Below are 44053 nucleotides of genomic sequence, written 5' to 3'. Positions count from 1 at the left end.
ATGCAATATCGGAATCAGACCCTTGAACCCCTCATCGCCTAGAATTAAACCAGTCCAACTTTCGGGGGCCAGTTCACGCGTGGGGGTAAGGCGGGGAAAATTAGTGGCGCTCAGACAGCAAGCGCTGCAATTCCTTCAGGTCGCTCTTGCGGCGGCGCGAGCGGAACACGGAATAGGCAATCAGCCCAGCAACGGCCGCGCCGACGCCACCGAGCACCAACTGAACGTTGCGGTCCTGCAACTTTTCGGTGGCGGCGTTCTTGGCGTCATCGACGAGGTTTTGCGGCTTGCTGCGATCCGCAATTTCATCCAGGGTGCTAGCCAGCTGGCGCCGGGTGCGTTCGATATCGCGTTGAATATCTTCAATATTGCGTGCCACGGAATTCTCCTCTTAGCTTAAGTTTCGCTCTTAACGAGCTTATCTTACCGTGCAGGGCCTCCACCGCGCAGGCCGGGGAGCACGTAAAGTAGGTTCCATGACTGAAACTCGTTTGAACGTAGGAGATACCGCCCCCGCTTTTTCGCTTGCCGATGCCACCGGCAACACCGTTTCCCTTTCCGATTACGCAGGCCAGCGCGTGCTGGTGTACTTCTACCCGCGTGCCAATACGCCGGGCTGCACCAAGGAAGCCTGCGATTTCCGCGATTCCTTAGCGGAGCTCAATGACCTCAATATCGCGGTGGTAGGCATCTCCCCCGATAAACCCGAGGCGCTGGCGAAGTTCCGCGATGATCACGATCTCAACTTCCCCCTGCTTTCTGATCCAGATAAGTCCGTCATGACCGCGTATGGCGCCTTCGGGGAGAAGAAGAACTACGGCAAGGTGGTCCAGGGCGTTATCCGTTCCACCTTCCTCGTGGAGCCGGATGGCACCATCGGCCAGACCCACTACAACGTGAAGGCCACTGGGCACGTCGCGCGCGTGATGAAGGGCCTCGAGTAAGCCGGTGGAGGAGATTCTCGTCCCGCGGCGTCGGCCAGCGCAGGCGCGCAGCCGGGAGCGCTTTGAGCGCATTGTGCAGGCGGCGCGCGCCGTGCTTGTCGATGTCGGCTTCGAATCCTTCACCTTCGATGAAGTCGCCCACCGCGCTGGGGTCCCCATCGGCACGCTGTATCAGTTCTTTGCCAATAAATACGTGCTCATCTGCGAGCTCGACCGGCAAGATACCGCCACCAGCCTGGCCGAAATCGAGCGCTTTTCGCGCCTCGTGCCGGCCCCGCAGTGGCCGGATGTCTTGGATGAATTCATCGACCACCTCGCGCGGATGTGGCGCGAGGATCCTTCCCGGCGCGCCGTTTGGCACGCCATCCAATCCACCCCGGCGACGCGGGCCACGGCCGCCGATACCGAGCTGCAGCTCTTGGAGCCGCTCGCCGAGATCCTCCGCCCGCTGGCCACCGAGCACAGCGATGCGCAACGCATTGAGCTGGCGCGCTTCCTTATCCACACCGTGGTTTCGCTGCTTAATTACGCCATTTCGGGCGATCCAGACAAGTTCGATTCCGTGGTCATGGAGCTAAAGCGCATGCTGATTTCGTACCTCTTTGCGGTGGCCGCGGGCTAAGTTTGTAGACGTTTATACAAGTTATCCACAGGCCGGCGCTGGGCGCGATTGGCGCCGCGGTAATGCGCGCCTAGATTTGCAGGCATGAACGCACTGCAGTCCTATGCCACCCAGATTTCCTCGGCGATGGATATCCTCGCCGAGGCCCACGGCATGCCTGAAAGCGCCCTCCTCGAGCTCGGCCTGCCGGATGTCGAGGCCCGCGAACTGCTCAGCCTAGCGGAGGTTTATTTCGGCACCACTTCCTTTAGCCGCAAGCAGCGCCTTGCCGCCGCAGGCGCGCGCCACCACGATTTGGTGACGCTGAAGCTCATCGAGAAGTACGCCACCCGCGCGGCCACCAAGCGCGCCGCGTGGAACCTGCGCGTGGAGCTGTGCCGGCTGCACGGACCGGCCAGTGAGATCGCCCGGCTCGCTAAGAAGCGGCTGCGCGAATGGCGCCCGCGCCGCCGGCCGCCGCGCGAGGGCGTACAGCTCCTGCGCCGCCCAGAAGGCCCGTGGACGATGCGCATTACCGCACCCTCTTCCTTCCTCGCGGATATTGATTCCGCCCTCGACCCCGATGACCCACTCGCGTCTTTCCGCGAGCTCCTCCGTGGCGAGGGCGCTGCCACGGTACAGACCACGACGAACGTAATTATCCCGCTCAACGCGCTGGATCAGATTTTGGATGGCGATGGCGACGAGGTCACGCTTCGGCTGACCAACGGTGCAACCATTACCGGTGCGCAGCTCGTAGAGCGCACCTTCAGCGAACACGGGCTAGCCACGCTCATCCATCCGGTGAAAGGCCCAGTCAACCTGTATCGGACCTCGCGCTTTGCCTCGGAAAAGCAGCGACTGATGGCCGCCGCCGAAAACCCCACCTGCCCGTGGCCGCCGTGCAATCACCCGGCGGATAAGTCTCAGATCCACCACCTACAGGCGTGGAAGCACGGCGGGATGACCAACGCGGACAACCTCACCGTGTGCTGCCCGTACCACAACGGGGTGAACCAAGACGATCCGAACGCCCCTCCCCTGCGCGGCCGCCTTGCCCGGGTAAACGGCAAGGTCCGCTGGATCCGCTAGCGCTGCCTCACCGAGGTAGCGCTACTCGGCGTGCGCAAGCAACTCCGCGCACATATCTGCGGGAAAGTGCGCCCCAGCCATCAGGGTGAAGTCCTCCCGGCCCAGCGCACCTGCGCCCTCTGGCACACTGCCCCACAACCGGCAACCCGTGACCGCCGGAAGCTCATCCACGTTCAGCCGCGTCGCCAGATCCAGCTCTGCGGGCACGCTGCCACCGATAAGCCCCATCGCGTTAATCCCGCGCCGCTGCGCCTCGCGGACGGTAAGCTGGGCGGCGTTGAGGCTACCGAGGCCGAGGGAGGTGACGATGAGGAGGTTGGTGGCGACATCGGCAAGCGTGTAGTCGTCTGCCAAACGCACCAGCAGCCCGCCGGCGCCTTCCACCAGCACCACACGGCCTGGTGCATCCAGCCCCGCCACCCAGTCCCGGAGCTCCTCTTTGCTCGGCGGAGTCATGCCCGCCCGGCGCGCCGAGAGGTTCGGTGCTAGCGGTTCGGGAAAGCGCGCCATCTCCGTGACCTCGACCCCCGCCAGGGCCCGCACCGTCGCCGCATCGCCGCTATTGTCCGGCTCGCCGGTCTGCAGGGGCTTGGCATAGACGACCTCGCGCCCGCTCTGGGCAAAGGCGCTGGCGAGCGCCGCCGTGGCCACCGTCTTTCCCACGTCGGTATTGGTGCCGGTGACAAAGATAATCATCGCTTTCCTCCTGCCACCGCAGCGCGCACCCCGCGGCAAATCTGCGCGACCTCGTCCTCGGTGCTAATAAACGGCGGCATGGTGTAGATGAGGCGGCCGAACGGGCGCAGCCACACGCCCTGGTCCACCGCCGCATCCGTGGCGCCAGCCATGTCGACGTCGCGCTCCATCTCCACCACGCCGATAGCCCCCAGCACCCGCACGTCTGCCACGCCCGGCTCGCCCTCCAACCCGGAAAGCCCGGCGCGCAGCTGCTTCTCGATGCTCGCAACCTGCCCCCGCCACGTTCCCTCCAGGATCATGGAGGTCGCCTCGGCAGATACCGCGCAGGCCAGCGGGTTAGCCATAAAGGTCGGTCCGTGCATAAGCGCGCGGGGGTGCATACCCTCGGCTACCCGGGCGGTGGCAAGCGTGGCGGCCATCGTCATGAAACCACCGGTCATCGCCTTGCCCACGCACATGATATCTGGCACCACTCCCGCCGCCTGGGTGGTAAAAAGCTCCCCGGTGCGCCCAAACCCCGTGGCGATTTCATCCGCGATCAGCACGATTCCATGGCGGTCGCAGATTTCGCGCGCCCCGCGCACCAACTCGTGATCGTGGAAGCGCATGCCGCCGGCGCCTTGGACGACGGGCTCGATAATCAGGGCCGCGACCTCGTCGGTAATGCAGCCCTCCAATTCGCGCAGGTAGTCCTCGCGCGCCTTCTCGCTCGCCCCGCGCGTCGGCGGTGCCGGGGCGAAAACCTGCTGCGCCAGGGTGCCGGTCCACATCGAGTGCATGCCGCCATCGGGATCACACACGCTCATCGCGGCGAAAGTATCGCCGTGATAACCCGAGCGCCAGGTCAGCATCTTCGTGCGCTCCGAGTGGCCGATCCCCTGCTGGTATTGCAGGGCCATCTTGATTGCTACCTCCACCGAAACCGATCCCGAGTCCGCATAAAAGACCTGCGCGAAGTCGTGGCGCGTGAGCTCCATGAGATTGGCCGTCAGCCGCGCAGCCGGTTCGTGCGTAAGCCCGCCGAACATCACGTGGCTCATGCGGTCGATCTGTTCCTTGGCGGCGGCGGTAAGCCGCGGATGGCTGTGGCCATGGGCGACGGCCCACCAGGAGGACATGGCGTCGATGAGCTGGGTGCCATCGGCAAGCGTGAGGTGGACGCCCGCGGCTGACTCGACCACGCGCGTGGGCGCGCCGGGTTCGGCGTAGGGGTGCCAGATGTGGTGGGCATCGATTGTCGCTATGTCTTTAGTAGAAATATCCACCAAATTAGATCTAGCACACACTCTCGGCCGCTATAGTCCTTTTTATGAAAGTTCTTGAACGGCGTTCAATTCGCCGCTTACCCGTGGTTTTGCCGGCAGTTGCGGGCATCGAAATGTGGGAGCGCTTCAGCTTTTATGGCATGCAAGCCATCCTCGCGTACTACCTCTACTCCACCTCCGGTGGGCTCGGCATGGAGCAAACGCAGGCCACCGCGCTCGTCGGCGCGTACGGCAGCCTGCTCTATCTTTTCACGTTTGTGGGCGGCTGGGTTAGCGACCGACTCTTGGGCGCCGAGCGCACCCTACTTACCGGCGCCGGGCTGTTGGTGTGCGGGCACTTTGCCCTCTCGCTCGTCCCCAGCACCGCGGGGCTCATCATCGGGCTTTTGCCGCTCGCTCTCGGCTCGGGGCTGCTCAAGACCGCCGCGATTACGATTCTGGGCGCCGCTTTTCCCGCCGAGGCCGGCGCGCGCGACGGGGCCTTCCAGATTTTCTACCTCGGCATCAATGTCGGCGCGCTCTTTGGCCCCATGCTCACTGGGTGGCTGGCCGAGGAATACGGCTACCACGCCGGATTCTTCGCCGCAGCGGTGCTCATGTGCTGCGGCTGCGCCACCTACGGCGCACTGCGGAAAAAGATAGACGTTCCGTCGCGCCCACCACACCCCACCCAGGCCCCGGGTAAGGCGGGGCTGATCGCGCTGGCGGCGCTTGTAGCCGGCGTGCTGCTCGTCATCACCGTCTCCCCAGGCACGCTGACCGTGCTGCTTCTTATCGCCACGGTAGCGGCCGCGGCCGGGCTTTTTGCCAGCATGCTGCGATCCCCGCAGGTCACCGCGGATGAGCGGCGCCGCATCCTGGATTTCATTCCGCTCTTCGCCTGCTCGACAGCCTACTGGACCCTGCAACCACAAATCTACGGCGTGCTTGCGGTCTATTCGGATCAGCGCCTCAACCGCGCCATCGGCGGATTCGAGATCCCACCGGCTTGGACGCAATCGCTCAACCCGCTATTTATCCTGCTGCTCTCGCTGCCCTTAGCCGCGGGCATGACGCGCTGGGCCAACTCTCGGCGCGCGCTCATGGGCTGCGGCATCATCTTCGCCGGTGCAGGCATGTTCCTCCTGCTGCCCTTTGTGGGAGGCGGGGAAAATTCCACGCCGTTTTTGGTGCTAGCGAGCACCATCTTTTTGATGTCACTCGGTGAGCTCTTCATCGGCCCAGTGGGCATGGCCGCATCCGCCGCCCACGCACCACGGGCCTATGCCACTCGCTCTTCCGCGCTGTACTTCCTCACCATGGCCATAGGCACCTCGCTGGCCGGATCGATGTCGCAGCTGTACGATCCCACCTCGGCATCCGCCGAAACGACCTACCTCCTCATCATGGGCGGCGTCCCCATCATCTTGGGGCTAATGCTCCTCCTGCGGCGCAGGTAGGCCCTTAATGCCCGGCGGACTCATCCAGCGCGCGGTCCGCCATCAGCACGTCACGCATGCCGCTGAACAGATCGCCCATTCCCTGCGGGTTGGACGGCATGTAGAGCACGGAGGCTTGGCCGTTATTCGAGACATCCACCATCGCGTCGAGGTACTGCGACACCAGCATGAGGACCTCGGGAGATTCCTGCACCCCGGCATCGCGCAGTAGCTCGTATTGCTGGGCGATGCCCTCCACGATCTCCTTGCGCTGCTCTGCAACGCCCCTACCCTGCAGCCTCTTCGCCTCCGCAGCGCCCTCGGCTTCTTTGACTACGCGGATCTTTTCCGCCTCCGCCTGGGCGATGGCCGCCTCGCGCTCGCGCTGCGCCGCGTTAATGGAGTTCATGGACTCGCGCACGCGGGAATCCGGGCGGATATCGGTCACCAGCGTATTGACGAAGTTCCAGCCGTATTCGGCCATATTATCCCGCAGTGAGGCCGCCACGTTCTGCGCGATGGTGTCCTTAGAGGAAAAGGACTCGTCCAAGCCCATATTCGCCACCGACGAGCGCACATTATCTTGCACATAGGCCACGATCTGCTGCTCGTGGTTGGAGAGCATATAAAAGGCCTCGCGTTCGCGGCCTTCTACCACCTCGTACTGCACCGCGACCGGAATTTGGACGAAGACATTGTCCTTCGTCTTGGTTTCCACCATTACGTCCAGTTGGCGCACCTGCAGCGAAATCTTATCGCGCACGCGGTCAATCCAAGGCATCTTGAAGTGCAACCCCGCGTGGGCGACCGTCTGGAATTTACCCAACCGTTCCAAGATGGCCGCCTCGCGGGTACGCACGATGTAGTAGCCATCAAATACGGTGGCGAGAACCAGCAAGATGATGATTCCGATGATGATTAAGCTAAACATTCCCTCTCCCTAACTACGAGTGTGAAATTAATTTTCGCACAGGCAGAAAGCATTCGCTAGTGGTCATCGATAAGCGCAAAGAGCTTGCCCATCACCTCCGCGCCGTTCTCGCCGATGCCATTGTGCTGGTACTCATTTGTCACCCACGGGCGAATATCGCCCAAATGTGCCGCGGTGGCCAAGGATTCCTCCAGCGGAACGAAGATATCGTCGAGGTAGATGGCGGCGGCGGAGGTGGGGGCATCGGCAAGCGCATAAGGCGCCGTAAATTCCCGCTCCGCCAGCCCCTGCGCTCCCTCCTTGAAGGCCTGCAGCGCCGGATCCTCATCAAACTGCCACGGGAAAATGTGCTCACCGGTCAGCCAGGTGCCGGACTCGGCAAATTCCGGGAACTCCTCCCGCACGCGGTGCGCCGACCACTGCGTCGCCGCCTGCCCGCCGCTGCCGGCATAAATGGACTCGTGGATAGCCGCATAAAGCGGCGCCTCCGCAAAGCTCACGCGCTCGCCGATGCCCCACAGGAAATCATCCCGCAGCATCTTCTCTCCCCGCACGGTGCGGAAGGGCTCTTCCAGGAGGTAGGCCAATCCGTCGAAGCCCGTGCCCCGCCCCAAATCGGTGCCGATGGTGCGAAAGCGCAGCGAGGACAGCCGCTCGCCGGTGTGCAGGCGCTCATCGGAATTATCAAGGTGGGCGATGATTTCCTCGACGCGCCGCTGCACCCAAGGGAACTCGCGGAAGAAACGCTCCTGGCGGGCTTTGAGCTTGCTAAAAGTCGCGCGGTAAAGGTGATCCGCGCCCTGCAGCGTGGGGATGCCGCCGGTGAAAAACGCGTGCTTGACGGACTCGGGCGCCTGAGATAGGTACGCAGTGATGCAAAAGCCGCCAAAAGACTGGCCAAATAGGGACCAAGTCTCCAGCCCCAGGTGTTCGCGCAGGCGCTCGGCATCGCGCACGATATTGTCCTGGCGCAGCAAGGCCAGGTGTTCTGCGCTGCGCTCTTCTGCGGGGCTCAGCCTATCGATGCGGTGCGAACGCCCCGTGCCGCGCTGGTCGAGGAGGATGACGCGATAGCGCTCGAGCGCCTTGCCGATAAGCCCCGTCGGTTTGACCGGCCGCGGGGCCGGAAAACCCGGGCCGCCCTGCAGGTACAAAAGCGCCGGCAGGTCCTCGCCTCCTGGCGGGATGATTTCGCGGGCATAGAGAGCAAAAGTCCCGCGCGGATTGTCATAATCCCACGGGACTTCCAGGGTGTGTTCAATAATATCGTGGCCGAAGCGGCGGTAGTGAGTCATGCCCACCCAGGTTAGTAAACCTCTAGGCCCTTCGCGCGGAAAACGTTGCGGACTTTTTCCACGTCCTCCGGTTTCGGTGGCTTGGTATCTGCCAAGTGGTAGGTCATATCGAGCCCCTCCCACTTGTCCTTGCCCATATTGTGGAAGGGCAGGACCTCGACGCGCTCCACATTGGACTTCCACCGCGCCACGATGGAGGCGACGTTTTCTACGTTCTCGGCCGAATCCGTCAGGCCCGGCACGACGACGAAGCGAATCCACACCGGCTTGGCCATCGCGTTGAGGCGGTCACCAAAATCGAGCGTGGGCTGCAGCTGGCGCCTCGTTACGCGCTGATAGGTTTCCTCGTCGCCCGATTTCACATCCAGCAACACGAGATCGATATTGTCTAGGTCTTCATCGCGCAAGCGCGAGCCCAAGAAACCGGAGGTATCGATGGTGGTGTGGATGCCGGCGTCGTGGACCTCCTTAAGCACGCGGCGGGTAAACGCAATCTGGAAGAGGGGCTCACCACCGGAGATGGTCAGGCCGCCACCGGAAGCCTGGAAGATGGGCTTGTAGCGCTTGATGCGCTTGACCACATCGTCTACCCGCTCCAAGGTGCCGGTCTTCATCTCCATGGTGTCCGGGTTATGGCAGTACTGGCAGCGCAGGGGGCAGCCGGACATGAACATGGTCATGCGGGTGCCCGGGCCGTCGACGGCGGTTACCAGCTCCCAAGAGTGCACGAGGGCGATATCGCCGGTGCGGCGCGCCTCCATGAGCTCGGGGCGGGTAATCTCATCGAGTTCGTGGTCGGTTCCCAGGCCCGCGGCAACACCGCGAACGCGCTCGCCGGATTCCGGCGACAGGGTGACCAAACCAGTAATGCCATCAGCCATGATTATGAACCCTGGTGGAAGGTGCGGGAAATGACGTCAAGCTGCTGCTCCTTGGTGAGCTTGACGAAGTTGACCGCGTAGCCAGAGACGCGAACGGTGAGGTTCGGGTACTTCTCTGGGTGCTCAACGGCATCTTCCAGCGTGGACTTGTCCAGCACGTTGATGTTGGCGTGGTACAGGCCAGAGTTCATCTTGTGCTCGTCGCGGCTGGCCTTCATGTCTGAAAGGCGTTCTGCATAGGTTGGGGTTGCCATGATGGTTCTCCTTGTCGTGATTCTTATTGTTCCATGATGAAGCCGGCATCCAGCACGCCCACCAGGTTGGTGATGCGCTCTTCTGGGGTGCGGCCCAATCCGGACGGGGTGATGGTATTGGTCAGAGAGATGCCGTCCAAGGCATCCTTGTAATCCAGCTTGCCCACCGACAGCATGGAGGCGACCATGCCGTGGTTATCCGCGCCGTTTTCCGGGTTAGCACCCGGGGAGAAGGGGGTGCCAGCCTTGTGGCCCGACGGGAAGGAGCCTGTTGCCTTGCCGTAGACAACGTTGGAGGTAATGGTCAGCACGGACTGGGTGGGGATGGCGTTGCGGTACATCGGGATGGCCTTAATCTTTTCCATCACGGTGTGCACGATGGTGGCGGCGATATCATCGGCGCGGTCATCGTCGTTGCCGTAGAACGGGAATTCGCCTTCGGTTATGTAATCCGTAATCAGGCCGGTCTCATCCCGGACCGGGGTGACCTTGGCGTACTTGATGGCAGAAAGCGAATCGGCGACGATGGAAAGCCCCGCGATGCCGCAGCCCATGGAGCGGATGATATTGGAATCATGCAGCGCCATTTCCACGGCCTCGTAGGCGTACTTATCGTGCGAGTAGTGGATGATGTTCAGTGCCTCGACGTAGGTGCCAACCACCCAGTCCAGCATCTCCTCGTACTTTTGCCAGACCTCGTCGAAATCCAACGGGCCATCGCCTTGAATCGGCTCGTAGCCTTCGACGATTTGCTTGCCGGAGACCTCATCCCGGCCGCCGTTCATGGCATAGAGCAGGGCCTTGGCGGCATTGACGCGGGCGCCGAAGAACTGCATCTGCTTGCCCACTTCCATCGGGGACACGCAGCAGGCAATCGCGGCGTCATCGCCCCACTCGTCGCGAATCTGGCGGTCAGACTCGTACTGAATGGAGGAGGTTTCAATGGAAATGTGCGCGCAGAATTCCTTGTAGCCTGCGGGCAGCTCCGGATCCCAGAAAATGGTGATATTCGGCTCCGGTGATGGCCCCAGGTTGATCAGGGTCTGCAGGAGGCGGAAGGAGGTCTTGGTGACCATGTGGCGGCCGTCGCTGCCGAAGCCGGCATCGGACCAGGTGGCCCAGTACGGGTCGCCGGAGAAAATCTGGTCATAGTCGATGGTGCGCAGGAAGCGAACGATGCGCAGCTTCAGCACGAGGGCATCGATGATTTCCTGTGCCTGCTCCTCGGTGATGATGCCAGCGGCTAGGTCGCGCTCGAAGTAACAGTCGAAGAACGCGGACAGGCGGCCGATGGACATGGCGGCACCATCCTGGGACTTGATGGAGGCGAGGTAGCCAAAGTAGGTCCACTGCACGGCCTCGTGTGCGGTGCGCGCCGGCTCGGAGATGTCAAAACCGTAGGACTCGGCCATCGCCTTGAGCTTCTTCAGGGCCTTGATCTGCTCGGAGTGCTCCTCGCGGTAGCGGGCCCAGTGCTCGGAAAAGCCGGCATCGGCAATGGCATCGCGGGCTTCAATCTTTTCCTGGATGAGAAAGTCCACGCCGTACAGCGCCACGCGGCGGTAGTCGCCGATGATGCGGCCGCGGCCATAGGCATCGGGCAGGCCGGTGATGATGTGTGATGAACGGGCGGCGCGAATGCGCGGGGTGTAGATATCGAAGACCGCATCGTTGTGGGTCTTGCGGTAGCGGGTGAAGATCTTCTCCACCTCGGGGTCTACCTCTTTGCCCGCCTCGCCGATGGCCTGCTTCACCATGCGCCAGCCACCGAACGGCATCATGGCGCGCTTAAGCGGCGTATCGGTTTGTAGGCCGACGATGACGTCATCGTCTTCTGAGATGTAGCCGGCCGGGAAGGCATCGATATCGGTCGGGGTGTGCGTATCGACATCGTAAATGCGCTTTTCGCGCTCGACTGACAGGTAGTCCTTTTCCAGGGTGTCCCACACGCGCAGCGTCTTATCGGTGGGGCCAGCGAGGAAGCTGGAATCGCCGTCATAAGGCGTGTAGTTGCGCTGGATGAAATCGCGGACGTTGATGCCCTCGGTCCAAGGGCCGGGCGCAAAACCTTCCCACCCTTGATACTGCTGGGGCTTAGTTGCGGTAGTCATAATTCCCTTCTTCTGGGTCAAATTTCCCGGGGCACATGCCGCCTTTTCTTCCCGCAGCATCAAGCCCCGTCACCTCTCCATTGTCGGCCCGATTCGCGAAATTAACAACCATAAACATCGCCGTGAGCAACAGTTATAAACCGGTCATCATACTTTGCTGGTAGCCCGATTTATATAAACCTCCCGTACGTTTTTGTTCGGGGGCAATCTAGCCCCGATCGTGGCTTTGCTCACGTACACTTTGGCGCCGACCTGCGTGTACCTCTACTGTTAAGGCGGTCAGCTTCGCTTCCGTAACAAGGAGGACTTCGTGGCGTCCCAGCCCAAGCACCCCGTAGACATCGTTCCCCCCGCGCCGAAACTCGCCGCCCTTGGGCTGCAGCACGTCCTCGCGTTTTATGCCGGGGCGGTCATCGTCCCGCTGCTCATCGCCAGCTCGTTGAACCTGGATGCGGAAACGACCATCCACCTCATCAATGCCGACCTTTTAACCTGCGGTATTGCGACGATTATTCAGTCGGTGGGCATCGGCAAGCATATTGGCGTGCGCCTGCCCATCGTGCAGGGCGTGACCACGACGGCGGTATCGCCCATCATCGCGATTGGCCTCGGCGCCACCGATGGCGAGGGCGGGGTGGCTTCGCTGCCCACGATTTACGGCGCCATCATCGTCGCAGGCCTTTTTACCTTCTTCGCCGCGCCGGTCTTTGGCAAGGTGCTGCGTTTCTTCCCACCGGTGGTTACCGGTTCAGTGCTGCTGGTGATGGGTACTTCGCTGCTGGCGGTATCGGCCAATGACTTTGTCAATTATGCCGAGGGCGTGCCGGCCACGCGCGATTTGCTCTATGGTTTTGGCACGCTCGCGGTCATCATTTTGGTGCAGCGTTTTTCCTCCGGCTTCGTGGGTACGTTGGCGGTGCTCATCGGCTTGGTGCTGGGCACGGGCGTGGCGCTCGCGCTTGGCGATGCCTCCTTTAGCGAAGTCTCCTCCTCCCCCGCCCTCGGCATTACCACACCGTTTTATTTCGGCATGCCGCAATTCGACCTCGTGGCGATTTTCTCGCTGATTATCGTCATGATCATCACCATGGTGGAAACGACTGGCGATGTGTTTGCCACCGGTGAAATCGTCAAAAAGCGCATCCGCCGCGATGACGTGGTGCGCGCCATCCGCGCCGATGGTGTTTCCACTCTGGTAGGCGGCGTGATGAATTCGTTCCCCTATACCTGCTTTGCGCAAAACGTTGGCCTGGTGCGCTTGACCAACGTGAAATCGCGCTGGGTGGCCGTGGCGGCTGCGGGGTTCATGATTGTGCTGGGCCTTTTGCCGAAGGCCGGCGCGGTCGTTGCCGCGATTCCGTCGCCGGTGCTCGGCGGCGCATCGCTAGCACTTTTTGCCAACGTGGCGTGGGTGGGCCTGCAGACTATCGCAAAATCGGATCTCAGCGATGGCCGCAACTCCGTCATCGTCACCTCCGCGCTGGGCCTGGCCATGCTGGTGACCTTCAAGCCGGAGGTAGCCAGTGCCTTCCCGGAGTGGGCGCAGACCTTCGTTTCTTCTGGCATGTCCATCGGCGCGATTACCGCAATCGTGCTCAACTTGTTGTTCTTCCACACCGGCAGCGCGAGCGCGCAGGTCTCGCGCGCCGATGGCAAGGGCGTGAGCCTTAACGAGCTTAATGAGGCCTCGCGTGAGGAGTTTACCGCCGCGCTGCGCCCGCTATTCAATAATGAAACCTGGCCGCTCGAGCTGGCCTGGCAGTCCCGGCCGTTTAGCGATGTCAATGAGCTGCGCGCCGCCGTCCAGGTCGCCGTGCTGACCGCGGATGCGGACCGGCGCGATGCGCTCATCCACGACTACCCAGCCATGGACGAGCTGCTACTGGCCTCGTCTGATGAGGCAGCGAATATTTCCGCTGACCGCGGATCGCTCGGGCTGAGCGAGCTCGACGACGTGCAAACCGAACGCATTACCGAGCTGTCCGCCGCCTACCGCGAGCGCTTTGGCATGCCGTTCGTCGCGTACCTCGATACCAATGACACGGTGGAGCGTGTGATCGACGCCGGCGTGCGGCGTCTCGCTAATTCCGATGCGCAGGAATACCGCATTGCGTTAAGTGAAATCGTCGAGATCGCCAATGACCGCTTCGATATCCTGCTTGCCGATGCCAACCCCGTCCGCTCCTCCTGGGACCGCAAGTTCACCGAGGTAGATTAGGATCCACAAAAGCACCGCAGTCCTTAGAACAAGTACTGCGGTGCTTTTGTTGTGCGCCCGGTGAGACTTGAACTCACACGTCATAAGACACTAGAACCTAAATCTAGCGCGTCTGCCAATTCCGCCACGGGCGCAAGCAACGTTGAATAGTGTACACGGCGCGTCGATAAACGAGAAACCAGGGTCATTCCGTATTGCGGCGGTGGATAGGTAGGGTGGGTGAAGTGAGTATGCAAGAGGAACAGAAGAAACGGCGCGTGAAGGTGCGGTGGTGGCACATCGCCCTCGTCATATTTTTCGTGGTGCTTTTCCTCTTCCTCGCCTATTGGCAGTGGACGCGCTTCCGCTCCGGCTCGGGCACCTTTCAAAACTTGGGCTACGCCTTTCAGTGGCCTCTATTTGCGGTATTCGTGGTCTATGCTTATCGCACCACCCTGCGCTATGAAAATGAGCGCCTTGCCGCAGAAAACGAAGCCCGGGAGATGGATTCACTGCAGGCCTCAGAAAAAGCCTCAGAAAACGCCCCTGAAAATATCGGCGAAACCGCCAGCGCAGGATCTGATTCGCCCGATGGTTCTGAGGTGAGGGGCTCGCCAGCTAGCTCGGCGGAGAAAACCGCCATCGATGAGGATTTCTTGCCGCAGCGCCCGCAGCTGAATGTGGAAGAGTTTAATGCGTTGAATCAGCCTCGGCGCCGCCGCGGTTCCCCCGCAGAGGGTCGCGACGAGGGCCCAACAGATAAAAGGAGAAACTAAATCATGACAAACCAGGTACACCCAGACCGCAAGGCGCGCATCCGCGGCCCGCTGAAGTTCTTTTCCATCGCGGCCACGGTGACCGGTATCTTCCTGATCATCCTGGTCATCCGCATGTTCTTCCAGTACGTCTTGGGCGCGGAGATTCCGGAGTGGGCGACCTACATCGCCATCGTGCACGGCATCGCGTACATGGCCTACCTGCTGTCCATCCTGATTTTGGGCCCGCGCGCGCTGTGGCCAGCCGGCAAGCTGATTACCACCGCGCTGGCCGGCGTGGTGCCTTTCCTCTCGTTCTGGATGGAGCACAAGCGCCGCAAGGAAATCGAGGAGCAATTCCAGCTCAACGCTTAATTAGCCGGCCAGCTCCGCGATGAACGGGGCCAGCTGGGAAAGGGCGCGGCCGCGGTGCGAGACCGCGTTCTTTTCTGCGGGCGACATTTCCGCCGCAGAACGCGACTCGCCCTCTGGCTGGAAGAGCGGGTCGTATCCAAAACCATTGGCACCGCGCGGCTCGCGCAGTAGCTGGCCTTCCCAGCGGCCCTCGGCCACGCGCTCGGTGCCCTCGGGGGTGACGAGGGCACACACGGAGACGAAGGCGGCGGCACGCCGTTCGTCCGGCACATCGATCATCTGCGCCAAGACCAGGTCATTATTGGCCTGGTCATTGCCATGTTCGCCTGACCAGCGGGCCGAGAGTACGCCTGGCATGCCGTTGAGCTCCTCGATGGCCAGCCCGGAATCATCCGCGATAGTCACCAGACCCGTGGCGGCGGCGCCGGCGCGGGCCTTGATGAGCGCGTTATCGGCAAAGGTGCGGCCATCTTCGACGGGCTCGGGGTAGGGTTCGACCTCGGAAAGCAGGCGCAGATCCACGCCCTCGATGCCCGCCTCGGACAAGATGCGATCGAGCTCGGCCAACTTCTTCGGATTACCGGAGGCGACGAGGATTACCATCCCAGCGCCGCTTTCTGCGCCGCGATGAGCTCGCTGCAGCCCTTCTGGGCCACATCTAGCATGCCGTTGAGCTGCTCGCGGCCGAAGAGGCCGTGCTCGCCGGTGCCCTGGATTTCTACGAAGTCGCCGGATTCCTGCATCACCACGTTGAGATCCACCTCGGCGCGGGAGTCTTCCTCATAGGGCAAATCCAGGCAGATTTCGCCGTCGATGATGCCCACGGAGACCGCAGCGATGGGATCGAGCAGCGGCTCGCCGGGGACAACACCTTCGGACTTGAGGTGGGCGATAGCATCGGCAAGCGCAACGTAGGCGCCCGTGATGGAGGCGGTGCGGGTGCCACCATCGGCCTGCAGCACATCACAGTCGAGCTGGATGGTGTTTTCTCCCAGCTGCTCCAAGTCCACAGCGGCGCGCAGGGAGCGGCCAACCAGGCGGGAAATCTCGTGGGTGCGGCCCTTCACCTTGCCACGCATGGATTCGCGCGGCATGCGGTCGTGGGTGGCGGATGGCAGCATGGCGTACTCGGCGGTCAGCCAACCCTCGCCGGAATCGCGCTTGAAACGCGGCACTCCGAGTTCGACGGAGGCGGTGCACATCACGCGGGTATTGCCAAACTCCACCAAGACGGATCCAGCCGGGTTGGTGGTGAAATTGCGGGTAATGCGGACGCTGCGCATTTGATCGAGCGCGCGCCCATCGGCACGAGTAAATTCAGTCATGCCCTCCAGCGTAACTTAGAACTGCATGCCCGCAGTACCCAGCACGATCTCGCCGTCGAATTCCTCCCGCGCCGCTGCCACGGTGGCCTCCGCATCGCCCCAGGGCTGGATGTGAATTAACACCAGCGTACGAACGCCGGCTTCCCGCGCCGCGCGCCCCGCTTCCGCGCCCGACATGTGCATGCCAGGTGCCATACCCTCGGAGGAAGCACCCCAGGTGGCCTCGCAGAGGAAGAGATCGGCGCCCCGGGCGGCATCGACAAGCGCGGGCGTATAGGACGTATCGCCGGAATAGGTAATGGTCTTGCCGGTCTTCGCGTGCTCGATGCGCAGCGCATAGGCCTCTACCGGGTGATTAACGGGGAAGGGGGTGATAAAGACGTCATCGACAAGCTGGCGCTCCCCCGCCACCCACGGGCTAAACGCCAAGGTATCGGACATATCGTCGATCCCATCCACTTCGTCCGAAGACAGGCGGCCCAAGTGCGTCGGCGTGGCAGACGGGCCGAAGCAGAAGTTGCGCGAGGCAGCCGGGGCGATGGGATGGAAGCGGCGCCACACCATGAGGGAGGGAAAATCCGCACAGTGATCCGCGTGCAGGTGGCTAAAGGCCACGTGGGCATCGCACGGATCCTGCAGTTTAGCTAGCTGGCCCAGCGTGCCCGATCCCATATCCAGGATGATGGACGGTGCATTATCGAAGGACACGACATAGCCGGAGGCAGGATTGTCTGCGGTGGGTACGCTACCGGAGCAGCCTAGGATGGTCAGCTTCATGGAACCAATAGTTCCATGAATCCGGCCCAAATGCTGGTACCGCGCGCAAAAGGGGGAGGATTAGCCGATCTGCGGGCCCAAAAAGCGCGTGGCCAGCTGGGCAAAAACCTCAGGATCGCCGGTGGATTCGAAGGAATGGACCGGCTGGTTGCCCTCGGGGGCGAGCATGTCAGTTTCCGTGAGCAGGCGCATGACGTCCTTGGTGGTTTCCTCTGAGGAGGTCACCAGGGACACGTTTTCGCCCATGGCGAGCTGGATGATGCCGGTAAGCAGCGGGTAGTGCGTGCATCCCAGCACCAAGGTATCCACGCCCTGGGCCTGCAGGGGCGCGAGGTACCCCTCGGCGACGCCGAGGATCTGGCGGCCCGCGGTAATCCCGCGCTCGACAAAGGGCACGAAGTCCGGGCAGGCGGTGGCTACCGCCTCTACATTGGGGTTGAGCGCGAAAAGATCCTGGTAAGCGCCGGATTTGATGGTGCCCTCGGTGCCGATGACGCCGATCTTGCCATTGCGCGTGGTGGACATGGCGCGGCGCACGGCCGGGTGGATGACCTCTACGATGGGGATATCGTAGCGCTCGCGGGCATCATGCAAGAACGCCGCGGTGGCGGTATTGCAGGCTATGACTAGCATCTTGCAACCGCGTTCTACCAGCTTATCGGCGATATCCTGGGAAAAAGCGCGCACCTGCGAGATGGGCCGCGGCCCGTAGGGGCCGTGGGCGGTATCGCCCATATATATAACGGATTCTTGCGGTAGCTGCTCCATCACCGCGCGGGCCACGGTCAGCCCGCCGACGCCCGAGTCAAAGATGCCGATGGGAGATGATGCGTTAGGCATTATTTCCTCCCTGCCTTTGCCGGATCATCGGAGGTGATGAACATGCCGGCCAATACGCCGCCCAGGGCGCCGAAGAGGTGGCCTTGCCAGCTAATGCCCTCCGCGACCGGCAGCACGCCCCAAATCAATCCGGAATAGGAAAAGCCCAGGATGATGCCCAAAATGATCTGCAGCAGGGAGCGATTGAATACGCCGCGCACCACGAGGTAGGCCAGCCAGCCATAAACCAGCCCAGACGCGCCGATATGCGAGGTTCCGGCCCCGCCCAGGAACCACGTGCCAAAGCCCGCTACCACGGTGGTGATCAAGGTGACCTCCCACCACACCCGGCGTCCAGACAAACCGATCAGGAAGCAAAACAGGGCGCCCGGCAGAGAGTTGGACATCAAGTGCTCCAGGTTGCCGTGCAGCAGCGGCGCCGTGATAATGCCCCACAAGCCATCCACGTCGAGCGGACGGATGCCGTAATTGGACAGCCCGCCACCGAAGACGACGGCATTAATCAGGTGAACCGACCACTCCACCGCAAGGAACCCCAATGCCAGGGATAGGCCGGTGCTGATGCGGCCGCGGCCGCGGTTGTTCGTGCTGGTCGGCGCCGGCTGATTACGCGAAGTTCCACCCATAGTCATAATGGGCAATATCTTAGCCGAGCAAGTCGCGATACGCGCGAAGCCCCAGGCCAGGGCGTGCGGCGGTGACCGCGGTGACGATGGCCTCCTCCACCACATCGGCCGCCGCAGCGCACAGCTGGACCATATCCACCTCACCCGGTTCCTGCGCTGTGGACAGGGCGAAAATGGTATCGCCATCCAGCGGTGAATGCGCGGGGCGAACGGCGCGCGCAATGCCATCGTGGGCCGTCATGGCGAGGCGTTGGGCCTGGGCGGTGGTTACGGGGGCATCGGTAAGCACGGCGCCAATCGTCGTATTCAGCTTCGCCGCAGGGTGCGGCAGGTCGCGGTAGGCGTCCGCGTTAACCGGCGTGCGGCCCGGCGCGCCGTAGAGGCGGCCTGTGTGCGGGTCGATGACCTCGCCCACGGGATTGGCCACCATTGCGGCGCTGACCTCGTAGTTTCCCACTTTGCGGGTAGCCAGGCCGAAGCCGCCGCGCAGCTTACCCGCCGTGGCGCCGACGCCCGCGCCGACAGTGCCAACCGTCTCGTCGTGGCCGGCCATGGCCGCCCGCAGCGCCGCCGCGCCGTCTTCCGTTCCGGGGCGAGAGGGGCCCGCCAGCAGATCGAAAATCACCGCCGCAGGCACGATGGGCACGCGCGGGCCGGGCTTATCCTCGCCAAAGACGGGGAAACCGACCCCGTGCGCTTCCAATTCGCGCATGACGCCATCCGCAGCGGCTAGGCCAAAGGCGGACCCTCCCGCGAGCACGATGGCGTGGACGCGTTCCACGGTATTGTGCGGCTGCAACAGATCGGTCTCGCGCGTGCCTGGCCCGCCGCCACGCACATCCACGCTGGCTAGCGCACCCTTCGGCCCGCAGTACAGCACAGTGGCGCCGGTATCTTCGCCGGAAAAATGGCCGATGCTAATTCCGTCAATCATTAATCCATCAACACTTCCAGCAAGGAATCCTGGCAATAGGCCAGCCATTCCACCAAGGTATCGCGGTCCGTCATGAGGTTTTCGTCGGTCGCGTCCCCGGCCGCGACGTATAAGCGCAGGTCATTGAGCCCCGCCACGAAGGCCTGGGCTTCCTGCTCCGTAATGGAGACCTCTACCCCGCCAGTGGGGCCGAGCGCATTGCCGATGACCTGCAGGTTCTGCAGCTTGGCCCGCGCGATGTCATTTTCGTGCAGCGAGCGCAAAAGGGAGGCATCACCGTCGTATTCCTCATCGCCGGGCTTTTGGAAGTCTGGGAATAACCGCGCCAACGAGGGATCCTCTGGGGCTTCGGTATGCCCGGTGGGCATGTCCAGCATTTCCGCCAGCTCGTCCTTGGGCGCAGACTGGGCGCGGCCGATGATCGCTTCAGAGACAGTGGCGGTGAGGTTGCCAATGACCTCGCGCTCCATGGGCTCGAATACCGCCGTGATTTTGGGCCCGCGCATGAGCGATTTCTTCTTTTTCCACGGTTTCATCTATCTACCCTGCCTGTTGCATCGTCGCCCACAGACCCGCGATCTGGAGCTTTTTTACGTCCGCCTCGACCTTGTCCTTCTCGCCGCTGGACACGGCGGCTTTGCCTTCTGTGTGGACCTGCATCATCAGTTCGTTGGCCCGCTTTTTGTCGTAGCCCAAAACGGTTTGGAATACGTAGGACACGTAGCTCATCAGGTTGACGGGATCGTCCCAAACGATGCACATCCACGGCAGGTTCTCGCTCGCGGCCACATCAACTTCGATTCCTTCATCCAAGTCGGGCGTGGCCATGGGAGAGCTCATACGGACTTCGGGGTGTTGCGGCTTCATGCCTTATAGCCTAATCATTTTTCGCTGGCATTTTGGGCATAGGGTCGCCCCGCAGCTCACCAAGGTGGTGGCTAGGCATGCTGAAAGCTTCTTAAGCTGTGAGTAGTATCAGGCTCATGAATGACATAGCACGCCCTATCGATCGCTCCACCGCCTTGCTCACGGATAAATACGAGCTCACCATGCTGCAAGCCGCGCTTCGCGATGGCACAGCCCACCGCAACGTGACCTGCGAGGTCTTTTCCCGCCGCCTGCCCAATGAGCGTCGCTACGGCGTCGTCGCCGGTACAGACCGCGTGCTGCGCGCCGTGGAAGATTTCCGCTTCTCCCCTGAGCAGCTAGAACAGATGGATTTCCTGGATGAAGATACCCGTCAGTACCTGCGCGACTGGCGCTTTTCCGGGCAGATCGATGGCTACCGCGAGGGCGAGCTGTACTTTCCCAACTCACCCATTTTGACGGTGCGCGGCACCTTTGGTGAGTGCGTGGTGCTAGAAACCATCGTGCTGTCCATCTTGAATGCCGATTCCGCCGTCGCCTCTGCCGCATCCCGCATGGTCACTGCCGCCGACGGCCGTCCCATTTTAGAGATGGGTAGCCGCCGCACCCACGAGTACGCCGCTGTGACCGCCGCTCGCGCCGCCTACCTCGCCGGTTTTACCGCCACCTCCAATTTGGAGGCAGGCTTCCGCTACGGCATCCCGGTATCTGGCACCGCCGCCCACGCCTGGACCTTGGCGCACACGAACCCGGATGGCACGAGCAATGAGGAGGCGGCCTTCCGCGCGCAAATCGATACCCTGGGCATCGATACCACCCTGCTGGTGGATACGTATGACATCACCAAGGGCGTCGAAACCGCGGTCAAGGTCGGCGGACCAGAGCTTGGCGGGGTGCGCATCGATTCCGGTGACCTAGGCGCGGTGACCCGCCGCGTGCGCAAGCAGCTCGATGAGCTGGGCAATCACAATACCAATATCGTGGTTTCCTCCGATTTGGATGAGTTCGCCATCGCGGGCCTGCGCGGTGATCCCGTTGATGTCTACGGCGTAGGTACCTCCGTGGTCACCGGCTCAGGTGCCCCAACCGCGGGCATGGTCTACAAGGTCGTTGAGGTTGACGGCGTGCCGGTGGCCAAGCGCTCGTCGTCCAAGCAATCGGTGGGCGGGGCAAAGCGCGCGCTGCGCACCTACCGGTCTTCCGGCGTGGCGGTCGAGGAAGTCGTCTACCCCTTTGCCGCAGACGCGCCGGATACAGGCCAGCTCACCACCCGCGAATTGACCATTCCCTTGATGCGCGATGGGCACATCGTGGAGGACCTGCCGGATTTGGAGGCCTCTCGCACCTACTTGGACGAGGCCCGCAAGACCCTGCCGTGGGAGGGACTGGCGCTTTCGCGCGATGACGCCGCCGTGCCCACGCGAATGGTGGGCTTTAAGGACTAGGTCGCTAGACTGTGTGGGGTGAGTGACCCCGCAGATGAGCCCCTAAACCACGACACGGAAACGCTGCTAGGCGCGGCGGTGGATGCGCTCGGCGGCTCCCGCCGCGAGGGCCAGGTTCGCATGGCCAACGCAGTATCTAAGGCCTTAGAAAAGGAGCGCCACCTCGCCGTCCAGGCGGGCACAGGTACGGGTAAATCCTTGGCCTACCTGGTTCCGGCCATCCGGCATGCGATGAACTCGGGTTCCACCGTCGTCGTCTCCACGGCCACGCTGGCGCTGCAGCGCCAGTTGGTGGAGCGCGACCTCCCGCGGCTAACGGAGGCGCTAGCCGATGTCATGGAGCGCACCCCCACCTTCGCCATCATGAAGGGCCGCAATAATTACGTATGCCTGAATAAGATTGCGGCTACCCCGGATGACCCGGAGGCTCTTATCGATGAATCCGATATCTCCTACCGCGGCAAGGCCGTGCGCCGCATCCACGACTGGGCTCAGGAGACAGAGACCGGCGACAGGGACGATTTAGAGCCCGGCGTGCCGGATCTGGTGTGGCGGGCGGTATCGGTGACCTCGAATGAGTGCTTGGGGGCCGGGCGCTGCCCGCACGGTGCGGATTGCTTCGCCGAAGAGGCCCGCCGGGCGGCTGCCGATGTCGATATCATCGTCACCAACCACGCCATGCTCGCCATCGATGCCATCTCTGAGGCCAATATCCTGCCCGAACACGACGTGGCGATCATCGATGAGGCACACGAGCTCGATGGGCGCATTACCTCCGTTTCCACCGCGGAGATTACCTCCCGCGCCATTAAAATGGCGGCGAACCGCGCAAAGTCACTGGGCAATCCCGGAAACCTAGCGGAGTTGGCCGATGAATTCGATGATCTGCTGCGCGTCCAGGAGCCCGGCCGGTGGACGGATTTGGATGAGACCTCCCAGGCGCACTTGCGCGCGCTTGCCGATGAGTTCTTGCGCGTTAAATCCCTCATCTCCCGCGCCCCAGAAGGCGAGGCCAACGATGACCCCGAAAAGAACGCCGAGCGCCAAAATTTAAGTAATCACCTCACGGACTTGGCCGAGGCGATCCGGCGAATCCTGGAAGTCTTCGCCACCGACGACCCCGCCGCGCAAGACGATGTGGTGTGGCTGGAAGGCACCGATACCCTCGCCGTCGCGCCGCTGTCTATCGCGCACATGCTGCGCGAGAACCTATTTGGGGAACAAACGGTGGTGCTTACCTCGGCCACGCTGGCGCTGGGCGGGCGTTTCGACGCCATGGCGGCACAATGGGGCCTGCCGTCCGGTACGTATGACACGCTCGATGCAGGAACGCCCTTTGACCCGGCGAAATCCGGCATCTTGTATACCGCGAAACACCTCCCCGCGCCGGGGCGGGATGGGCTGTCCTCCGAAACCTTGGAAGAAATATATGAGCTCATCATGGCCGCCGGCGGGCGCACGCTGGGGTTATTCTCCTCGCGCCGGGCGGCGGAAGAGGCCGCGGAGGCCCTGGCGCCGCGTTTGCCGTTTGACCTGTATGTGCAGGGCGAAGATGCCATCGGCACGCTGGTAGATAAGTTCTCCACGAAAGAGAACTCCTGTCTCTTTGGCACCTTGACGCTTTGGCAAGGCGTGGATGTGCCGGGGCCATCGTGCTCGCTAGTCCTCATTGACCGCATCCCCTTTCCGCGGCCCGATAACCCACTGCTGCAGGCCCGCTCCCAGGCAGCCGACGCCGCCGGTCGCTCCGGGTTCATGGAGGTCTCCGCCAATCACGCGGCGCTTCTCATGGCGCAGGGATCCGGGCGGCTATTGCGCCACGTGACGGACCGTGGGGTCGTCGCCGTGCTGGATAACCGGCTGGAATACAAGCGCTACGGCGCATTCCTCAAGGCATCCATGCCGCGGTTCTGGCAAACCACGAACCCGGAAACGGTACGCGGTGCCCTTAAGCGATTGGTCGCCGCAGCGCACACGCGGTAGCCGAATCCGGGGCGATCTCAGTAAACCCGGCATCGATGATGACTACCGCGTCCTCCTGCGCGCAGGCGGTGCGAAATGTCTCTGCGTCCGCCTCGCGGACAGAGAGCGGAAAACCTTCTGCCGCCCAAGCCGCAGCCTCCTCTTGGCTCATGGCGGCGGCGAGCATCATCGAGCCGTGGCCCACTTGGGCGGCGGCCTTGCCCGCTGTCATGGCGAGGCTGCGGTCGACGTAGATAATGGGGGCATCGGCAAGCGGAGGCCCTGACTCGTCCATCGCGAGGTCGGTGTGGCCGATCTGCAGCTTGCTAATGAGCGGGTCCACCTCCCCCACCGCTGAAGGTGCAAAGGCACGCGCGCGGTCATCCACGGTGACACCAGGCAGCAGCTGCACATCGCGCCACGCCTTATTGCGCGCCCGGCGGGCAATCTTGCGGATGCGGTGGCCGTACCACTGCGCGAGCGCCGCGGCGAAGGCACCGTCCTCGCCGGCGCGGTCATCTAGACAGGCGGCCACCACGGCGCGGGCGGCCGCGGTAAGCACCTCGCTGCGCGCCGGGGGATCCTGCTTGGGGAGGTGGAGGGCTATCTGCATCGCCTGCACGGTCGACGGATCCGCGGGGTCCTCGTGGGAATCCCGAGCGGTACAGGCGGCAACGAGGCGTTGGTGCGCTATCTCGAACTTAGACATTGGCAATTCCCAACATCGGTAGGACGGCGTCGAGGCGGCGCGGTGTGATGCAGGCATCGGCGGCCTCGCGCAGCGCCGGCTTCGCATCAAAAGCGACGCCCAGCCCGGCGGCGGTGACCATGGCGATGTCATTGGCGCCATCGCCCACCGCGACTGTGGACTCCATCCCGATTCCGGAATCCGCGGCGAATTCGCGAAGAAAGTCTTCCTTGGCCTGGCGGTCGACCACCTTCCCAATAACTTTGCCGGTCAGCTTGCCATCGCGGATTTCCAGAGTATTGGCCCGCACGTAGTCGAGCTGGAGGTCTGTGGCTAGGCCCTCGAGAACTTGAATAAAGCCACCCGAAACCACGGCGGTGCGGTGGCCCAGACGGTGGAGGGTTCCGATCGCTTCCTTAGCGCCGGGTGTCAGCTCGATATCGCGGGCGACCTCTTCGATGATGGAGGCATCTAGGCCCTCCAGCACCGCGACGCGCTCGCGCAGGGACTCCTCGAAGTCCAATTCGCCACGCATGGCGCGCTCGGTCACCGCGGCCACCTCTGCTTCCTTTCCTGCGTGGGCGGCGAGCATCTCGATGACCTCCCCTTCAATCAGGGTCGAATCGCAGTCGAAGCACACCAAGCGCTTGCCGCGATTGCCTAGGTCCTCAAGGGAGATATCTATATCGCGGTCAGCGGCGACCTCCTGCAGCACCCGCCGCGCCGCCTCAGCATCATCTAGTGCCACGGTAAGTTCCACGGCGCAAAGGGAATCCAGCGCTATCCGGCGCATGCGGACCGTCTCCCCTTTCACGGCGCTCTGCACCGCGCTAATATCCCCCGCGGTTATCTCCTCACCAATGATGGCAACAGCATAGCTTTGTGCAATAGACACCTCATGCTCGAACGGCGCCATGGCCTCGCGCAAGCGATCCCCTAGGGCTGCGGTATCGGTGCCGGAAAGATCGCACTGCGCGGTGAGGGCGAGGTGATTGGAGGGGGTGGCGAGGTGGACATCGGCAAGCGGGGCGGGAAAATCAGCCAACGCGGTAAAGAAGGCGGCGGCCGCTCCGGGAGCGTCTGGCCCGAGACTAGTAATGGTCGTGGTATCAGCTGGAGTATTCACAACGACCATTATCCCACACACGCCAAAGCCGCCCTCCCTACCTCTGAAAGGCTGGGGAAGGCGGCTGTAGTCAGGAGTTAAAGTGCGGGCTTAGTGCTTGCCCACGTGAGCTTCCTCGCGCATGCGCTCAACCATGTGCGGGTAGTGCAGCTCGAATGCCGGACGCTCGGAGCGGATGCGTGGCAGGGAGACGAAGTTGTGGCCTGGTGGCGGGCAGGAGGTTGCCCACTCCAGGGAGTTGCCGTAGCCCCATGGGTCATCCACGGTAACGACCTCACCGTAACGCCAGGACTTGAATACGTTCCAAACCAGCGGGATGACAGAAGCGCCGAGAACGAAGGAGAAGATGGTGGAAATCTGGTTGAAGACCGTGAAGCCATCGGACTCCAGGTAGTCGGCGTAGCGACGCGGCATACCCATGTTGCCGACCCAGTGCTGAATCAGGAAGGTGCCGTGGAAGCCGATGAAAGTCAGCCAGAAGTGAATCTTGCCCAAGCGCTCATCCAGCATGCGGCCGGTCATCTTCGGGAACCAGAAGTACAGGCCACCGAATGCGGAGAACACAACCGTACCGAACAGGGTGTAGTGGAAGTGCGCAATCAGGAAGTAGGACTCAGCCAAGTGGAAGTCCAATGCCGGAGCGGCAAGCATAACACCGGTCATACCACCGAAAAGGAAGGTAGCCATGAAGCCCATGGCCCAAATCATCGGGGTATCCCAAGTGATGTGGCCCTTCCACATGGTGCCGACCCAGTTGAAGAACTTCACACCGGTAGGCACCGCAATCAGGAACGTCATGAACGAGAAGAACGGCAGCAGGATGGCGCCGGTGACGAACAGGTGGTGTGCCCACACGGCCATGGACAGCGAGCCGATGGCCAGAATGGCGAAGACCAAGCCGATGTAGCCGAAGACCGGCTTGCGGGAGAAGACCGGGACGATCTCGGAGACAACGCCGAAGAACGGCAGCGCGAGGACGTAGACCTCAGGGTGGCCGAAGAACCAGAACAGGTGCTGCCACAGGATGGCACCGCCGTTAGCTGAATCGTAGATGTGGCCGCCCAGCTTGCGGTCATACAGCACGCCCAAGGCGGCTGCGGTCAGCAGCGGGAAGATCATCAGCACGATGGCGGAGGCGGTGAAAATACCCCAGCAGAAGACCGGCATGCGGAACATGGTCATGCCCGGTGCGCGCAGGGTCAAGATGGTGGTGATCATGTTGATGGCGGAGGCAATGGTACCGACACCGGTAGCGCCCACACCGACGATCCACATATCGGCGCCGATGCCGGGGGTGTGTACGCCATCGGCAAGCGGCACGTACATGGTCCAGCCGAAGTCAGCCGCACCACCAGGGGTGATAAAGCCCAGCAGCATGACGACACCGCCGAGCAGGGTAACCCAGAAACCAAAGGCGTTCAGACGCGGGAAGGCCACGTCCGGCGCGCCGATCTGGAGAGGCAGGATGTAGTTACCAAAGCCCCAGACAACTGGCGTAGCAAACAGCAGCAGCATCACAGTGCCGTGCATGGTGAACAGCTGGTTGAACTGCTCATTGGACAGGAACTGCAGACCCGGGGTGAAAAGCTCCGCACGGATCAGCAATGCCATAAAGCCACCGAGGAAGAAGAAGCTGAAGGCCATGATCAAGTACATGATGCCCAGCTGCTTGTGGTCGGTGGTGGTTAAAAATACCCAAGCCTTTGAACCGGTCTTTTCCCTACCGGTTGGCTCTGGACGTGTGGGAGCGACGTAATCGTCGACCCGTGGCGCCACAGCGGTCATAGAATCCTCCTGAATAACAAAGTGTCAGCGGACTGGGTCCACCTACACCTAGGTTTACTCCGATTATATTAGGACATTTTCCCCTGTTCTTGCCAGCTTCCCTTAAAGGTCTTCCAGCTTGGGGGTATTCCCTCAATAACCACAACCGTCACATAGCCCCTGCACGTGGGGCGGGCATCATTTAAGGTTTACATTCTTTGGGTCAGGTTGTGGTGTCGCATGTCACAGTGCGCGCCAGATACGCAGGTCAAAAACCGAAAAACGCACCCCCGCACGTTATCAACCTTTCGATTGAGCCCGTAGCGAGGGTGCGCGGGAACTAGGAACGGTTAGAAGTCCCAGTCATCGTCCGTGGTGTCCTCGGCCTTGCCGATGACATAGGACGAACCCGAGCCGGAGAAGAAGTCGTGGTTCTCATCGGCGTTGGGCGAAAGAGAAGACAAGATGGCCGGCGAGACGCGGGTCTCATCAGCTGGGAAGAGGCCTTCAAAGCCCAAGTTATTCAGGGCCTTATTGGCGTTGTAGCGCAGGAAGCGCTTGACGTCTTCGGTCCAGCCCAGCTCGTCGTAGAGATCCTCGGTGTAGTCGATCTCGTTGTCATAGAGCTCAAAGGCCAGGTCGAAGGTGTAGTCCTTCAATTCTTCCTGGCGCTTTTCATCCAGCTTCTTGTATTCCTGCTGGAATTTATAGCCAATGTAGTAGCCGTGCACGGCCTCATCGCGGATGATCAAGCGGATGATATCGGCGGTATTGGTCAGCTTTGCGCGCGAGGAGAAGTACATCGGCAGATAGAAGCCAGAGTAGAACAAAAAGGACTCCAGCAGCGTGGAGGCTACCTTCTTCTTCAGCGGATCATCGCCGTTGTAGTAGGCCAAGATAATCTTGGCCTTCTTCTGCAGGTTCTCGTTTTCCTCAGACCAGCGGAAGGCATCATTGATCATCGGCGTGGAGGCCAAGGTCATAAAGATATTGGAATAGGACTTGGCGTGCACCGATTCCATGAAGGCGATATTGGTATATACCGCCTCCTCGTGCAGGGTCTGCGAATCCGGCAGCAGGGAGATCGCGCCCACCGTGCCCTGGATGGTATCCAGCAGCGTCAGGCCGGTAAAGACCCGCATGGTGGTTTCTTTTTCTTTTTCCGTCAGCGTCTTCCAGCTAGGGAGATCATTAGAGACTGGGACCTTTTCCGGGAGCCAGAAATTACCGGTCAACCGCTCCCATACCTCTAAGTCCTTGTCATCTGGGATATTATTCCAGTTGATGGCCTTCACTGGCTGGTCGTGACTAGAAAGGTAGTCATCGTACTCATGCGACACGCGACGTCACTCCAATACTCGAAACTGATTGATTTTTGATGTCTAGTTTACCCAATTCGGCGCGCACGAAGCCCGCCGCATAGGGCATGATTTTCGCCACCGCTTATACTGAATCAACGCTGTATAACCATGGAGGAAGAAATGACAGGCACCACTCCCCTCTTGGGACCCGTGGTGGATCAACTGGGCGCGGATATCGTCAGCGGCGACATGGCGGAAGGCACGCGGTTTCGCCTTGGGGACATCGAGAAGCGCTTTGGCATCTCCCGCACCGTGGCGCGCGAGGCCATGCGCACCCTCGAGCATCTAGGGATGGTTTCCTCTGGGCGCCGGGTGGGCCTCAAGGTGCTGCCGCGCGGTAGCTGGGCGGTCTATGATCCCGCCGTTATTTCGTGGCGGCTGGGCCACGATAGAACGCGCGTGGAACAGGTCGCGCGCCTCAACGAGCTGCGCCTTGGCATCGAACCGGTGGCGGCGCAGCTTGCCGCGCGCAATGCCAGCCCACAGCAGCGCCGCGAATTGCTGCGGCTAGCAGGAAGGCTCAGCGAGCTCGAGACCACCCCTTCCCCACGGGTGGGCGAAGAACTCGAAACCGACCTGCAATTCCATACCCTCATCCTGGAGGCCTCCGGCAACGAGATGATTGCCGCGCTGGCGCCAGCCTTGCTGGCCATCTTGAAGGGCAAGTCCGTCTTTGGTTCCCGCAAGCGGGATCCGATTCGCGGCACGACGCAGCTACATATGGATTTAGCGCGGGAGATTGATGCCGGCGAGGCCGAAGCCGCCGAGCGCACCTCCCGCGCTATCCTGGACCGCGCCCGCGCTTAGAGCATGCAGGAAACGCAGCCCTCGATCTCGGTGCCTTCCAGGGCCATCTGGCGCACGCGGATGTAGTACAAGGTCTTAATGCCCTTGCGCCAAGCGTAAATCTGCGCCTTATTCACATCGCGGGTGGTGGCGGTGTCCTTGAAGAACAGCGTCAGCGATAGCCCCTGGTCCACGTACTTGGTGGCCTCAGCGTAGGTATCAACGATCTTCTCGTAGCCAATCTCGTAGGAGTCCTTGAAGTACTCCAAGTTGTCGTTATCCATATGCGCTGCCGGGTAGTACACGCGGCCGATCTTGCCCTCCTTGCGGATTTCAATCTTGGAGGCGATCGGGTGGATGGACGAGGTGGAATTGTTGATATAGGAAATCGAGCCCGTCGGCGGCACCGCCTGCAGGTTGCGGTTGTAGAGGCCGTGCTTGGCGACGTCCTCCTTCAGCTCCGCCCAGTCCTCTGCGGTGGGGGTGTAGATCGAGGAGGCATCGAAAAGAGCCTTGACCTTCTCCGTGCGCGGCTGGAACTCCGCCGGATCGTAGGAGTCAAAGAACTCGCCGCTGGCGTAGTCGGATTCGGGGAACTCGGTGAAGATCGTGCCGCGCTCGCGGGCGATCTTATTGGAGGCGCGCAGGGCGGCGTACATGATGGCCGCGAAGTAGGCGTTGGTGAAGTCCAAGCCCTCCTCGGAGCCGTACTCGATGTGCTCGCGACCCAAGTAACCGTGCAGGTTCATCTGGCCCAAGCCGATGGCGTGCGAGTCATCGTTGCCCTTGCGCACGGACGGAACGGAATCGATGGAGGTCTTATCCGCCACCGAGGTCAGCCCGCGAATCGCGGTCTCCACCGTTTGGGAGAAGTCCGGCGAGTCCATGGTCATGGCGATATTCAGCGAACCCAGGTTGCAGGAAATATCGTTGCCCACCTGGTCATAAGAAAGATCCGCATTGAGCTCGGAAGCGGAGTTGACCTGCAAGATCTCCGAGCACAGGTTGGACATATTAATCCGGGAGGTCTTGACCGGGTTGGCGCGGTTTACCGTATCTTCATACATGATGTACGGGTAGCCGGACTCGAACTGCAACTCCGCCACGGTTTGGAAGAAGTGGCGCGCGTTGATCTTCTTCTTCCGGATGCGCGGGTCCTCGACCATTTCTTCGTAATGCTCGGTAACGGAGATATCGCCGAAGGCCTTGCCGTAGACGCGCTCGACGTCGTACGGCGAGAACAGGTACATATCGTCGTTGTTCTTGGCCAGCTCGAAAGTGATATCAGGGATCACAACGCCCAAGGACAGCGTCTTAATGCGGATCTTTTCATCCGCGTTCTCGCGCTTGGTGTCAAGGAAGTTCATGATGTCCGGGTGGTGGGCGTTGAGGTACACCGCCCCCGCACCCTGGCGTGCACCCAGCTGATTGGCGTAGGAGAACGCATCCTCCAGCATCTTCATTACCGGAATAACGCCGGAAGACTGGTTCTCAATGTGCTTAATCGGCGCGCCGGATTCGCGAATATTGGATAGCAACAGGGCCACGCCGCCGCCGCGCTTGGAAAGCTGCAGCGCGGAGTTGATCGAACGGCCAATGGATTCCATGTTGTCTTCGATGCGGAGTAGGAAGCAGGAAACCAATTCGCCGCGCTGCTGTTTGCCGGCATTCAGGAAGGTCGGGGTGGCCGGCTGGAAGCGGCCGGTCATGATCTCATCGACGAGGCGCTCTGCCAGCTCACCATCGCCATCACCAAGGAAAAGCGCCGTCATGGAGACGCGGTCCTCAAAGCGCTCCAGGTACCGGCGGCCGTCGAAGGTCTTCAGCGTATAGCTGGTGTAGTACTTATAGGCGCCAAGGAAGGACTTGAAGCGGAACTTATAAGAGTAGGCGCGCTTGAATAGGGACTTGATGAACTCGAAGTCATAAGCCTCAATGACCGCTGGGTCATAGTACTTATTGCGCACCAGGTAATCGATCTTCTCTTCCAAGTCGTGGAAGTAGACCGTGTTCTGATTAACGTGCTGCAAGAAGAACTGATTGGCGGCCTCGCGGTCCTTATCAAATTGAATCTTGCCGTCTCCGTCGTAGAGATTCAGCATTGCGTTGAGCGCGTGGTAATCCAGCTGCTCTTCCTGCGATACTGGCTCTGCTACGGTCTTTCCCAATTGCGTACTCACAGCTGACGCGACCTTTCTTAAAATCAGGATTCTATTAGGTGTGTCGCACCGCGGCTAGGCTGCCCCATCCAGTCCCAACTGGGAAGCATTAGCCAGCAGGCCTTCGCGACAAATTTTTATATCTTCATCGTTTCCGAGCAATTCGAAACGATATACATAGGGCACCTTACATTTGGCGCTGATGACGTCACCAGCCTTGCCAAAATCGGCGCCGAAGTTGCTATTTCCTCCGGCGATAACCGCCCGAATAAAACTGCGGTTGTGCTCATTATTAAGGAATCTAATTACCTGCACCGGTACGGGCCGGGAGTTTTGGTGGCTAATGGAAGCTCCTCCGCCGTAGGTGGGACACACCAAGACGAAAGGCTCGTTGACCACTAGCGGCTCATCGGTGCGGCGCAGGGGGATTCGCGCGCTAGGGAAACCTAGCTTCTGCACGAACCGGTGCGTATTTTCCGTAGTAGAGGAAAAATACACGACCAACATGACGGCACCTCCCTCCTCGGCTATTTACGCAGAGGCGGCTAGTGCTGCAAGGTTCTTGATGCGGTCAGGGCGGAAGCCGGACCAGTGCTCGCCGTTTGCTTCCACAACAGGTGCCTGGACGTAGCCCAAAGCCATAATGTAGTCACGGGCCTCATCGTCCACGGTGACATCTACCACGTTGTAATCCAGGCCCGCGCGGTCAAGGGCCTTCTTGGTGGCGTTGCACTGAACGCAAGCAGGCTTGGTGTAGACGGTGATAGACATAATAACTCCCTAAAATCCTTTTCCGAGATAGCTTTTGCTCTTAAAAAGCGGAGGTTCTAGCCCCTTTTCAGGCCACTTCCTACACCGCTCTGAGCGACACCAACGACACTATACTTTGGGGGAATTGACCGCAACCGACACAATATATAGTAGTTACACCCATGATATTCCCAGGAGGACCTGGGGTCAGACCCCACATGTTGACCACCGCGGCACCCGACCGCGAAACTACACACCTGCTATTCCTGCGGGTTTACCTTCTGTTCACCTAAACATGTGGCAAAGTTCACATTCTGGCGTCGAACCGTAGAAAACGAAAAAATCCGCCCCGTTCCGAATGCTCGGAGGAGGCGGACTTCCTTAAGTTTCAATTAGCCCTGACGAGCCTTGAAACGGGGATCCTTCTTGTTGATCACGAAGACCTTACCGTGGCGGCGAATAACCTGGGCGCCCGGCTTCTTCTTCAGCGACCGAAGGGACTTACGGACCTTCATCGGGCGCTCCTTTCGTTATGCGCAATCTACATGCGGTTGAATAAATAAAGCACGGACTGGGAATCCCCAGCCATGACACGAGGAATAATTTTACCTCACCCGGCCATCAAGACCAAAACACTAGGGCTTAACGGGGTGCGGATTCCCGCGAGTAACGGGATTTCATCTCCTCGCCTACCTCATCCAGGCTACGTCCCATGGTCTCTGGTACCAAAATGCGGGTGTAGCCGATGGCGATAAGCCCCAGCACGCCGAATACCCCAAAGGCCACTGGGCCGGTGAGCCACTCCACCAGCGGCAGGAAGTACTGAGCCACGGCCCAGTTGGTCGCCCACAGCGAGAGCCCGGCGATGCCCATGCCCAGGCCACGCACCTGCAGGGGCACGAGTTCCGAGATGAGCAACCAGGTCGTCGGCGAGACTGCCGCTTGTTGGAAGGCAATGAACGAGGCCATAAAGACCAGCGAGACCATAGCCATCGTGGTGGAATCGGCGGCGTGCGAGTACGCAACGGACAAGATGAATAGCGAAATCACGTTGCCGGTCAGGCCGATAAGCAGCAGGCGCTTGCGACCAATGCGGTCGACCACCTTGAGGCCCACCCAGCAAGCGATGACGGAGACCACACCAATGACAATCGAGGTATAGACCGAGTTGGTGGTGGAAATTCCTACCTGGCTCATCATGGTGGGCGCGAAGTAGACGATGGCATTAACGCCGGTAATCTGCTGGGTCAGGCCCATCAGCATGGCGAGCAATACCGTCACCTGCATCCAGCGATTGGCCTTCAGCGCCTTCCACTCGGAGCCGCTGGAACGACGCGCCGTCTCCTGGGAGGTAAGCTCCGCCAGATCCATCCCGGCGCGGCTTGCGACCTCGCGGGCCCGCGACATCTTATTGTGCGTGGCCAACCAGACTGGGGTTTCTGGCAAGAAGATCATCCCCACAGCCAGGGCCGCACCCGGTACGGCCGCAAGTCCCAGCATCCATTCCCAGCTTTCAGTGGGCGCGAGGGCCGAGTTCACCAGGTAGGCCAGCAACTGGCCTACCACGATCAACAGGGTATTCAGGGAGACCATGCGTCCGCGGATCTTGGCTGGCACCATCTCCGAGATATACATGGGCGAAACAATGGATACCGCACCGACGGCAAAGCCCAGGAAGGTACGGGCCGTGGCTAGCATGGTGACCGAGCCCGCCAGTGCACACCAGATGGAACCCAAAACAAAGATGATGCCGCCGGCAATCAGCGTAAAGCGGCGGCCAAACCGGTCCGCAATGCGGCCTGCGGTCAAAGCACCTACCGCGGCACCTACCAGCAGCATGGAGGTCACCCACCCCTCTTGGTGGGCTGTCATATTAAATTCCGGGGTGATATACAGCAAAGCACCGGACATCACGCCGGTGTCGTATCCAAATAATAAACCGCCAAGGGCGGCAATTGCTGCAACTACCTTGACATAACTTTCTTTATTCACAGCACGCAATTGTGTCAGGAGACTACGATGAACGTCATGTCACCCGATGCCGAAAACTTGCAACAATCCATCATAAAACAGCTGGACGTACGCCCCTTTATCGATCCAGAAGAGGAAGTTGCCCGCCGCGTAGATTTCCTCGTGGAATACTTGGAACTGACCCGTGCCAAAGGCTACGTGCTAGGCATTTCCGGCGGCCAGGATTCCACCTTGGCGGGAAAGCTCGCCCAGATGGCAGTAGAGCGGGTCGAAGGCGCCGAATTTTGGGCCGTACGCCTGCCCCACGGCACGCAGGCCGATGAGGACGATGCCCAGATCGCCCTTGAATTCATCCACCCCGATCACCGGCTCACCGTTGATATTCAGCCGGCCACCGCGGCGCTGAGCCAAGAAGTGGCGCGCGCGGTGAACCAAGATTCCTTGAATGATTTCAATCGCGGCAATGCCAAGGCGCGACTGCGCATGACCGCGCAATACGCCATCGCCGGCGAGGTGGGCGCCCTGGTTGTAGGTACGGATCACGCAGCCGAAAACGTCACCGCTTTCTATACCAAGTGGGGCGATGGCGCAGCGGATCTCCTCCCTTTGGCCGGGCTAAATAAGCGCCAAGGCGCGGAATTGCTCAAGCACTTAGGTGCGCCAGAGTCCACGTGGTCCAAGGTCCCTACCGCGGATTTGGAAGACGATAAACCGCAGCTTCCCGATGAAGAGGCGCTCGGCGTCACCTACGCCCACATCGATGACTACTTAGAGGGCAAGGCGGTTCCCGATGCCGCCCGCGAACGCATCGAGACCCTGTGGCACCGAGGTGACCACAAGCGCCAGATGCCACAGGGGCCAACCAGCTAAGCCAGCGCCTCTAGCGTGGCGAGCGCCGCGCGCTCTAGCGGCCGGTTATACGCCGAGCCGTGGGTCAGCGCGTGCACGGCCAGCGGGTGCAGTTGGTGCATGGGAATCCAGGTCTCAATATCCTGCGGCGCCCCATAGCCGCGGAAGATTTCCTCTATATAGGGCGCGCCGAATAGCGCCAACATGCCCAAATCAGTGTGCGGGTGCCCGCCGTGGGCGGCGGGATCGATCATGATGCCACCCTGGGCATCGAAAAGCAGGTTGCCCGCCCACAGATCACCGTGGATGCGTGCGGGGGCCACATCCCAGCTGCGGGCGACAATCGCATCGCAAGCCCGCTTAACCAAGTCCCTTTGCGCGGTACTTATTCCGGCCAGCTCCGCAAAAGGCAGCACGCGCTGCTGGGCATAGAATTCACCCCAGTTATCGGTGGGCGTGCACTCCTGCTCGATGGTGCCGATGAAGTTTTTTCCTTCCCATCCCTCCGGCGCACTGCCAAAGGCCGGCGCCCCAGCGCGGTGCACGCGCGCGAGCTCTGCACCAAATTTTCGCGCGGCCTCTGGAGTGGGCGCTACCTCGTTGATGCGTTCTGTAACGATTTCCTTGTCGTCGGCGCTAATTACTGTGGCTACCGCATCCGTGGCTTCACCCAACCACCGGAGGCCGGCAGCCTCAGCACCAGCTTGGTCTTTATCGCTTACTTGCTTCGCAAAGGTATGCATATTGACCAGCATAACTGGTTCGGTAGTACACCAAGTTGGGCCGGAAAACTTAGAATTACATGTCCCGCACTTTAATTGACAACGTTTTTCATTTAGTTTATTGGCCCACTGCGAATTAAGATGCTGTACATGAATAATTTACCGAATGGTAAATTCTCTCTCTCGAATTGAAAAGGATAACTATGGCCGGAATTAACGGCATTAAGAAAAAGATCGCCGGTGGTCTCCTCGCACTTGGCGCCGCCTTGACGATGGCCCAGTCTGCCAACGCAGCAGAGCCCCACGGCAAGGAAATGGTCACTTTCGGCGACTCTTTTTCCGCTAACGGCGGCGCCCCTGGGGACCGCGCAGCAGTCAGCCCCTTCTCTATCCCTGGTCTTCCAGTTCACACGTGTGGCAATGACAACCACAACTGGCCACACCAAACCGCCCGGAATCTCGGCCACAGCCTTGCGGACTACACATGCAACGGAACCAGTTATTGGGTAGCTGCCCACGTCGAACACGCGATCCGTTCCGGAAATATCGGCCCCGATACAAAAGAAGTCGCCTTCATGTATGGCGGCTTGCAGCCTGGGACCTATATCGATGCACTGGCTAACACCGCCGCCCCAAATATCCCTAAGGGCTCAACCTACCGCGGATTACTGACCGCACAATTCGATAAAATTCGGTCCGTCGCCCCGAATGCCCGCATCACGATGGTCAACTACATCCCGATGACGGTTAATGACACCCTCTGTGTGGTCAATGACGGCCGGATGCAGCTGCCACTGTCCATCCCTGGTGCTACTGGCGCCGAAGAAGAGTTCAACCGCGAAATCGGACGTGCCGCAGACTCCCTTGGCGTAAACTTCATCGATCTACACAACCAAGCAAAAACGCACGATCCTTGCCAGCCGGATACCAACCACCGGTGGTCTGTCATTGCTAAGACCCCCACGGCTCCTTCCGTGATGCCTATGCACCCGACTGATGTAGGACACACAGGAATGGCAGGTATTATTACGAATGGTCTAAGGAACTAGGCCCTATCCTCCCCTATTCCCGGAAAATAAACACGGAGTAAAAGTGAAGCGTATTAATAAACTCGCCGCAGCTGCTACTTTCATCACAGCGCTTGTGGGCACGAGTACCGTTGCCACAGCTGCAGTCCCAGGAAACACTGTTCTCGTTGGTGACAGTATTGTAGCCAACCCAACCTTCACCGACCATGCACTAAACAAGGCACATAAGAAGGCCAATACCGGAGTAGGTTGCGTTACCGATAACGCGATTGCCACTGAGATGAGCAATGTTTCCGGTGCGCACATTGACCAGTACCAATGCGCAGGTGCCTCTTTAGCCACTGGCGGTATTCACGTCGATAACTCTCTCCGAAAGGCAGCAGAAGACGGCAACCTCAACCACGAGACCAAAAATGTCGTCATCGTTGCCGGCGCAAATGACACTTACCCCTACAAATCGGATATCGAGGCTTCCGACCGTGCGATTCGCGGTGGTCTCCGCAGTGCACTCGATATAGCCCACCAGCATGCGCCAAATGCCAAGGTGACTGTCGTAGGTTACCCGCACATTACCCGGGACAACACCACTTGCCTGACCTCTTCGATCATTCCCCTGCCTATCGCAGCCGTCTCTGATACAGAGCAGCGCCTGCAAAACACCCTGCGCGAAGTGTCCGAGCAAAACGGCGCAACATTCTTAGATGCACAGCCCATGTCTGAAGGACATGACATGTGCTCCCCAGACCGCTGGTGGGTTAACCTCGTTGACCCAGTACCACCAGCTCCCGGCAACCTACCACTGCACCTTAGTGCCCACGGCACCGCAGCTTATGGCCAGTTCATCGGCCACGCTCTGCAGTAAGTAGGAAGAAAATATCCCGCATAGTTTTGAACTATGCGGGATATTTTTATGAGTTTTTCTGGTTAGTGGTTATTGATCCAATCGATGCCTGCCTGAAATTCAGCACCACCGTACTGCAGGTGCGCAAGTTGTCCGCGCAACAGGTTTATATTATCCATTGGGCCATGCTGCGCAGCCTCACCTACGATCTGCTGCAGAGGAAGCTTGCCGTGTACCGCGTCCACTTCCATGGACGGGGATACCAATCCCAGATATTCCTGTGGGTAGTTACAAATAATATCCTGCGGGTTGCAAACCTCAAGCACGTCAGCCCCCAGTTCGCCGTACCCACCGTCGAGGTGGCCTAGCGCGCCGGTCGCATTGGACATGTCATCGTGATACTGCGCAGCACCATTACCGCCTTGATACGGGTTGGCATAGAGGGCTGCAGATGCAAACCTATCTTTATCAAGTGGTCCGCGCCCGTGCGCTGCATCGTTGATGATGCGTGCGGAAATATCTGCTCCCTCGGAGTAGCCGACCAAGGAAATCTTACTATTCGGGCAATCATTCTGGATTTGCTGGATCTTAGCTGCCGTGCGGTTATATCCTTCGTTAGAAGAGTCAGAATATTTCGACACAGCAAATGGGAAGGCCTGGTAGCCCACAAAGGTGGCGTTCGTATCCGGCTGGAGTCCGAGCTTTACGCCCATCTGTCCGGTAATCAGACCGTGCGGAACATCCGAAGGTGCTGACGGAATAGTATTCGCTCCGCCAGGAACAAAAACGACCTGCTGATTAGCACACGTCGGAGCAGACATTGGGTTCCCAGGAATCGCCGCAGTGGCGGCGGGAGCAGAAAGTGCAAGTGCGGCTGCAGAGATTGCGCCAGCAGCCGCAGCTTTCACAGTAAGATTCATATGATTTCCCATTTTCAAAAAGGTTCCAACGGTTTACATTACATGATTCTTTGTTAACAGGCGACACCACCAACACACGGTGAACCAGACGTGTTTTCGCATAAAAAATCCCGAGTCACCGTTCTTCAACGATGCCTCGGGACACTATATTGTGGAGCTAACGGGATTCGAACCCGTGACCCCCACACTGCCAGTGTGGTGCGCTACCAGCTGCGCCATAGCCCCATATACGAGGTGCAACCCTGCGGGCCGCAACTCGTATGAATATACACGGCGAGTATTTAACTCACCAAATCGCCTGCTACTTGGTGGCGACGTCTACCCAGTCATTCAAAGACTGACCAGAATCTTTATCCGGAATATCCTTGCCGTTTTGGACAACGCGCGGCGAGGAAACGGAGTCGGTTTCCTTTTTCAGCTTGTCTGAGTTTGCCTTGCCAACCTTATTACCTTGCTCGATATCCACGTTCTTGATGGAATCAACCACGGCATCCTCGGCGCCGAGCTCCTTCGCTTGGTCAGCGATGTCCTCGATGTCCCACTTGGTGGCAACGCTCTGCTGGTTCTGCATCATGTAGTCGCGCAAATTCCAGTAGGTCTTCACATCGCCGGACTTAGCTAGTTCCGACAAGGCTGCCGCAGCCTTAGTGGAGTAGCCATCATTGTTTTCATCACGCACCTTGTCCAAGAAATTCAGTGTGCGCACGTGGACGACCAGCTTGCCATCCTCAATCGCCTGCTTCATCTCCTCATCGGTGCTTTCCGCCAACTCCGCGCAGTGGGGGCAGGAGAAGTCTTCGTAGAGGTCTACTTCTGGAGTATCGTCATTGGCCGCATCGGACTTCAGGGTAATCGCGTTGTCCTTATAGTCCATGGACATATTGACCTCGATTTCATTGGCTTGCTTGCCATTCCACACGATGTAGCCAATGACCACGGCGATAATAACGAGGAGGACGCCGACGCCCCAGATGAAACCATTGCCAGACTTGGCATTTGGGTCACTTACTTTGCTCATTTAAACCTTGCCTGTTGATACTTTCGGACTCTTTCAACCTACTGTGCCCACCACTACGGGTGGAGCGCAAATTTCGTGAACGGGCGTTTGATGGTCCATGCGGTAAGGGCGAGGAAGGCGGCATCGCGAAGCAGCGTCAGCCCGTAGTTCATGCCGGGCTCCGCAGCAGCATCACCAGCACCAAAGCACCCGCAATCGATGTCCAGCCCACGCAGCCATGCCTGGAGAATGCCGACCATGAAAAGCACCATGACCACGGCCGCAACTTTGGAGGACTCGCGGAGGAAAATCCCCAGCAGAAGGAGCATTCCGCCCACCAGCTCTAGCGGGCCAATGAGCTGGACCAAATACCCAGACCATTCGGGCGTGAAAATCTCATAGGCCTCGATAGATTGCATGGTGTCCAGCGGGTGGGCCATCTTCTCTACGCCGGCGATGATCCACACCGCGGCCATGCCAAAGCGAGCAATAAAGCTCACCACATCAAACGTCTTGTTCACGCCGATTAGTTTAGCGTTTAACCTCCCTTTTTCAGATACAATGCCCTGTGCTTTTCCTGAGACTTCGCCCACTATGATGGGCCCCATGCCTCACTTCCTCATCGCCGGGTCCGGTGCCGCGCTCGGCGCCGGTGCCCGCTATCTCTTAACTATCGCGCTCGGCGGCGGGCTGATCCCGCTGCTTATCCTCAACATCGTCGGCAGCGCGCTGATGGGATATACCCGCCCCGGGCCGTTCTGGGGAACCGGATTCTTGGGTGGTTTTACCAGCTTCGCCAGCTTTGCTTTCTTTACCGCAGACTCCCACTGGAGCATCGCCCTAGCCTATGTCGCGGCCACGCTCGTGGGCTGCACCGCCGCTTACCTTGCTGGGGATAAGCTGCGATGAACCTGCTCCTCGTTCTTATCGGCGGTTTTTTCGGCGGCGCGGCGCGCTACGGTTTTACCCGCCTGCTGCCCTCGCCGTATTGCACCTTCGTATCCAATATCCTGGGCTCCTTGGTTTTTGGCTTGGCGGTGGGCTTTTCGCAGCTTGCCGATGCCCCCTTCACCCATCCCCTCTTCGCCCTCGGCCTCGCCGGTGGACTTTCCACCTGGTCCACCATGGCGAAAGAGCTAGGGGAAATGGTCAAACAGCGGCAATGGTGGCCCCTATGCAAATACCTCTTTTGGACCATCGGGATCGGAGTGGTTTTAGCCTGGCGCGGGGTGATGTGGGCTGGACTTATCTATCACGGGATCTAGGTACGCAATTCCCAGCTCGCTCCTAGCTAGATTGGACCAGCGCAGGCCTACGATTTCTCTGTGTGAACTTCTTTATGAACCTGCCATTGGCCGAGCCCGTCAACGGCGTCATATTCCTCCTCATCCTCGCGGTAGCGGCGATCGTTGTTATCACCCAAAAGAAAATCTGGCCGATACTTTTCGCCCTCGTCCTCTGCGCCATTGGGTGGTTCTTCCTCCGGCACTGGGAAGTACCCTGGCACATCTATCTAGCCGCGGTAGTTCCCTTGGCCGCACTCCTGCGCAGGCCCAAGGTGATCACGGTCGTGGTAGGAATCTTTTCCCTCTTGGCCACCGTCGGGCTAGTCAATATGGAATATCAAACCTATCCAGACGTCGGCTCCCTCGACCCGCGCCCTGTGGCGAAGGAAATGGACTATGACGAGTTCACCACCACCCATTCCGGCGCCGCCCTCGTCCACGTCGATCTGCCCAGCGCAACGTCCCACTTCTCCGCGCGCACCGCCACCGCGTATATCCCGCCCGCATACTGGACGGATCACAACCTCCCGGTTCTGGTCCTTCTCCACGGCAACCCCGGCGGCCCGGATCAATGGTTTGGTTCGGGCGAAGCGGACGAAACCGCCGATCAATTCCAAGCGGCCAATGGCGGGCGCAGCCCCATCGTCATCGCCGTCGATGCCACCGGTTCCGAGACCGCGAACCCCATCTGCGCCGATAGCGATGTCGCCCAAGTCATGACCTACCTCACCCGCGATGTTCCCAAAGATATAAAGTCAAAGTTCCAAGTCAACAACGATCAGCACACCTGGACCGTTGGCGGGCTAAGTTACGGCGGCACCTGCGCGCTGCAAATAGCTACCACCCATCCGAATGCCTACGGCTCCGTTATTGATATCTCCGGCGAGGCCGAGCCGACCATTGGCAGCCATTCCGCCACCGTTAATAAGTTTTTCCACGGCGATGAATCCGCCTATAACAACCAAGACCCCGCCTACCTCTTGGAGCGCAACCGCTACGACAACCTTCAGGCCATCTTCATCGCCGGTGATGACGATGCCGCATCCGTCAACGCCCTGCGCTCGCTATCAGATAAAGCTCGGGCAGCCGGAATGAAAACCTATTACGGCACGCGGCCGGGTGGGCACTCCTTCCAGGTGTGGCGCCCCGCGCTACGCGAATCCTTTGCTTGGGCCGCTGCCCGCGGCGGCATCAAGGTAGAAACAGATCCGTTCGATGGGATTAACAATGTCCATTCTTAAAAAGCTTCCCGTTTCCATCGCTCTGCTGGCCATCATGTGGTCGCTACACCTCGTCGATTTTCCCCTCAAACCGTGGCTTGCGCTCACCACCGCTCACCCGGGTGCTTCCATCATCATTACCGTGCTCATCGCCACCTGGCTCGCCCCGGCCGAGTGGCTCCTCGGTTCCACCTATACCCTCACCACCGGGCTGGCGGCGACGGCGATTGGGGTGCCGATAACGCTGGGCATCGCCAAGCACTGGCCCAATAGCACCGACTTCCTCAGTCCGATTGGATTCATCGTAGGCGCGGCCGGGTTCGCCTCCGCGTTCATGCCCCGCCTGTGGCGCCGCCGCCTCCGAATTTCCATTCTTTCCCTGACCGCCACGTACGTGCTGTACGCGGGCGCGCTTTCCGATGTCCTCGGTATCACTACCGCCGCCCTATCCATCGCCGCCGGCCAGCTGCTCGCCAAACCCGCACCCGGTACGCCGACCGTCCGCGAACAACGCGTGCTCATCGCCGTCTGCGTCGCCTGCGTTGCGATAGGCCCCGCCTTCATCGCCCTGGATCCGTTGGCGCAAGGCCCATTTTCCGATGTCACGCGCCTGCTTTGGCAAGATAGCCGCGGAATCGGGCCCGTGATAGCCAACCTGTTGCCGCTCATCCTGCAACTCGTCTTTTGCTTCGGCCTCGTGCGCGGGCGCATCACCGCCTGGAGGCTCGCGGTCTTATCGCAGGTAGCGGCCCTTGCCCTGCTTGCCTATAGGCTTTCTTTCCTCCCCGAGCTCATCCCTGTCACGCTGCCTTGGCTTAGCGTGCTCGCAATCCTGCTCATTAACCGGCGGCTGTTTCCCACCCACGAAAACCGCGCCTATCTCCTGCGCACCGCTCTGTTAAGCGCTGGCATCGCCGCATGCGGTTCGGTGCTCTGGATTCTCATCGCGCAGCTGCACGCCCCGCTGCCGAACGTGCTCGCTGAAACCCCGTTGCGCTTCCTGCCCACCGTGGTGGCCCTGATACTTCCCCACCACGTAATCCCCACGTCGTCCCTCGCCTGGTTCCTCTACGAGTGGATAGGAAACGCCTTTTGGATCTTCGTGGCCTTCCGCCTCTATCTCGGTTTCTCCCGGCCCACCGATCCAACGAATGAGGCGGATCTCCGCACCGCGCGCCGCCTGCTTGAATCCGGCACCGGCGACCACCTTTCCTTTATGACGCTGTGGAAATCCAATCGCTACTTTTTCCACGGCGATTCCTTTGTGGCTTACCGCGTCTCCAATGGCGTCGCCCTCACCCTAGGCACGCCCGTGGGCCGCGATATCAGCGCCGAATTCGCAGCCTTCGCCGCCCACCAAGGCTGGGCCGTGGCCTGGTATTCCGTCAACGCGGACTTCGCCGCCGCCCACCCGGAGCTCAAGCGCGTCCACGTTGCCGAAGAGGCCGTCTTGCCCTGCCGCACAGAGTTCAAGGGAAAGAAATTCCAGAACGTGCGCACCGCCCGCAATAAAGCAACCAAGGAAGGAATTCGCACCCGCTGGACCAGTTGGGCTGAACTCGACCTGACCACCATCGCCAAGATCACCGCGCTCAGCGAGGAATGGGTAGCAGAAAAGGCGCTGCCCGAAATGGGATTTACTCTCGGCGGGCTAGAAGAGATGAAGGTCCCCGGCACTCGCCTGCTGCTTGCCGAAGCCCAGGACGGCACCCTCCACGGCGTCACCAGCTGGATGCCTGTCTTCGAAAACGGCTCCATCGCGGGCTATACCCTCGACGTCATGCGCCGCAACGAGCACGGTTTCAAGGGAGTTATGGAACTGCTCATCTCAGAAGCCTTGCTCATCGCACACTCCGAGGGCTCTACCTGGATCTCCTTATCCGGCGCCCCTCTGGCCGGGCAAGCACCGTCGCCCGGGCCTGACCCCCGGAAAGTGGACACGTCGGGGGTTAGCTATGCTGCTTTGGTCAGTGTAGCTGATGTGAGTGCTT

At 60.5% G+C, this 44053-nt stretch carries 46 protein-coding genes and 2 tRNA genes; 17 read left to right on the top strand and 31 right to left on the bottom strand.

Annotated elements, in window-relative coordinates; translation table 11 throughout:
• Window positions 1–100: 100 nt before the first annotated feature.
• Window positions 101–379, bottom strand: a complete 279-nt coding sequence (locus ABRP98_RS07555; protein ID WP_005277817.1) for a DUF3618 domain-containing protein — start codon at window positions 377–379, stop codon at window positions 101–103.
• A gap of 97 nt (window positions 380–476) precedes the next feature.
• Between ABRP98_RS07555 and bcp the strand changes: the two genes are divergently transcribed.
• The 3 genes from bcp (at window position 477) to ABRP98_RS07540 (ending at window position 2637) form a co-directional block, all read left to right on the top strand.
• Window positions 477–944: a thioredoxin-dependent thiol peroxidase gene (bcp, locus tag ABRP98_RS07550; protein WP_284637683.1), complete on the top strand. Its 468-nt coding sequence runs from the start codon at window positions 477–479 to the stop codon at window positions 942–944.
• Window positions 945–948: 4 nt separating this feature from the next.
• Window positions 949–1566, top strand: coding sequence for a TetR/AcrR family transcriptional regulator (locus ABRP98_RS07545; RefSeq protein ID WP_023023678.1), 618 nt, complete (start codon window positions 949–951; stop codon window positions 1564–1566).
• An 84-nt stretch (window positions 1567–1650) separates the two neighbouring features.
• The gene (locus ABRP98_RS07540) at window positions 1651–2637 is read left to right on the top strand and encodes an HNH endonuclease signature motif containing protein (RefSeq protein ID WP_284852512.1); all 987 of its coding nucleotides are present in this window, start codon (window positions 1651–1653) and stop codon (window positions 2635–2637) included.
• 21 nt (window positions 2638–2658) lie between these two features.
• Here the strand turns inward: ABRP98_RS07540 and bioD are convergent, their stop codons facing one another.
• Window positions 2659–3333: a dethiobiotin synthase gene (bioD, locus tag ABRP98_RS07535; protein ID WP_284852511.1), complete on the bottom strand. Its 675-nt coding sequence runs from the start codon at window positions 3331–3333 to the stop codon at window positions 2659–2661.
• Window positions 3330–4604 (bottom strand): adenosylmethionine--8-amino-7-oxononanoate transaminase, encoded by a 1275-nt coding sequence (locus ABRP98_RS07530; RefSeq protein ID WP_349858418.1) that lies wholly within the window; start codon window positions 4602–4604, stop codon window positions 3330–3332. The genes bioD and ABRP98_RS07530 overlap by 4 nt, the downstream gene beginning before the upstream one ends.
• 41 nt (window positions 4605–4645) lie before the next feature.
• Between ABRP98_RS07530 and ABRP98_RS07525 the strand changes: the two genes are divergently transcribed.
• Window positions 4646–6040: a peptide MFS transporter gene (locus tag ABRP98_RS07525; RefSeq protein WP_349858411.1), complete on the top strand. Its 1395-nt coding sequence runs from the start codon at window positions 4646–4648 to the stop codon at window positions 6038–6040.
• A 4-nt stretch (window positions 6041–6044) separates the two neighbouring features.
• Here the strand turns inward: ABRP98_RS07525 and ABRP98_RS07520 are convergent, their stop codons facing one another.
• From ABRP98_RS07520 to pflB, 5 genes are read right to left on the bottom strand one after another with little or no spacing between them, the layout of a single operon-like run.
• A complete protein-coding gene (locus tag ABRP98_RS07520) occupies window positions 6045–6950 on the bottom strand; it encodes an SPFH domain-containing protein (protein WP_349858410.1) in 906 nt (301 codons plus the stop codon).
• Between the two features lie 56 nt (window positions 6951–7006).
• Window positions 7007–8245: an alpha/beta fold hydrolase gene (locus ABRP98_RS07515; RefSeq protein WP_349858407.1), complete on the bottom strand. Its 1239-nt coding sequence runs from the start codon at window positions 8243–8245 to the stop codon at window positions 7007–7009.
• An 11-nt stretch (window positions 8246–8256) separates the two neighbouring features.
• Window positions 8257–9126 (bottom strand): pyruvate formate-lyase-activating protein, encoded by an 870-nt coding sequence (pflA, locus tag ABRP98_RS07510; protein WP_349858405.1) that lies wholly within the window; start codon window positions 9124–9126, stop codon window positions 8257–8259.
• 2 nt (window positions 9127–9128) lie between these two features.
• Window positions 9129–9380 (bottom strand): autonomous glycyl radical cofactor GrcA2, encoded by a 252-nt coding sequence (grcA2, locus tag ABRP98_RS07505; protein WP_005284503.1) that lies wholly within the window; start codon window positions 9378–9380, stop codon window positions 9129–9131.
• Window positions 9381–9403: 23 nt separating this feature from the next.
• A complete protein-coding gene (gene pflB / locus ABRP98_RS07500) occupies window positions 9404–11491 on the bottom strand; it encodes a formate C-acetyltransferase (RefSeq protein WP_005277782.1) in 2088 nt (695 codons plus the stop codon).
• Between the two features lie 310 nt (window positions 11492–11801).
• On the opposite strand from pflB, the gene ABRP98_RS07495 reads away from it, so the two are divergent.
• Entirely contained in the window at window positions 11802–13709 is a 1908-nt protein-coding gene (locus ABRP98_RS07495; protein ID WP_284771054.1) for a solute carrier family 23 protein, read from the top strand.
• A gap of 52 nt (window positions 13710–13761) precedes the next feature.
• Here the strand turns inward: ABRP98_RS07495 and ABRP98_RS07490 are convergent.
• Window positions 13762–13843, bottom strand: a tRNA-Leu gene (locus tag ABRP98_RS07490).
• Between the two features lie 96 nt (window positions 13844–13939).
• On the opposite strand from ABRP98_RS07490, the gene ABRP98_RS07485 reads away from it, so the two are divergent.
• Together ABRP98_RS07485 and ABRP98_RS07480 are read left to right on the top strand one after the other, a co-directional pair.
• Window positions 13940–14464 (top strand): MreC domain-containing protein, encoded by a 525-nt coding sequence (locus tag ABRP98_RS07485; protein ID WP_349858415.1) that lies wholly within the window; start codon window positions 13940–13942, stop codon window positions 14462–14464.
• 3 nt (window positions 14465–14467) lie between these two features.
• A complete protein-coding gene (locus ABRP98_RS07480; protein WP_284783350.1) occupies window positions 14468–14818 on the top strand; it encodes a DUF3817 domain-containing protein in 351 nt (116 codons plus the stop codon).
• Here ABRP98_RS07480 and rdgB read toward each other — a convergent pair whose 3' ends face one another.
• The 8 genes from rdgB to clpS are packed head-to-tail and all read right to left on the bottom strand — an operon-like array spanning window position 14819 to window position 20160.
• Complete coding sequence (gene rdgB / locus ABRP98_RS07475; RefSeq protein ID WP_284864796.1) at window positions 14819–15421, bottom strand: RdgB/HAM1 family non-canonical purine NTP pyrophosphatase; 603 nt, start codon at window positions 15419–15421, stop codon at window positions 14819–14821.
• Window positions 15415–16143 (bottom strand): ribonuclease PH, encoded by a 729-nt coding sequence (gene rph, locus ABRP98_RS07470; protein WP_237801525.1) that lies wholly within the window; start codon window positions 16141–16143, stop codon window positions 15415–15417. The genes rdgB and rph overlap by 7 nt, the downstream gene beginning before the upstream one ends.
• Before the next feature lie 15 nt (window positions 16144–16158).
• Complete coding sequence (locus ABRP98_RS07465; protein ID WP_349836060.1) at window positions 16159–16920, bottom strand: MBL fold metallo-hydrolase; 762 nt, start codon at window positions 16918–16920, stop codon at window positions 16159–16161.
• Window positions 16921–16980: 60 nt separating this feature from the next.
• Window positions 16981–17760: a glutamate racemase gene (gene murI, locus ABRP98_RS07460; RefSeq protein ID WP_284783344.1), complete on the bottom strand. Its 780-nt coding sequence runs from the start codon at window positions 17758–17760 to the stop codon at window positions 16981–16983.
• Entirely contained in the window at window positions 17760–18392 is a 633-nt protein-coding gene (locus tag ABRP98_RS07455; protein WP_284783343.1) for a rhomboid family intramembrane serine protease, read from the bottom strand. The genes murI and ABRP98_RS07455 overlap by 1 nt, the downstream gene beginning before the upstream one ends.
• 13 nt (window positions 18393–18405) lie before the next feature.
• Complete coding sequence (locus tag ABRP98_RS07450) at window positions 18406–19320, bottom strand: P1 family peptidase (RefSeq protein ID WP_284783342.1); 915 nt, start codon at window positions 19318–19320, stop codon at window positions 18406–18408.
• Window positions 19320–19856, bottom strand: coding sequence for a DUF2017 domain-containing protein (locus tag ABRP98_RS07445; RefSeq protein ID WP_349858400.1), 537 nt, complete (start codon window positions 19854–19856; stop codon window positions 19320–19322). Before ABRP98_RS07445 ends, ABRP98_RS07450 begins: the two co-directional genes overlap by 1 nt.
• 4 nt (window positions 19857–19860) lie before the next feature.
• Window positions 19861–20160: an ATP-dependent Clp protease adapter ClpS gene (gene clpS, locus ABRP98_RS07440; RefSeq protein ID WP_034654354.1), complete on the bottom strand. Its 300-nt coding sequence runs from the start codon at window positions 20158–20160 to the stop codon at window positions 19861–19863.
• A 143-nt stretch (window positions 20161–20303) separates the two neighbouring features.
• On the opposite strand from clpS, the gene ABRP98_RS07435 reads away from it, so the two are divergent.
• Together ABRP98_RS07435 and ABRP98_RS07430 are read left to right on the top strand one after the other, a co-directional pair.
• A complete protein-coding gene (locus ABRP98_RS07435; protein ID WP_284783339.1) occupies window positions 20304–21632 on the top strand; it encodes a nicotinate phosphoribosyltransferase in 1329 nt (442 codons plus the stop codon).
• Between the two features lie 18 nt (window positions 21633–21650).
• Window positions 21651–23615 carry an ATP-dependent DNA helicase gene (locus ABRP98_RS07430; RefSeq protein WP_349858397.1) on the top strand — a complete coding sequence of 655 codons (1965 nt, stop codon included), beginning with the start codon at window positions 21651–21653 and terminating at the stop codon, window positions 23613–23615.
• Here ABRP98_RS07430 and ABRP98_RS07425 read toward each other — a convergent pair.
• The 4 genes from ABRP98_RS07425 to nrdF all read right to left on the bottom strand — a co-directional run bounded on the left by ABRP98_RS07425 (window position 23581) and on the right by nrdF (window position 28512).
• Entirely contained in the window at window positions 23581–24303 is a 723-nt protein-coding gene (locus ABRP98_RS07425) for a peptidyl-tRNA hydrolase (protein WP_349858393.1), read from the bottom strand. The two genes, ABRP98_RS07430 and ABRP98_RS07425, sit on opposite strands and share 35 nt — an antisense overlap.
• The gene (gene serB / locus ABRP98_RS07420) at window positions 24296–25417 is read right to left on the bottom strand and encodes a phosphoserine phosphatase SerB (RefSeq protein WP_349858392.1); all 1122 of its coding nucleotides are present in this window, start codon (window positions 25415–25417) and stop codon (window positions 24296–24298) included. The genes ABRP98_RS07425 and serB overlap by 8 nt, the downstream gene beginning before the upstream one ends.
• A gap of 81 nt (window positions 25418–25498) precedes the next feature.
• Window positions 25499–27193, bottom strand: a complete 1695-nt coding sequence (gene ctaD, locus ABRP98_RS07415) for an aa3-type cytochrome oxidase subunit I (protein WP_349858391.1) — start codon at window positions 27191–27193, stop codon at window positions 25499–25501.
• Window positions 27194–27522: 329 nt separating this feature from the next.
• Complete coding sequence (nrdF, locus tag ABRP98_RS07410; RefSeq protein ID WP_284640202.1) at window positions 27523–28512, bottom strand: class 1b ribonucleoside-diphosphate reductase subunit beta; 990 nt, start codon at window positions 28510–28512, stop codon at window positions 27523–27525.
• Between the two features lie 141 nt (window positions 28513–28653).
• On the opposite strand from nrdF, the gene ABRP98_RS07405 reads away from it, so the two are divergent.
• Window positions 28654–29340, top strand: coding sequence for a FadR/GntR family transcriptional regulator (locus ABRP98_RS07405; protein ID WP_023030296.1), 687 nt, complete (start codon window positions 28654–28656; stop codon window positions 29338–29340).
• On the opposite strand, the gene nrdE is transcribed toward ABRP98_RS07405, so the two are convergent.
• From nrdE to ABRP98_RS07380, 5 genes are all read right to left on the bottom strand, one after another.
• The gene (nrdE, locus tag ABRP98_RS07400) at window positions 29337–31499 is read right to left on the bottom strand and encodes a class 1b ribonucleoside-diphosphate reductase subunit alpha (protein ID WP_349858388.1); all 2163 of its coding nucleotides are present in this window, start codon (window positions 31497–31499) and stop codon (window positions 29337–29339) included. The genes ABRP98_RS07405 and nrdE overlap by 4 nt on opposite strands.
• 54 nt (window positions 31500–31553) lie before the next feature.
• Entirely contained in the window at window positions 31554–31985 is a 432-nt protein-coding gene (gene nrdI, locus ABRP98_RS07395) for a class Ib ribonucleoside-diphosphate reductase assembly flavoprotein NrdI (protein WP_284771044.1), read from the bottom strand.
• A gap of 24 nt (window positions 31986–32009) precedes the next feature.
• The gene (nrdH, locus tag ABRP98_RS07390; protein WP_005284554.1) at window positions 32010–32249 is read right to left on the bottom strand and encodes a glutaredoxin-like protein NrdH; all 240 of its coding nucleotides are present in this window, start codon (window positions 32247–32249) and stop codon (window positions 32010–32012) included.
• A gap of 371 nt (window positions 32250–32620) precedes the next feature.
• Window positions 32621–32743, bottom strand: coding sequence for a type B 50S ribosomal protein L36 (gene ykgO, locus ABRP98_RS07385; protein ID WP_003847162.1), 123 nt, complete (start codon window positions 32741–32743; stop codon window positions 32621–32623).
• Between the two features lie 127 nt (window positions 32744–32870).
• The gene (locus ABRP98_RS07380) at window positions 32871–34220 is read right to left on the bottom strand and encodes a sugar porter family MFS transporter (protein ID WP_349858386.1); all 1350 of its coding nucleotides are present in this window, start codon (window positions 34218–34220) and stop codon (window positions 32871–32873) included.
• Between the two features lie 27 nt (window positions 34221–34247).
• Here ABRP98_RS07380 and nadE point away from each other — a divergent pair, with 27 nt between their 5' ends.
• Window positions 34248–35069: an NAD(+) synthase gene (gene nadE / locus ABRP98_RS07375; RefSeq protein ID WP_349858384.1), complete on the top strand. Its 822-nt coding sequence runs from the start codon at window positions 34248–34250 to the stop codon at window positions 35067–35069.
• Here nadE and ABRP98_RS07370 read toward each other — a convergent pair.
• A complete protein-coding gene (locus ABRP98_RS07370; protein ID WP_349858383.1) occupies window positions 35066–35803 on the bottom strand; it encodes a fructosamine kinase family protein in 738 nt (245 codons plus the stop codon). The genes nadE and ABRP98_RS07370 overlap by 4 nt on opposite strands.
• A gap of 170 nt (window positions 35804–35973) precedes the next feature.
• On the opposite strand from ABRP98_RS07370, the gene ABRP98_RS07365 reads away from it, so the two are divergent.
• Window positions 35974–36819: a GDSL-type esterase/lipase family protein gene (locus tag ABRP98_RS07365; RefSeq protein WP_349858381.1), complete on the top strand. Its 846-nt coding sequence runs from the start codon at window positions 35974–35976 to the stop codon at window positions 36817–36819.
• 43 nt (window positions 36820–36862) lie between these two features.
• Window positions 36863–37660, top strand: coding sequence for a GDSL-type esterase/lipase family protein (locus ABRP98_RS07360; RefSeq protein WP_349858378.1), 798 nt, complete (start codon window positions 36863–36865; stop codon window positions 37658–37660).
• A gap of 62 nt (window positions 37661–37722) precedes the next feature.
• On the opposite strand, the gene ABRP98_RS07355 is transcribed toward ABRP98_RS07360, so the two are convergent.
• The 4 genes from ABRP98_RS07355 to ABRP98_RS07340 all read right to left on the bottom strand — a co-directional run bounded on the left by ABRP98_RS07355 (window position 37723) and on the right by ABRP98_RS07340 (window position 40077).
• Window positions 37723–38559: a cutinase family protein gene (locus ABRP98_RS07355; RefSeq protein ID WP_349858376.1), complete on the bottom strand. Its 837-nt coding sequence runs from the start codon at window positions 38557–38559 to the stop codon at window positions 37723–37725.
• Window positions 38560–38711: 152 nt separating this feature from the next.
• A tRNA-Ala gene (locus ABRP98_RS07350) sits at window positions 38712–38784 on the bottom strand.
• A 76-nt stretch (window positions 38785–38860) separates the two neighbouring features.
• Complete coding sequence (locus ABRP98_RS07345) at window positions 38861–39577, bottom strand: DsbA family protein (protein ID WP_284771036.1); 717 nt, start codon at window positions 39575–39577, stop codon at window positions 38861–38863.
• Window positions 39578–39630: 53 nt separating this feature from the next.
• Window positions 39631–40077, bottom strand: a complete 447-nt coding sequence (locus tag ABRP98_RS07340) for a MauE/DoxX family redox-associated membrane protein (protein WP_284771035.1) — start codon at window positions 40075–40077, stop codon at window positions 39631–39633.
• An 85-nt stretch (window positions 40078–40162) separates the two neighbouring features.
• Between ABRP98_RS07340 and ABRP98_RS07335 the strand changes: the two genes are divergently transcribed.
• The 4 genes from ABRP98_RS07335 to ABRP98_RS07320 all read left to right on the top strand — a co-directional run.
• Window positions 40163–40465 (top strand): fluoride efflux transporter family protein, encoded by a 303-nt coding sequence (locus ABRP98_RS07335; protein WP_349858374.1) that lies wholly within the window; start codon window positions 40163–40165, stop codon window positions 40463–40465.
• Window positions 40462–40821 (top strand): fluoride efflux transporter FluC, encoded by a 360-nt coding sequence (locus ABRP98_RS07330; RefSeq protein WP_349858373.1) that lies wholly within the window; start codon window positions 40462–40464, stop codon window positions 40819–40821. The genes ABRP98_RS07335 and ABRP98_RS07330 overlap by 4 nt, the downstream gene beginning before the upstream one ends.
• A 62-nt stretch (window positions 40822–40883) precedes the next feature.
• Complete coding sequence (locus ABRP98_RS07325; protein ID WP_284869306.1) at window positions 40884–42083, top strand: alpha/beta hydrolase; 1200 nt, start codon at window positions 40884–40886, stop codon at window positions 42081–42083.
• On the top strand, window positions 42070–44053 hold a 1984-nt coding region (locus ABRP98_RS07320), incomplete at its 3' end, for a bifunctional lysylphosphatidylglycerol flippase/synthetase MprF (protein ID WP_349858369.1). The genes ABRP98_RS07325 and ABRP98_RS07320, both read left to right, overlap by 14 nt.

Origin of the sequence: Corynebacterium sp. KPL2838 (assembly GCF_040225455.1) — a bacterium.
In the GTDB taxonomy this organism is placed as follows: domain Bacteria; phylum Actinomycetota; class Actinomycetes; order Mycobacteriales; family Mycobacteriaceae; genus Corynebacterium; species Corynebacterium rhinophilum.
Note: the sequence above shows the minus strand (reverse complement) of the source record. Positions and strands in the feature narration are given on the sequence as shown.

Bases quoted from the DNA above. Each gene is read 5' to 3' on its own strand.
- bcp (WP_284637683.1), top strand. From the start codon at position 477: ATGACTGAAACTCGTTTGAACGTAGGAGATACCGCCCCCGCTTTTTCG.
- ABRP98_RS07540 (WP_284852512.1), top strand. From the start codon at position 1,651: ATGAACGCACTGCAGTCCTATGCCACCCAGATTTCCTCGGCGATGGAT.
- bioD (WP_284852511.1), bottom strand. From the start codon at position 3,333: ATGATTATCTTTGTCACCGGCACCAATACCGACGTGGGAAAGACGGTG.
- ABRP98_RS07525 (WP_349858411.1), top strand. From the start codon at position 4,646: ATGAAAGTTCTTGAACGGCGTTCAATTCGCCGCTTACCCGTGGTTTTG.
- ABRP98_RS07520 (WP_349858410.1), bottom strand. From the start codon at position 6,950: ATGTTTAGCTTAATCATCATCGGAATCATCATCTTGCTGGTTCTCGCC.
- ABRP98_RS07515 (WP_349858407.1), bottom strand. From the start codon at position 8,245: ATGACTCACTACCGCCGCTTCGGCCACGATATTATTGAACACACCCTG.
- pflA (WP_349858405.1), bottom strand. From the start codon at position 9,126: ATGGCTGATGGCATTACTGGTTTGGTCACCCTGTCGCCGGAATCCGGC.
- grcA2 (WP_005284503.1), bottom strand. From the start codon at position 9,380: ATGGCAACCCCAACCTATGCAGAACGCCTTTCAGACATGAAGGCCAGC.
- pflB (WP_005277782.1), bottom strand. From the start codon at position 11,491: ATGACTACCGCAACTAAGCCCCAGCAGTATCAAGGGTGGGAAGGTTTT.
- ABRP98_RS07485 (WP_349858415.1), top strand. From the start codon at position 13,940: ATGCAAGAGGAACAGAAGAAACGGCGCGTGAAGGTGCGGTGGTGGCAC.
- ABRP98_RS07480 (WP_284783350.1), top strand. From the start codon at position 14,468: ATGACAAACCAGGTACACCCAGACCGCAAGGCGCGCATCCGCGGCCCG.
- rdgB (WP_284864796.1), bottom strand. From the start codon at position 15,421: ATGGTAATCCTCGTCGCCTCCGGTAATCCGAAGAAGTTGGCCGAGCTC.
- rph (WP_237801525.1), bottom strand. From the start codon at position 16,143: ATGACTGAATTTACTCGTGCCGATGGGCGCGCGCTCGATCAAATGCGC.
- ABRP98_RS07465 (WP_349836060.1), bottom strand. From the start codon at position 16,920: ATGAAGCTGACCATCCTAGGCTGCTCCGGTAGCGTACCCACCGCAGAC.
- murI (WP_284783344.1), bottom strand. From the start codon at position 17,760: ATGCCTAACGCATCATCTCCCATCGGCATCTTTGACTCGGGCGTCGGC.
- ABRP98_RS07455 (WP_284783343.1), bottom strand. From the start codon at position 18,392: ATGACTATGGGTGGAACTTCGCGTAATCAGCCGGCGCCGACCAGCACG.
- ABRP98_RS07450 (WP_284783342.1), bottom strand. From the start codon at position 19,320: ATGATTGACGGAATTAGCATCGGCCATTTTTCCGGCGAAGATACCGGC.
- ABRP98_RS07445 (WP_349858400.1), bottom strand. From the start codon at position 19,856: ATGAAACCGTGGAAAAAGAAGAAATCGCTCATGCGCGGGCCCAAAATC.
- clpS (WP_034654354.1), bottom strand. From the start codon at position 20,160: ATGAGCTCTCCCATGGCCACGCCCGACTTGGATGAAGGAATCGAAGTT.
- ABRP98_RS07435 (WP_284783339.1), top strand. From the start codon at position 20,304: ATGAATGACATAGCACGCCCTATCGATCGCTCCACCGCCTTGCTCACG.
- ABRP98_RS07425 (WP_349858393.1), bottom strand. From the start codon at position 24,303: ATGTCTAAGTTCGAGATAGCGCACCAACGCCTCGTTGCCGCCTGTACC.
- serB (WP_349858392.1), bottom strand. From the start codon at position 25,417: ATGGTCGTTGTGAATACTCCAGCTGATACCACGACCATTACTAGTCTC.
- ctaD (WP_349858391.1), bottom strand. From the start codon at position 27,193: ATGACCGCTGTGGCGCCACGGGTCGACGATTACGTCGCTCCCACACGT.
- ABRP98_RS07405 (WP_023030296.1), top strand. From the start codon at position 28,654: ATGACAGGCACCACTCCCCTCTTGGGACCCGTGGTGGATCAACTGGGC.
- nrdI (WP_284771044.1), bottom strand. From the start codon at position 31,985: ATGTTGGTCGTGTATTTTTCCTCTACTACGGAAAATACGCACCGGTTC.
- nrdH (WP_005284554.1), bottom strand. From the start codon at position 32,249: ATGTCTATCACCGTCTACACCAAGCCTGCTTGCGTTCAGTGCAACGCC.
- ykgO (WP_003847162.1), bottom strand. From the start codon at position 32,743: ATGAAGGTCCGTAAGTCCCTTCGGTCGCTGAAGAAGAAGCCGGGCGCC.
- nadE (WP_349858384.1), top strand. From the start codon at position 34,248: ATGAACGTCATGTCACCCGATGCCGAAAACTTGCAACAATCCATCATA.
- ABRP98_RS07370 (WP_349858383.1), bottom strand. From the start codon at position 35,803: ATGCTGGTCAATATGCATACCTTTGCGAAGCAAGTAAGCGATAAAGAC.
- ABRP98_RS07365 (WP_349858381.1), top strand. From the start codon at position 35,974: ATGGCCGGAATTAACGGCATTAAGAAAAAGATCGCCGGTGGTCTCCTC.
- ABRP98_RS07355 (WP_349858376.1), bottom strand. From the start codon at position 38,559: ATGAATCTTACTGTGAAAGCTGCGGCTGCTGGCGCAATCTCTGCAGCC.
- ABRP98_RS07345 (WP_284771036.1), bottom strand. From the start codon at position 39,577: ATGAGCAAAGTAAGTGACCCAAATGCCAAGTCTGGCAATGGTTTCATC.
- ABRP98_RS07335 (WP_349858374.1), top strand. From the start codon at position 40,163: ATGCCTCACTTCCTCATCGCCGGGTCCGGTGCCGCGCTCGGCGCCGGT.
- ABRP98_RS07330 (WP_349858373.1), top strand. From the start codon at position 40,462: ATGAACCTGCTCCTCGTTCTTATCGGCGGTTTTTTCGGCGGCGCGGCG.